Below are 54,962 nucleotides of genomic sequence, written 5' to 3' on the forward strand. Positions count from 1 at the left end.
AACAGCGGGAGTTCGTCCGGCCACACCGCGCGTACGGCGTCCACGACCTCGAGCGCGAAGCGCGTCCGGTTCTCGAAGGACCCGCCGTACTCGTCGGTGCGGTGGTTGCTGTACGGCGAGAGGAACTCGCCGATCAGATAGCCGTGCGCGCCATGGACCTCGGCGACCTCGAACCCGGCGGCCAGCGCGCGCCGCGCCGCCTCGGCGAACTGGTTCACGACCTCGCGGATCTGGTCGGCCGTCAGCTCCTCGGGCACCGGGTGACCTTCGTCGAACGGCACCGGGCTGGGTCCGAGGGGCTGCCAGCCGCCCCCGTCCTCGGCCACGGGCCCGCCGCCCAGCCACGGCCGGTCGGTCGAGGCCTTGCGTCCGGCGTGGGCCAGCTGAATGCCCGGCGTGGTGCCGTGGGCCTTGAGGAAGGCGGTGATCCGGCGGAAGGCGTCGGTCTGGGTGTCGTTCCACAGGCCCAGGTCGGCGGGGCTGATCCGGCCCTCGGGGCTGACGGCGGTGGCCTCGACCAGGACCAGACCGGTGCCGCCGACGGCCCGCGAGGTGTAGTGCGAGAAGTGCCAGTCGCCGGCCACACCCGCGTCCGGGCCGTCGACCTCGGCGGAGTACTGGCACATGGGCGACATCCAGATCCGGTTGGGAATGGTCAGCGACCGCAGGGTGTAAGGCTCGAACAGCGCGCTCACGGCAGGCTCCCTCTCATGTCTTCCACGGGACCCTTGTACGATAACCCTCGTAGTACGCCAGGCGTCAAATTACGAAGACTCTCGTACCATGCTCGTAGAATGGGTCTGCCAGCCAGGCACCGAGGAGTAGCCGTGCAGACGCAGACCCCCGCCCAGGAACAGCCGACCGGCCGTTCGCTCGAGCACCCCGCGCGCGACGACATCCGCCTCGAGGACGTGCTGCACGCGCTGTCCGATCCGATGCGGCTGCGGGTGGTGCGGGCCCTGGCGGCCGAGGCCCACGAGCTGACCTGCTCGGACGTGGACCTGCCGGTGACCAAGTCCACCTCCACCCACCACTTCCGGGTGCTCAGGGAGTGCGGCGTGATCAGCCAGATCTACCGCGGCACGGCCAAGATGAACGCGCTGCGCCGCGAGGACCTAGAGGCGCTGTTCCCCGGGCTGCTCGACAGCGTCCTGCTCGCCGCCGCCCGCCAGGACCTGCGCCCCGCCGACGACCGGGGCTGAGCCCCGCCCGGCCCCGGCCGGCAGATGGTTGAAGAGCAGGTTGAGCGCGATGGCGGTGAGGCAGCCCGCGCTGATCCCGCTGTTCATCACCGTCTGGAACCAGTGCGGAAACTCCTGGTACACGCCCGGCACACCGACCGGCAGCAGCCCGACGGCGACCGACACCGCGACCACCGTGAGGTTGTGGTTGTCCCGGAAGTCCACCCCCGCCAGGGTCCGCAGCCCGCTCGCCGCGACCGTGCCGAACATCACCAGACCGGCCCCGCCCAGCACCGGCGCCGGGACCGCCGCGACCAGCGCGCCCAGCTTGGGCGCCAGGCCCAGCAGCACCAGAATGCCGCCCGCCGTGGCCACCACCCACCGGCTGCGCACCCGCGTCATCCCCACCAGGCCGACGTTCTGGGCGAAGGCGGTGTACGGGAAGGTGTTGAAGACCCCGCCGAGCAGGGTGGCCGCGCCGTCCGCGCGCAGCCCGTCCGCGAGCCGCCGCGCGTCGACCTCGCGGCCGGTCATCTCGCCCACCGCGATGAAGTCCCCGGTCGTCTCGGTCATCGTCACCAACGCGACTACCAGCATCGAAGCGATGGCCGCCCCCTCGAAGGTCGGGGCGCCGAAGTGGAAGGGCGTGGAGACGCCGAGCCAGTCGGTGTCGCCGATGCCCGAGAAGTCGGTGAAGCCGAGCGGCGCGGCCGCCGCCGTCCCGGCCACGATGCCCACCAGCACCGCGATCCGGCCCAGGAAGCCGGGCGCGAAGCGCTGCACGGCCAGAACGGTGACCAGTACCCCGGCGGCCAGCCCCAGGTTCTTCGGCGCCCCGAAGTCCGCGGAACCCTGGCCGCCCGCGGCCCAGTTGCCCGCCACCGGCAGCAGCGACAGTCCGATGACGAGGATCACCGTGCCGGTCACCAGGGGCGGGAAGAAGCGCAGCAGCCGTCCGAAGACCGGCGCGAGCAGGATCATCGCCACCCCCGCGACGATCACCGAGCCGTAGATCGCCGGCAGCCCGCCGCCCTCGGTGCCGATCAGCACCATCGGGGTGACCGCGGCGAAGGTGCAGCCCTGCATGATCGGCAGCCGTACGCCGAACCGCCATAGTCCGACGCACTGGAGGACGGTGGCTATCCCGCACAGCAGCAGGTCGGCGTTGATGAGATACGCCAGGTCAGCGGGCGGCAGCTTCATGGCACCGCCGACGATCAGCGGCACGGCGACGGCGCCCGCGTACATCGCGAGCACATGCTGAAGATCGAAGGCGGCGAGCTGTCCGGGCGGCGGGACCTCGTCCACGGGGTGGCGTGCGGACTTCATACGGGCTCCTTGGGCGGCTACGGGAACGCTGCGGCTGATGAGGCAGCTGGGGAGTGGGTAGCACGACAACAGGACGCGACGGTAGAAGCCTTGAACAGTTTGTTGATTTCCCCGGCGTTGCCGCCGTGTGACCAGGCCGCCGGGGCTCGGCGCCGAGCGCTCCCGGAGCTCAGCCCCGAGCGTCGCGGGCCGCCGTCAGCAGCCCGGGCCAGTCCGGGATCTTCACCCGCTGCCGCCCCAGCGCCTGCCCGAGCGCCGACTCCGCCGCCTCGATCCGCAGCCAGCCGGGCCACTCCACCGGCTCCAGGCCCATCGCCCGCAGCGCCTCCCGCGGGTCCTCGGCCACCGGGCGCGAGGCCAGGGCGTCCGCGTCGGACAGGAGGGAGGCGACGGTCTCCTTGGCACACGAGCGGTTCGTGCCGATCACCCCGGTCGGACCGCGCTTGATCCACCCCGCGACATACTCGCCGGGCGACGGCGCGCCGCCGCGCACCACCCGCCCCTCGGCATGCGGGACCGTCCCGCTGTCCGTGGCGAACGGCAGCCCCGGCAGCGGTACGCCCCGGTAGCCCACCGACCGCAGCACCAGCTGCGCCGGTACGTCCTCGAACTCGCCGGTCCCCGCGACCCCGCCCATCCCGTCCGGCGCGGTCCGCTCGAACCGCACCGCCCGTACGGAGGCATCGCCGAGCAGCGCCGCCGGGCGCAGGAAGAACCGCAGATGGATCCGGCGCGGCCGGCCTTCGGGGGCGCGGCGCGCCCAGTCGCGCAGCACCTCCACATTGCGCCGGCCGGCCCCCGGCAGCTCCGACGGGTCCGCGAACGCCGGATCCATCGCCAGCTCCTCGGGCCGCACCAGCACATCGGCACCGGCCAGCGCGCCGAGCTCGCGCAGCTCCTTGGTGGTGAATTTGGCCTGCGACGGACCGCGCCTGCCGACCATGTGGACATCGGCCACCCGGCTGTCGGCGAGCACGCCGAGCGCGGCGTGCGGCACATCGGTGGCGCGCAGCTCCTCCGCCCCGCGGGCGAGCACCCGCGCCACGTCGACCGCGACATTGCCGACCCCGATGACCACGGCGGAGCGCGCCCCCAGCGCGAAGGCGTCGATCGCCGAGTCGGGGTGGGCGCTGTACCAGGAGACGAACTCGGTGGCCGAGAAGCTGCCCGGCAGCTCCTCCCCGGGGACGCCGAGCCGGCGGTCGGACGCCGCCCCGACGCAGTACACGACCGCGTGGTAGAGCCCCAGCAGCCGCTCGGGCACCAGCGGCGCGGGCCCCACCGGCACATTGCCCAGGAAGCTGACCCGGGGGTGCTCCAGGACCGTGCGCAGGGTGTTCTGGAGCGACTTGATCTTCTCGTGGTCCGGGGCGACCCCGTAGCGCACCAGGCCGTACGGGCACGGCAGCCGGTCCAGTACGTCCACGGCCACATCGGGCACGGTCTGCTGCTGGACGAGCGCCTGGGCGGCGTAGACCCCGCTCGGCCCGGAACCGACGACTGCTACGCGAAGCACGGAGGAGCTCCTTCCGCAGGATGTCTCCAGCATCGCACCCGGGACGGGCTCCGGTCCGGAATTACACACCCGATGCCAGGCTCCCGGGTGACATCCGGGCCGAAGGCTGACGCCGGGGCGCCGGCCATCGGCCCGGGCGCCGGCTTTCGGCTCTCCGAGCCTGCGCTATCCGAGCTGCTCCATCCGCCGGATCTCGGCGCTCTGCTGAGAGATGACGTCGTCCGCCATCTCCTCCACCCGCAGGTTGTTGCCCTTGGCCAGGACGTCCGTGGCCATGGAGACCGCACCGGAGTGATGGGTGATCATGAGCTTGAGGAAGAGCTTGTCGAAGTCGGCGCCGCGGGCCGCGCGCAGCTGGTCCAGCTGCTTCTCGGTGGCCATGCCGGGCATGGCGTCGTGGCCGTGCCCGCCCGCGTGCTCCGGCGCGCCGCCGCCCTGGTCCTTCGTCCAGCCGTTCGTCTTCTGCCAGCCCTGCATCGCCTCGATCTCCGGCTGCTGCCCGGCGGCGATGCGCTCGGCGAGCCGCTTGACCTTCGACGACTTCGCCCGGTCGGGGGCCAGATCGGTCATCACCAGGGCCTGCCGGTGATGCTCGATCATCATGCTCACGTACGCGAAATCGGCCGAGTTGGGGGAGTCGTCCTCCTTCTTCGCCTTCGCCGCCTCCTCGGCCGTCAGCTTCTCGGCCGCCTCGCCGGGCTTGCCCGGCGCGATCACCGAGGGACCGGCCTCCTTGCCCTTGTCGTCGGCCTTGGCGCCGCCTTCGGACTCGCAGCCGGTGAGGGCCAGCGCCAGGGCCGCGGTCACCGCCGCGACCGCGAGCCGGACGGCGCGGGTGGTCGTGGTCGTACGCCGGATCAACACCGTGACCTCCAGGGATGCTTGCAAGCTGTGCTGGTGACCGTATTAGCACGTAAGTCGCCGATCCCGGCCGAGAATCTTCGTTACATATTCATTGCCGACTGTTGGTCTGTACATGAAACAAGCCATACTGCCCACGACTCAGGTCCACGCATCGTTCAACCCGAACGTGAACCAAGGGAGGACGCAGTTGAAGCCGTGGCACAGATTCCAGGTGCGCCACAGATCCCCGATGCGGCCCCGGCACTTCGGTACAGCCGTCGTCGCCTTCGGCCTCCTCGCCTCGCTGTTCGCCGCGAGCCCGGCGGCCGCGACGCCCGACCCCGGCGCCGACCCCAAGGGCAAGCGGGTAACGGAGGATCAGGCCGCTGACGTCAAGGCGGCCATCAAGAGCGGCGAGATACCCGGCGTGGACGAGGTCGTCCACAGCGACAACGTCAGCCATCTGACCAACATCCCCAAGCAGGCCCTCAAGGGCACCAACTCCGACCTGGCCTTCCAGGGCAAGTACGCCTTCGCGGGCAACTACGACGGCTTCGTCATCTACGACATCAGCAACCCGAAGCAGCCGAAGACCGTCAGCCAGGTGCTCTGCCCCGGCTCCCAGAACGACATCAGCGTCTCCGGGAACCTGCTCTTCCTGTCCACGGACTCCTCGCGCAGCGACAACTCCTGCAACAGCACCACGCAGCCCGCCACGGAGAAGTCGTCCTGGGAGGGCATGAAGGTCTTCGACATCACCGACAAGACCGCGCCGAAGTACGTCGCGGCCGTCGAGACCGCCTGCGGCTCCCACACCCACACCCTGGTGCCCGAGCGGCAGAACGTCTACATCTACGTCTCCTCGTACTCCCCGGACGCCACCTTCCCGGACTGCCAGCCGCCGCACGACGGGATCTCCGTCATCAAGGTGCCGCGCAGCGCCCCCGAGAAGTCGGCCGTCATCGACTTCCCGGTGCTCTTCCCGGACGGCGGCAACCCGGGCGCTCCCACCAACCCGGGCGTGTCCAAGACGACCGGCTGCCACGACATCACCACCTTCCCCAAGCTGAAGCTGGCGGCGGGCGCGTGCATGGGTGACGGCATCCTTCTGGACATCGCCAACCCGGCCAAGCCGCGCGTCATCGACCGGGTCGAGGACAACGTCAACTTCGCCTTCTGGCACTCGGCGACCTTCAACGAGCGCGGCGACAAGGTCGTGTTCACCGACGAGCTCGGCGGCGGCGGGGCCGCGACCTGCAACGCCGAGGTCGGCCCGAACCGCGGCGCCGACGGCATCTACGACATCGTCGGCAAGGGCGACCGCCGCAAGCTGGTCTTCCGGAGCTACTACAAGATCCCGCGCCACCAGGCGAACACCGAGAACTGCGTCGCCCACAACGGCTCGCTGATCCCGGTCAAGGGCCGCGACATCATGGTCCAGGCCTGGTACCAGGGCGGCGTGTCCATCTGGGAGTTCACCGACTCCGATCACCCCAAGGAGATCGGCTACTTCGAGCGCGGCCCCATCTCCACCGAGACGCTGGTCGGCGGCGGCTCCTGGTCCGCGTACTACTACAACGGCTACATCTACTCGAACGACATCGCCAAGGGCTTCGACGTCCTGAAGATCGACGACCGGCGCACCGACAGCGCCCGGTCGGTGCGGGTGCCCGAGCTGAACGTGCAGACGCAGCCCGACTACCGCTGACCACCCGCCCCGGACGACCCCAGGTCGTCCGGGGCGTCCTGGCTGTCCTGCCCGTCTCGCTCGTCCTGCTCGTCCTGCTCGTCCGTCCCGCCGGGCCGTTCCGCGCCCGGCGGGCGGCCCAACTCCCACTCCAGCCCGTAGCGGTTGAACAGCTCCGCCCGCAGCCGCTCGACCGGCATCGGAGCCCCCGGCAGCAGCAGCGCGACCACCGCGCCCATCAGCTGCGCACGTAACAGCGGGTAGTCCGCGTCCGGGTCCGGCGATCCGTACCGCACCATCGTGTCGCGCAGCAGCAGGGCCAGCCGCTGCTGCTCGGGGCACTGGATGAACCCCTCGGCCGTCAGAATGCCCGCCATATGCGTCCGCATCAGCAGCGGACGCTCCACAGCGAGCCCCAGGATCGCGTCGATCGCCCGCGCCAGCCACTCGCGGCCCGCGCCCTCGCCCTCCGGCCGCGGCTCCCGCTCCAGCCCCTTGGCCAGCTCCAGGTGCATCAGCCGGTGCACGGCCGTCTGGAGCAACTGGCGCTTGCCCGGGAAGTAGTACGAAACCAGACCGCGCGCCGCCCCGGCCCGGTCGGCGATGTCGGCGAGAGTCGTCGCCTCGTAGCCGCGCTCGCCGACCAGATCGACCGTCGCCTGAAGCAGGCGCTCCTGGGACCGGCGGCGCAACTCCTCATTGACCGAAGGGCTGCGGGGGGACATGCTGTAACTCCTGCGTTGACTGGCTCATGGCCAATATACTCAGTGCGGTCTCGGGTTGTCCGCCATCCTGTGCCCTGGGCGGCCCCGATGCTCCGCCGGTTCGGGCGACGCGGGGGATCGTCCGAATCGGCGGTTTCACCGCGTCTGTGACCGGGTGTCACGGCGTCTGACCGCGCCCGCGAGGTCGAGCACCGGCCGCAGCCCGTCAGGGCGGCGCTCCACCGGCAGATGGTCCACCAGATGCACCCGGCACCCCAGCCGCGCCGCCCCCGCGTCCGCCCGCCGGTCGTCCCCCACCATCACGGCGTCTTCCGGGGCCAGCCCGAGCGCGTCGCACGCCACCCGGAACAGCCGGGGGTCGGGCTTCTGGACGCCGTGCTCGAACGACAGCACATAGGCGTCCACGAACTCGTCAAGACCGTGCGCCCGGAACACCGGCCGCAGATCCCAGCCGATGTTGCTGACCACCGCGATCCGCACCCCGCGCCGCCGCAGTTCGCCCAGCACCTCGGCCGCGTCGGGGTACGGCCGCCAAGCGGCCGGCTGCATGTGGCGGTCGTACAGCGCGTCGTACAGCTCGGGGTCGGGCAGCGGCACCTCCCGGGCCAGCCCCGTGAAGGCGGCACGGTGCTCCTCCGCGCTGCGGTCCCGCGTGCCCCACACCTCGCTCAGGTGCGGCGGCACCGCCAGCGGCGGCGCACCGCCCGGCAGCGCCCCCGCGTCCTCCAGCCGCCGGGCGTACCGCAGCAGGTCCTCCTCCGGGAGGACCGCGCCCGAGGCGTCGAGCACGGCCCGCAGCCAGGCGTCGGTCGGCTCGATGCGGAAGAGGGTCCCGGAGAAGTCGAACAGCGCGCCCTTGATCGTCATGCCCCCATCGTTCCAGGCCCGCGGCCCAGGTGGTGCCCGCTCGGCCGATGCGGGTGGGCCCGCGCTCGCCGCCGGAGACGGGTCACTCCTCGGCGCGCTCGTCCTCCCGGTCCGGCGGGTACGGGTACGTGGCCGCCGCCGCGTACACGAGGGCGGCGCCCAGCAGCCAGCCGCCCAGCACATCCGTGGGCCAGTGCACCCCCAGATACACCCGGGTGAACCCCACCCCGGCCACCGACACCACGGCCAGTACGGTCGCGGCCCGCAGCCACGCCGCGCGCGCCCCGCACAGCGTCATCACCCACAGCAGCAGGCCGAACGCGACGGTCGCGGTGAGGGCGTGGCCGGACGGGAAGGCGGCGTAGTGCGCCGAGTCCACCGGGTTCGTCCAGTGCGGGCGCTCCCGGCCGACCGCCGCCTTGATGCCCTGCTGGAGCGCCGTCCCCGCGGCGGCCGTGGCCGCGATCCACATCGCGAGCAGCCACATCCGTCGCCACAGCAGCCATCCGGCCAGCAGCGTCAGCCCCGCACGCATCGTCCAGGGATCCCACACCCAGTCGGTCAGCACCTTGTTGGCCTCGGTCCAGCCGTGGTGCGTCACCGCGGTCCGGTGCAGGGCTTCGGCGATGTCCCCGTCCGCGTCCACCAGCGGCCCCCAGCCGGCCGCGACCGGCACCAGCAGGATCACGAAGAGCGCGGCGAGGACCGCGGCGGTGCGTACGGCATGGAGCTTCGACACATGCATGAGTCGATGATCGCGCACCGGCGGGCGCGGGGGGCGGCCAGGGCCTAGCCTCGCAGGGCGCGGAAGAGGTCGAGGGTCGCCGCCAGCTGCGAGTGGCACGGGGTGGGCAGGTCGTCCGGGGCGAACCAGCCGAGCGCGTCGAACTTGTGCGGCTCGCCGATGGCGACCCGCGCCGGGTCCACCTCCACGGCGCACACCACGGCCACCCAGTGGGAGACGGGATCGCCGCGCAGAATGTTGCGGACCCCGAGGGTCTCGACCGTGAGGGCCTCCGCGGTGTACTCCTCACGGACCTCACGCGCGACGGCCGCCTCGAACGACTCGCCGTGTTCGAGCGCCCCGGCCCCCGTGTCCCAGGTCCCCGGCTCGTCGCGCGCCGCCGCGCCGCGCCGGGCCAGCAGGATGCGCCCCGCGCCGTCGTGGCACACGAAGACACACGAGACGGTGGGGGCCGTCAGCGCCCGGTCGCCGGGTCGCTCGGCCGGTGCGGGGGTCGTGCACGTGGTGCGGGTCATGTTGCTCAGGCCTTCCCGGGTAGGTGACAGCGCGCGACTGTAGCCGCGGGCGCCCCGCCCCGGCGAAGGGTTTACGCCTGGCTCAGCCCAGCACCCGCAGCGCCGGGACCAGCGTGACCACCAGCGGCACGACGGGGACCAGCGCCGCCGCGGCCGTCAGCCGAAGGCGGCGGGCGGGGGAGAGCCGCGCGGCGGGGGCGAGCAGCCGGTCCACCCGCTGCGGGACCTCCGCGAGCTGGGCCGGAACGGGCCCGAACACCCCCCGGTGCTCGTTCAGTTCGACCAGCGCGAGCGCGGTCGTCAGCCGCCCGAAGCGCCGCGAGGCGGAGTCGTCGGCGGCCAGCTCCACCAGCCGGTGCACCTGGTCGCGGAAGGCCGCGAATACCGGCACCTGAGGAAAGCCGGTGGCCAGCGCGGCCGAGCAGTGCAGCAGCCAGTGGTGGCGGGCCCGGGCGTGCCCCTGCTCATGGGCCAGAACGGCATCCAGCCGACGGCCCTTGAGGCGGCGCAGCGCCGCCGTGGTGATGACCAGCCGGGGCGGAGTGCCCGGCAGCCACCACGCCTCGGGCCGGTCGCCCTCCAGCACCACCAGACGGTCCCCGGCGGGCTCCTCGCCGGGCAACGCCGGGCAGCGGTCGAGCAGTTCGGCCCGCCGCTGCTTGCGCCGCGCCCGCGCGCGCCCGATCTCCCGCGTCAGCATCACCGCCGTCCACACCGCGCCGCAGGCCAGGACGACGGCGACGGGGGCGGCCCAGGGCCCGTACGCGGACAGCGCGTACGCCTCCACCACGCCCTGGGGCGCGGGGGCGAAGACATTCCCGCGCACGGCCTGGGACGCGGCCGCCGCGGTGAGCGCCATGGTCAGCCCGCAGCACAGCAATACGGCGACCACCACGCACTGCCACACCCACAGGGCGAGCACGGGTTCGCGGTCGGCCCAGTCGGACCGGGCCAGCAGGCGGGGCGCCATTGCCGCCGCCAGAGCGCCGAGGCCCATCAGCGCGAGCGGGACCATCATGGCGTCACTTTAGTGAGCGCGAGGGCGAGGCGGGTACGGTCCGGTGGCCGGAAGTGACGTACACCACGGCCGCGGGACGGTTCCGGGGGCGCTCAGAGGGTCAACAGCATCGCGGACATCCCGATCGCCATGGACAGCCTGCACGCGTCGGCCAGTTCGGGCCGCCGCGACCAGGCGGGCCGCCCGGGGTCGCCGCCCGCCCCGGCGCCCGCGGTGGCCGTGGCCGCCGGGACGAGCCGGCGCGTCGCCGACCACACCACATACACCGCGAAGTACGCGAGCAGCACGCCCGTGAGCGGCGGCACCCCGCCAGGCGCCCGCCCCTCCGCCCCGTGCCCGGCGTGGCCGTGGGCCCCCGCCGGGCCGCTCACCGCCATCGCGAGCGCCATGTAGACCATCGCCAACGCCCCCACCGCGTGGTGCAGATGATGGCCCAGGTCCTCGCCACCGCGCCGCGCGGGCAGCAGCGCCCGTACGGCCGCCACGGCGAACACCGCCGCCAGGACCGGCGGGCCCCAGGGCCGGGGGTCCAGCGCCGCGGCGGGCACCGCCATCACCGCCATGCCCCACCCCATCAGCGCCTCGGCCCCCGCGGCCCGCCGCGGCAGCCCGGGCGGCTCGCCGCGCATGCGCAGCAGGCAGTACGACCCCGTGGCCGCGCACAGCGCGACCAGCAGCCAACCGGCGAGCGGCGGTCCGTGCACGGCACCTCCCGGGACGGACGGATCCCCCCGAGGTTGCCCGGCACCGGCCCGGCACACGGGAGCGCACGGGGGCAACGGGGGAGCGCGGCAGGCCGTCCCGCAGCCGTGATCTTGACCTCGCGCGCACTCCAGGTCCTAGCGTCCCGGGACATGACGACCGAGCAACACAAGATCGGCAGCGGCTTCGGCGCGCACGTCATCGTCCCGGCGCGCAGGACCGCCGCCGCGGCGGGCCGGCTCTGGGCGCTGTCCGGCGATCTCACGGGGCTGGATTCGTTCTCGTAGCCCCCGAGGCGCGGTGTGCCGACGATGCCCGCAGGTCGCCCAGCCACCGTCGGCACAGCTCGGCGGTGACGGGCTCGCACAGCTCGGGCGTCGAGATCTCGAACAGGAACTGTGTCAGCAGGTCCTCGTGTCCCGCTTCGAAGTCCACCCACTCCTCGAAGTGCACCGCCTGGGCCCAGTCCACGAGTTCGCGCGGACTCGCCGTCCCATCGGCGACCCTCGCGGCGGCGGCAGCGGCGTGGGCACGGGTGAAGGTGACGGTCGTGGTGCCGCCGTCGCGCCGTACGGCCCGGACGAGCCGGGCGGTCTCGCCACGCCAGTGCACGAGGTCTTCCAGGGCCCCGCCCACCATGCCCCCTCCACAGATCCGTGCCGCCTCGGCGGAAAGCGGGTGGCGGCGCGGCGAGCCCGTGCCTGATGATCGAGCCATGGACGCCGTCGTTCAATGGGTACGCACCGAGTGGACCAAAACCTCCCGCGGCGGCCCCGAAGCCGCCCGGAGGAACGCGGCTCCCCTCGCGTTTCCGCTGCCGCCCGGCCTGGCGTCGGCCGTGCACGAGGTCGTCATGCGGGAAGCCGACGCCTTCGAGCCCCACACCTCCGTACGGGAGCTCCCCGACCCCGGAGTGGCGCTCCAGGAGGCCGGGGGCCTGCTGCGGGTCCGTCCCCCTGAGGCGTCGCTGTTCAGCATGCCCCGCCGGCATCGCCGCCCGCCCGCGGTGCGGCTCGGGCCGGGGGAGTGGCTGCGGTGGCGGATCAACTACCGCTTTGTCGGTTTCTGTGGCGGTGAGTGGTCCTACCGGCTCGACACTCTCAACGTCGCCTACGGCCCCGCCGCCCCGGATGTCTTCCTCGGCTCGCCGACCCGGCGCGTCGACGAACGCGCGTATCTACGCTGACGGTGTCCGTGTCCGTACGTGCAGATGGCCGTCGCCCGGGAACGCGGGCGGTGCCGCCGGCAGCAGCCTGGCCAGTTCGTACCCGCACTTGTGCGCGACGCCGCATGACGCCGCGTTGTCCACCTGGTGCAGCAGCTCGAGTCGCGTCAGTCCGTCACCGGCGAACGTGGTGAAGGCCCAGTCGGTCAAGGCCCGCAGCGCACTGGAAGCCACTCCGCGACCACGCGCGTGCGCCGCGCTCCAGTAACCCACCTCGGCCGAGGCGCCGCCAGGGGTGACGTTCTTGAGCACCACATGGCCCGCCAACCGCCCCTCGGACGACGAGGCCCGGGACTCCACAACGGCGAACGCGAAGCGGTGCCCGGCCGCCCGGCCCCGCTGCTGCTCCTGAATCCAGCGCACCGCGCCCGCCTCGTCGTCCACGGGCGTGTTCGTCCAGCGTCGCAGGGCGGGGTCCTGGCACAGCCCGACCAGATCGGCAGCGTCCGCGGGGTCCCAGGGGCGCAGCACGAGAGCGGGCGCCTGGGTGGTGATCCTGTCCATCGGCCGAGGATAAGCGGTGCCGCGGGTGGCGGACCTAGCCGGGGAGCAGGCGCACCTGGGCGCCGGAGAGCTTGGCCCACCAGTGGTCGTAGCGGCTGTAGGGCCGGGGGTCGCGGTCGGCCAGCAGGGCCGTCAGGGAGCGGGCCTCCGCGGCGAGGCCGTCCCATGCCGCGGGCGGGAGTTCATGGAAGGCCGTCGCCTCGATGCCCCCGTCGACCGGCCGCCACACGCCGGCGACATAGCCGTCGACCAGCAGTGTGGGCAGCACATCGCCGTTGTTGCGGATCACCACCCGGCGGTAGTCCGGAGGAATCACGCGGCCGCGGTCGGCGTACGCGAGCAGGATGCTGTCCCACATCGCCATGAGCCGGGGCGGGGCCGGGGTGTCCGCGGGCGGGCGCGGGGCGCCGGGGAGGTCGAACAGCGCGGTGCCGTCGGGCCCTCGGAGCTCCTTGACGGCGCCGTCGAGCGCGCGCAGCGCCTGGCGTATCGGCGTCCGCTGGACCATGGCGAACTGCGCCATGTCCGCCACCGACGCCGGACCGAACCCCTCCAGATAGCGCAACAGAAGGCCCCGCAGCGCCTCCGGTGATATCTCCCGCCCCCTGGCGGAAAGGGCGCCCGTCTGCGCCGCGCGGAAGGACGGCCGCCAGCCGAAGGACCACGGCCCGCCGGTGACCGCGTGATGCAGGGGCGCATAGCCCTTCAGCCCCCACCACGCCCCGGCCTTCTTCTCGACGCCCAGCCGCTCCTCGAGCCACGCCTCCATCTCCGCGGCCGTTCGCGGCCGCTCGGCGAACGACAGCAGCCCCGGGAGTAGTTCATGGGCGTCCGCCGGGGTGAGCCCGGCGGCGGCGAAGCGATAGCCGAGCCGGGAGCCGTACAGGGTCGGCTCCATCGCCTCGCGGAAGCCCTGGTAGTCCTCGGCGTGGACCGCGTGCAGCGTGATCCGCATCAAGGTCGCCTTGACGACCGCACGGTCGGCGAACGCGGCGTCGAGCTCCGCCGGAGCGAATCCGGCGAGCCGGTTCCACAGCGCGACGTACGGCGAGGCGGCGTGCTGGGCCTGGAGCGCGACGACGCGGCGGACGGCGTCGACGGTGCCCAGTGACTCCCGCCGCAGCAGCAGTTGACGGCCGAGCGTGGCCCGGTTGAGTGCGCGCGCAGTGATCTCCACGGCCGACGATTGTGCCGTGCGACGCCCGGCCGCCGCCAGTGCCGTCCGGCAGCGGTACCTCGTCCGCCTGCCGTATCCGCGGCTGGGCTGCCCAAGCATGATCGCGTGCGCGATCACATCGGGGACTCCCGCCAGGACGATCGCAGCGGTGTGGCTGCCGGTCGGCTGCGAACCCTTTCCGTGCTCACCGCACCTTGCGGATGAGCAGCTCCACCGCTTGCTCCCACCGGAACGCGTCCCGTCCGCCGCCAGCCCTCGGCTGGTGCGGCTCGTAGTCGGCGATCAACACGCCCATCCCCTGTAGCCGCTCCAGGCTCTGCTGGTACGCGGGGTGGGCGGACTGTGCGGCGTTCAGATAGGGCAGGACGGCGGTCGGGATGCCCAAGCCGTACGCCTCGCACAGGATGCCCAGGGCCAGAGTGTCCGAGATCCCGGCGGCCCACTTGTTGATCGTGTTGAAGGTCGCCGGGGCGACGGCGATGGCGTCCGGCGGAGGGAGCGGGCGCGGGTCACCGGGCGAGCGCCAGGCGGAGCGGATCGGATAGCCGGTCTGGGCCTCGACCGCTTGGGGGTCGATGAAGCCCAGGCCCTGCGGGGTGGCGATGACACCGACGTCCCAGTCCCGCTCCTGTGCCGCGGTGATCAGCTTGCCGACGTCACCGGCGATCCCGGCCGCACAGACGACGACGTAGAGGAACGGCTTACTCCGCTCACTCATGCAGGCACTCCCAGTTGTCGGCTGAAGTGATGCAGCTCGGGCACGGCTCGGCGGCGGTCACGGGCGGCCAAGTCAGCCACCAGCTCACGCACTGCCGGCCGCCGGATGTCCTGGGCCGCGCAGCATTTAGCGACCTGGAGCGCTCGGCAACCGTCGGCGATCCTGCCCGCTGACTGTACGCACGGGCGGCGTCCACCCACAGGGCCGCGCGCCGTTCGGGGACGCGGATCGGTCGCCGCGTGAGCGGTCGGGCGGTCTCCGGGGCGGTGCCCGAGTATCGCCGAGGGCGACGGCCCGGCAGTTCCCTGGGACGGGCCCACTCGTTCGGAGGCGTACATGGAAACGCACCGACTCAGCTTCGTCCCCCGGCACCGCCTACTCGCGGCCTTACGCCAATGGGGACTACAGGCTGACAGCGACGTACTCCACTCGATCCCCCTGCCTACCGTCCCCCGGTGGCCTACCGTTCCACCCATGACCTCGATCAGCCCCGAGAACCCGCTGACCTCAGAAGACGCTGAGGGATTGCTCGCCATGCTCTCTGCCCGAGTCGAGATCAAGCCAGGCATGAGCGAGCGGGAGCTCGACCAGATCGAGGAACGCTGGGGGTTCCGTTTCGCTCCGGAGCACCGAACGTTGCTGGGTGCAGGACTGCCGACGGGTAGCGGTAGCTGGCCCGACTGGCGGGACGGTCACGCGGGCGACCTCGCGGAGAGGTTGGCCTGGCCGATCGACGGCGTGTTGTTCGACGTGGAGCACAACGGCTTCTGGCATCCGGAGTGGGAATTACGGCCAGCGGGCACCCAGGACGCCTTGGCGATGGCTCGCACCTACTTGGCCAAGGTCCCGGTGATGGTGCCGATCTACTCCCACCGGTATCTCCTGGCGGACCCAGACCGCACGGGCACGCCCGTGTTGTCGATGTATCAGGCAGACATCATTTACTACGGCACTGACCTGGTCGACTACTTCCATCACGAGTTCGGTCGGCCGGTTCCGACACCGAAAGACCACGCGTACCCCACGATCCCGTTTTGGTCCCACTTCCTGGGCTGAACAGCCCCGAGAGGACTGGCCCAGCTCTCGCCCCACCGCCAGCGCCCCACCGCCAGCGCCGCACCGACCCGCGCCGTCACCCGAAGATCCCGCGCGACGGCGTCGGTCTTCTCCCCGCAAGCGAACCGCCCGGCCGCCTCCAAGCGCACCCGCTCCCGCTTCTGCTGATCCCTTGGCGTCAGTCCGCCCCCGTGCGCGTACCGCATGACGACGTCGTACCGAAACGATCAAGAACCATCACTGCCGGCGGATTCCACCAGTTCAACCCGAGTAATCGCTGGCGCAACCGTGGTCGGCCCACTCGTCGAGGAGGCGGTCAGGCTGCCCATCGGTGTCGCCATCGGCCAAGGAACCCAGTCCGGTCGCGCAGATCGAATACAGGTCGCAATCCACACTAAGACCGTGTCCTATGTGGTGAGGCGGACGAGTCGCTTGTAGCAGCACAGGGCGGCGGCGAGGCCGAGAAGGCCAGATAGTTGCGGGGATTGCGTTCGTAGCGAGGGCTGAGTCGGCGGTGGCCGGATAGCCAGGACATTGTGCGCTCGATGACCCAGCGGCGGAGCCCTAATCGTTCACTGGACTCGATGCCTTTGCGGGCGATGCGTACTCCGATGCGCTTCCATCGCAGCCATCTGCGCAGGTCGGCCCTGTCGTAGGCTTTGTCGGCGTGCAGGCGCTGAGGCTTGAGATACCGGCCTGGGGTGATGACTGCTGCGCTTGTCGAACGGTTGGCGCCGGAAGACCTGTGGGAGTTGCTCCAGCGGGTGGTCCCGCCGGCTCCGCAGTGTCCGCAGGGTGGAGGAGCACGCCGGCGAGGACCGCGAGGTACTGGCCGCGATCATCTTCGTGGCCCCCTCGGGGTGTACCTGGAACCAATTGCCGCCCGGTTTGAGTCTGTCGGGAGTGACCGCCTTCCGTCGATTTACTGAGTGGACCGAGGCCCGGGCGTGGGCCAAGCTCCACCGCCTGGTCCTGGACTCGGCTCCCGGGGCGGGCTGGACCGGTCTCGCTGCGCCAAGCCCACCCGCACCCGCGAGAATGGTTCGACGCGACAGATCCGGACGAGTGGCCACTTCGGTGCCTCCATCAGGTGACTGCTGAGCCGGCGTGGGCGGAAGCCATTCGGCGAGGGAACCTAGCGTCGCTCAGCGACCGGCGCGTGAACCCGAGTAGAACGGGCCACAATCCGAGAACCGACGCGCACCCGGCCGGGGTAGCGGACTTCCGGATTCCTTCGGAGGCGCTGGTACGCGTCGAGGGGTAACTGCCGGAGGTGCAGGCGGCCTTCGGCGGTCCATGTGCTCCGACCAAGGAAAATTCGTGATCAGCACGAAGGCCGTGGGGATGAGTATGTCGCACCCTGCCGTTCGACAGGAGCCGTTCACGAAACTGCCTTGCTTCCTGGACGAGTTCGGTTCCGCGTGGTTGTGCGGCCTGCGGCCTGCGGCCTGCGGCCTGCGGCCTGCGGCCGTCAGGCGCGCGCCGTCGTGAAGGCCGCGGCGCCCTCGCGGTCGAGCCAGGTGGCGAAGTCCATCAGGCCCGGGTGCTCCTCGCGCAGCGCGTCGATGTCGGCATGCCAGCCGCCGCCGTGGTTGGCGAAGTCGTAGCCGGCCACGGCGTCGGCGTCGCGGCCGGCCAGCGCCTCGCGCGGGATATGCCGGTAGGTGATGGGCCGCCGCAGTGCCCGCTCCATGGCTCGGACGATCTGTGGCATGGTCAGTTCGTCCCCGGCCAGTTCGATCGTCCGGCCGGTGTATTCGGCCGGACGGGTGAAGGCCAGCGTGGCGAACGCGCCGATGTCGGTGGCCGCGATGAGTTGGACGGGCACGTCCGGCAGGATGACGTCGGCCAGCATGCCGTCGCGCACGCCCATCTGCGGGTGGACCTGGTTGTCCATGAAACGGACCGGCCGCAGCGCGGTCATGGGCAGGCCCAGGTCGCGGCCGTACCGCTCCAGGGTGTCCTTGGTCTGCCAGCGCGCGATGCCGTGCGAGGCGTCGGCCGCGCCGACGGAGGCGTACACGAAGCTGCGGACGCCGGCCGCGGCGGCGGCGTCGGCGACGTTGCGGCCGTAGCGGAGCTCGTCGTCGATGGCGAAGCCGGGCGGCGTGCCGGGGTAGCCGAGGGTGGGCTGGACGCTGAAGACGCCGTCGACGCCGCGGGTGGCCGCGTCGAGCGAGAGGCGGTCGTCCATGTCGCCGCGGACCAGCTCGGCGCCGGCGGCGGCGAGCGTCCGCGCGGCGGGGGTGCCGGGGTCGCGGACGAGAGCGCGGACCCGCTGCCCGGCGGCCAGCAGGCCGCGGGCCGTGGCGCCGCCCTGGGCGCCGGTGGCGCCGGTCACGAGAACGGTGATCATGTTTCCTCCCGGTGGCGGGGTGCCGAGAACCGGGGATGCTCCCCGGTTTCCGTCGGGTACGATACGGGGACAGTCCCCGATTAAGTCAACCCGGGAGGCGATGATGCGGGCCGACGCCCGGCGCAACTACGACCGGCTGGTGGCCTCCGCGCGGGCGGCCTTCGCCGAGCTGGGGGCTGATGCGCCGCTGGACGACATCGCACAGCGCGCGGGCGTCGGCAACGCCACGCTCTACCGGCACTTCCCCACCCGGCAGGCGCTGCTGGAGGCGGTGTTCCACGACCACGTCGACGCCCTGTGCCGCCGGGCCGGGGAGCTGATGTCCGCGCCGTCGCCGGGCGCGGCACTGAGGGAGTGGCTGAGCGCGTTGATCGCGCAGGGCAGCACGGAGCGCGGGCTGGCCGCGTCGCTGCTGGCGGCGCTGGGCGAGGATGGCTCGTCGTGTCGCGTGGCGGTGTTCGATGCGGCGCGGGGGCTCCTGGCGCGGGCACAAGAGGCGGGCGACGTCCGGCCGGGCGTGCCGGTCGAGCAGCTGTTCAAGCTGGTGAACGCCATCGCGCTGGTCACCGAGACGGAGCCGGACGCGGCCGGGCAGGCGGCCGCTCTGCTCGACCTGATCTTCCACGGCCTGACTCCGCGCCCGTGAACAACGGGCGCGGAGTCAGGCGGTGAGGAGCGCGCGAGTCCGGCGGGGTCGGCGCGTCATGTCCGGGACTACGTCCCCGGCCGGTAGCGCAGGGGGTGGTCCTCCGGCACCTCCACGATCGCGATTCTGACCCCGTCCGGGTCGGCGATCCACATCTCGATCAGCCCCCAGGGCTCCTTCCGCGGGGGCCGCAGCACCTCGACCCCGTGTGCCGTGAGTTCCTCGTGGACGGCGTGGGCGTCGGCGACCTGGAGCCACAGCTGGAGGCCGGGGGCCGGAGGGGCGTCGGAGCGGCCGGAGAGTTCGAGGAAGCCGCCGCCGAGGAAGTAGACCGTGCCGCGCTCGGGGCCCTCGCCGAACTCCCGGTAGACCGCGAGGCCGAGGGCCTCGCCGTAGAAGGCGCGGGAGCGTTCGGGGTCGGTCGGCCGCAGCAGGGTCCGGCTGCTCAGTACATGCACCATGTGCGTGACCCTACGCACCGGCGGCGCGTTAGGGTCGATTCCTGCCGCGGACGGCGGGGAGCCGTCGGCGGGGAGCAGCCAGCAGGGAGAGGACTTCCGACGTCATGGAGACCGTTGACGCCGCCCGGCCCAGCGCCGAGCCGACCTTCCGGACCGCGACCGAGGCCGATGTGCCGGGGCTCGTCGCGCTGATCGAGTCGGCCTACCGGGGGGACTCCAGCCGGGCGGGCTGGACGACGGAGGCCGACATCCTGGGCGGGCAGCGCACCGACCCCGAGGGGGTCGCGGCCGTGGTGAGCGACGAGAGCGGCCGGATGCTGGTGGTCGAGCTGGGCGGCGAGCTGGTGGCCTGCTGTCAGCTGGAGCACCGCGGTGATCATGCGTACTTCGGGATGTTCGCGGTGCGTCCCGAGCTTCAGGGCGCCGGGCTCGGCAAGGTGATCATCGCCGAGGCGGAGCGGTGGGTGCGGGCCGAGTGGAGCGTGCGGGAGATGCGTATGACGGTGATCTCGGCGCGCGAGGAGCTGATCGCGTGGTACGAGCGGCGCGGCTACGCCCGTACGGGAGAGATGTCGCCGTTCCCGTACGGGGACGAGCGCTTCGGCATCCCGCGCCGCGCCGGTCTCGAGTTCGAGCTGCTGGTCAAGCCGCTGGCCTGAGGCAAGAGAGGGTGGTCACGCCGTGTAGCGGGCCGCCCGCCTGATCTCCGGGAAGTCGGTGGTGCCGCCGTCCAGGCCGAGCCCGCGGGCCAGCTTCAGGTGGTCCGGGGTGTTCACCGTCCACCCGATGACCTTGAGGTCGGCGGCGTGGGCGCGCTGGACGAGTTCCAGGGTGAGCCGGCGGATGTTGAGGACCAGCATCCCGGCGCCGACCGCCCGCGCCCGGTCGATCACATCCAGTCCGTAGCGGCTGGCCACGAGCGCGGTGCGGGCGTCCGGGAGCAGGGTGCGGATCTCGGTGAGGGCCTCGTCGTGGAAGGAGAGCACGTCCACGCGGTCCAGCAGATCACGGCGGGTGATCACCTCGGCGAGGGCCCGCGCGGCCGCGGTGTCCTTGATCTCCGCCTGGAGGGGCGCCCGCACGGCGTCCACGACCTCCTCGAAGACCGGGATGCGCTCGCCCTGCCCGGCGTCGAGCTGGCGCAGTTCGGCGAGGGTGAAGTCGCTGATGGGGCCGTTGCCGTCGGTGGTGCGGGCCACGTCGGCGTCGTGCATCACCACGAGCTCGCCGTCCTTGCTCAGGTGCAGGTCGAGCTCGATCACGTCCAGGCCCTCGCGCTCGGCGCGGAGGAAGGATCGGAGGGTGTTCTCCGGCTCGACGCCCATCACTCCGCGGTGTCCGATGGTGAGAAAGGTCAACGGTCTCTCGCTCTTCTGTCGGCTCTGCTGGTCGTGCTGAGGCTGTTGCCGAGACGGCTGCCCGGAGCGGCGCTCAGCCTAACGGCCGACCGCGACACGGGGGTTAAGACGCGGCCGCGGCCTGGGCGCGGGTGGGCGACGGGGGCGTGTATCGCAGGAAGCCACAGGAAACCACGGGAAAATCGTCGGCGTTCAAGGGGCGGCGCAGGATAATTTCCCGTAACGTCACTTGAGCGGGTGATCCATCGATGCGTACGGTGTGGGTGCGTGAGTTTCTTCGGTGGAGGTGTTGATATGGCGGAAATTCTTTCGTCTTCGGTGGCGGAGGGTGTCATTCTGTCTGCGGAGCGTGCGGAGCGTGCGGATCGCGGAGGCCGTGTAGTCGAGCACCCGTCCTGGTCCGTACTCAAGGACGCCGTGGAGACCATCCGGCCCTGGCAGTCCAAGGACGGCTCGATCGACTTCGAGGCCGACGGCGCTCCACCCGGCGCCAGAGCCCGGTCCGCCGTCGACCGGGTCGTGCGGGCCGTCGAGGAGCTGGCCCCGCTGCTGCCGCACGACGCCGCGTACCACCGGGCGCTCGTCGCCGATCTGCGCCGCTGGGCGGACGGCGGCTTCGGGGTGCCGGACTTCCTGGACTCGCTGCTCGCCTTCCAGCCCGCCCGCGGGCGGGCCGACGGCCTCCAGCACCTGGTCGTCTTCCCGATGTACACCCAGAACGGCAACCCGGACCGCAACCTCGAAGCGCTCGTGGTGCGCGTGGTGTGGCCGGACTGGCTGGCCGAGCTCGAGCGCACGCGCTACGACAACAAGCTCTACCTCGGTCTGGCCTTCGAGGACTTCACCTCCGGCTACGACACCAACTCCGCGGTGCTCTTCCCCGAGACCATCGCCGTCCGCGAGGTCCCCGAGCGCTTCAGCTGGGGAGGCATCTTCTGCGACCGCGAGGCCGCCCGCTTCCGGCGGGTGAGCGAGGCCGCCGTCCAGGCGCTGCGCGTCGAACTCCCCGAGGACGTCCGGGGCATGCTGGAGGACCAGCGGCGCTGCCAGGAGGCGTTCGCCCTGTGGGACATGGTCCACGACCGCACCCACAGCCATGGCGACCTGCCCTTCGACCCCTTCATGATCAAGCAGCGCCAGCCGTTCTGGATGTACGGCCTGGAGGAGCTGCGCTGTGACCTCACGGCCTTCAAGGAGGCCGTGAAGCTGGAGGCCGAGGGGATCGCCCAGGCCCGCGACGTCCAGTACGCCGTGATCTTCGACCGGATGTTCCGGTTCCCCGTCACCGGCGACCGGGTGCGCAACTACGACGGGCTCGGCGGCCAGCTGCTCTTCGCCTACCTGCACCAGCACGACGTCGTACGCTGGACGGACAACACCCTGCACATCGACTGGGTCCGCGCCCCGCAGGTCACCAACCAGCTGTGCGGCGAGATCGAGAAGCTGTACCGCGACGGCATCGACCGCCCCAAGCTCGTCCACTGGTTCAAGGCGTACGAGCTGGTGTCGTCCTACCTGTCCCCGCACCCCGGCTCCGTATGGGCCAAGGGCCCCGAGGCCCTGGACCTCACCCAGCCGCCGCGCAAGCTGGTGGACGACGTGCTCCCCGACGAATTCCCGCTCAGCATGTTCTACGAGGCGCTCGCGAAGAAGCTGCGCGACGTGGTCGCCTCCACCAAGGGCATCACGGCCGACAGCGGCGTCAAGGCGGCGGCGTGAAGCCGGTGGCAGGGATGAGCGGAGGGCACGAGGAGGCGACCACCATGACCACACTGACGTCGAGCCCCACGCCGAACGAGCCGAACGGCAAGGGGCCGCTGGACGGAGCCGTGGTCGCGGTGGCCGGCGCGGCGGGCCCGGCGGGCCGCGCCGTGCTGCTGCGCCTCGCCGAGGCCGGGGCCACCGTCATCGCCTCCGACGCGGACCCCGCCCGGCTGGCCGAGGCCGTGGACGCCGCCCGCTACGCCCACGGCGGGGCCACCGTCACCGGCGACACCGTCGACCTGCTCGACCTCGGCGCGGCCCGCGAATGGGCCGACCGCACCGAGAAGGAGTTCGGCCGGGTGGACGGCCTGGTGCACCTGGTCGGCGGCTGGCGGGGCAGCAAGAGCTTCGCCGACGCGCCGCTCGCCGACTGGGACACCCTGCACAACCTGCTGATCAGGACCGCCCAGCACACCTCGCTCGCCTTCCACGACGCCCTGCTGCGCAGCGGCAAGGGGCGCTATGTCCTGATCAGCGCGGCGGGCGCCTCCCAGCCCACCGCCGGGAACGCCGCGTACGCCGCCGCCAAGGCCGCGGCCGAGGCCTGGACGCTCGCGCTCGCCGACTCCTTCCGGAAGCTGGGGGACGAGGGCGGCCCGGCCGCGGCGGCTGTCATCCTGGTGGTCAAGGCGCTGGTGCACGATGCCATGCGGGCGGAGCGCCCCAACGCCAAGTTCGCGGGCTTCACGGACGTCAAGGAGCTGGCCGAGGCCATCGCCGGACTCTGGGACCGGCCCGCCCGGGAAGTGAACGGAACCCGTCTGTGGCTGACCCCCGAGCCGTGAACCCAGGGCGCACCGATGCCCGCCGCCACCATGACCCCGATCTGCGCGGATTCGCCAGCGACAACTACGCGGGAGCCCATCCGGAGATCCTCGCCGCGCTCGCCCTCGCCAACGGCGGCCATCAGGTCGCCTACGGCGAGGACGACTACACCGAGCATCTCCAGCGGGTGATGCGCAGCCACTTCGGGGCTGCCGCCCAGACCTTCCCGGTCTTCAACGGCACCGGCGCCAACGTGGTCGCCCTCCAGGCGCTCACCGACCGCTGGGGCGCGGTCATCACGGCCGACACCGCGCACATCCACGTCGACGAGTGCGGCGCCCCCGAGCGCGTGGGCGGGCTCAAGCTGCTCACCGTGCCCACCGAGGACGGCAAGCTCACCCCCGAGCTCATCGACCGCGAGGCGTACGGCTGGGACGACGAGCACCGGGCCATGCCCCAGGTCGTCTCCATCGCCCAGAACACCGAGCTGGGCACGGTCTACACGGTGGACGAGATCCGCGCCATCTGCGACCACGCCCACGAGCGCGGCATGAAGGTCCACCTCGACGGGGCCCGGATAGCCAACGCGTCCGCGTCCCTGGACGTGCCGATGCGCGCCTTCACCAACGCGGTGGGCGTGGACGTGCTGTCCTTCGGCGGCACCAAGAACGGCATGCTGTTCGGCGAGGCCGTGGTGGTCCTGAACCCGGACGCCGTGCGCGGCATGAAGCACCTGCGCAAGCTGTCCATGCAGCTGGCGTCCAAGATGCGGTTCGTCTCCGTACAGCTGGAGGCGCTGCTCGCCCGCGACCTGTGGCTGCGCAACGCCCGCCACGCCAACACCATGGCCCGGCGGCTGGCGGAGGGGGTCCGTGCGGTCGAGGGCGTGGAGATCCTCCACCCGGTCCAGGCCAACGCCGTCTTCGCCCGGTTGCCGCACGACGCGGCCGAGCGCCTGCGAAAGCGCTACCGCTTCTACTTCTGGGACGAGGCGGCCGGCGATGTGCGGTGGATGTGCTCCTTCGACACGACGGAGGAGGACGTCGACGGCTTCATCGCGGCCCTCCGCGAGGAGCTGGGCAAGGCGTAGCGGCACACAGGACTCCGGCCCTGTCCGAGAGCTCGGACAGGGCCGGAGTCCTGAAAGAGAGTCCTGGAAGAGGGGACGGGTCAGCCGCGCTTGAGCCCGGCCGCCTGCGCCGGGGTGGGCGCGGTGCCGCCGAGGTGGGCCGGGACCCACCAGGTGTCGTCCGCGTTCTTCGGCCGCACCGGATACGCCCGCTGCGCCGCCTCCAGCAGCTCCTGCACCCGGGCGCGCAGCCGCTCGGTGAGCGTGTCCGCGGGCTCGGCCGGGTCGGCCTCCATGGGCGCGCCCACCCGCATCGTGATCGGGAAGTGGTTGCGGCCCAGATCCCGCTTGTGGCCCTTGGTCCACAGCCGCTGGGTGCCCCACAGCGCCATCGGCAGCAGCGGTACGCCGGCCTCCTGGGCCATCCGGGCCGCGCCGGTCTTGAAGTTCTTGAGGGTGAACGACTCGGAGATCGTCGCCTCGGGGAACACCCCGATGATTTCACCCGAGCGCAGCGACCGCAGCGCGTGCTTGTACGCGTCCATGCCCGCCGCGCGGTCGACCGGGATGTGCTTCATCGCGCGCATCAGCGGCCCGGCGACCTTGTGGCGGAAGACGGACTCCTTCGCCATGAAGCGGACCAGCCGCTTGGCCGGGCGGGCGGTCAGCCCGCAGAAGACGAAGTCCAGATAGCCGATGTGGTTGCTCACCAGAACCGCGCCGCCCCGCTTGGGGATGTTCTCGGTGCCCTTGATGTCGAAGCGCAGGTCCTGCGCCCTGAACATGGTGCGGGCGGCCCCGATCACGGGCGGGTAGACGAGCTCTGCCATGGGGGGGGACCCTTCTCTTTTCCTGGGAGGGCTCTCCCGACGGAAGTTACGCGGCCGTAGGTTCTGGGCTTCTGGCAGATGGTGCCCCATATCGCGCCCCTCTGCCTACCAGGCGGCCCGGGGCGGCCGCGAGATCCTCATCACGTCGACGGAAGGGCGTACGCCAGGGCGGGCGCGGGGAGGAATGTCCCCCGGGAATCCGGTGCTGCATCCTTCGAGGGACGATCGGAAGGACAGCGGGTGCGAAGCGGACAGGGCGAGCCGGACCGGAGCGCGCGGCTGGGCGCCGCGGAACTCGACGCGGCGCTGGGGGAGCGGGCGACGCTCGTGCAGTTCTCCAGCGTGTTCTGCCAGCCGTGCCGGGCCACCCGGGGGATCCTCGCCGAGGTCGCCGGGATGGTGGACGGCGTGGCCCATGTGGAGATCGACGCCGAGGCGCGGCTGGACCTGGTGCGTCGGCTGGGCGTCGTACGGACCCCCACGGTGCTGGTGCTCGACGCCGACGGCCGCGTGGTGCGCCGCGCGACCGGGCAGCCGCGCAAGGCGGACGTGATCGCGGCGCTCGGCGCGGCGGTCTGAGCCGCCGCCGGCACCCGTTGGCAAGGTCACAGTTCAACCGGGTTGCCTACGGGGAACCACCTGGGTGTACTGGCGAGTAATATTTCGATCGGTGCAGGTGCCGCCCCGGTCGCCGACCGGCCGGAATCCGTGCCCGAAGGCGCCTATGCTGCCTGCACAAGGCAGCTTGACGAGACGATGCAGTAGGAGAGCCGGCGTGAGCTTGAGGATCGTTGTCTGTGTGAAGTACGTGCCCGACGCCACCGGCGACCGGCACTTCGCCGAAGACCTGACCGTCGACCGCGACGACGTGGACGGCCTGCTCTCCGAGCTGGACGAGTACGCGGTTGAGCAGGCCCTCCAGATCGCTGAGGAGCGCCAGCGGGAAGGGGACAGCGCCGAGATCACCGTGCTGACCGTCGGCTCCGAGGACGCCAAGGACGCGCTGCGCAAGGCGCTGTCCATGGGCGCCGACAAGGCCGTGCATGTCGAGGACGACGACCTGCACGGCACGGATGTGCTGGGCACCTCGCTGGTGCTCGCCAAGGCCATCGAGAAGACCGGCTACGACCTGGTCGTCTGCGGCATGGCCTCCACCGACGGCACGATGGGCGTGCTGCCGGCGCTGCTGGCGGAGCGCCTGGGCGTCCCGCAGGTCACGCTGCTGTCCGAGGTCTCGGTCGAGGACGGCACGGTGAAGGGGCGCCGCGACGGCGACACCGCGTCGGAGCAGCTGGAGGCCTCGCTGCCCGCCGTCGTGTCGGTGACGGATCAGTCGGGCGAGGCCCGCTACCCGTCGTTCAAGGGCATCATGGCCGCCAAGAAGAAGCCGGTGACCTCCTGGGACCTGGAGGACCTGGAGATCGAGACGGACGAGGTCGGCCTGGAGGGCGCCTGGACCGCGGTCGACAGCGCCACGGAGCGCCCGGCCCGCACCGCGGGCACGATCGTCAAGGACGAGGGCGAGGGCGGCAAGCAGCTCGCGCAGTTCCTTGCGGGTCAGAAGTTCATCTGACCGCCGCGCCCGCCGCATCGCCAACCGTTCGCATCTTTTCCGCAGGAGATCGATTCCCATGGCTGAAGTCCTCGTCTATGTCGACCACGTGGACGGTGCCGTCCGCAAGCCCACCCTCGAGCTGCTGACCCTGGCCCGCCGGATCGGTGAGCCGGTGGCCGTCGCGCTGGGCAACGGCGCCGCCGACACCGCCGCCACGCTCGCCGAGTACGGCGCGGTCAAGGTCCTGACCGCCGACGCGCCCGAGTTCGCCGACTACCTGGTCGTCCCGAAGGTGGACGCGCTCCAGGCCGCCTACAAGGTGGTGTCCGCCGGGGGCTCCCTGGCCGCCGTGCTCGTGCCCTCCTCCGCGGAGGGCAAGGAGATCGCCGCCCGGCTGGCCGTCCGGATCGAGTCGGGCATCATCACCGATGCCGTCGACCTGGAGGCCGGCGACGAGGGTCCGGTCGCGACCCAGTCGGTGTTCGCCGCCGCGTTCACCACCAAGTCCCGGGTCTCCAACGGCACCCCGGTCATCACCGTCAAGCCGAACTCGGCCGCCGTGGAGGCCGCGCCGGCCGCCGGGGCCGTGGAGGCGCTGTCCGTGACCTTCTCGGACCAGGCCACCGGCACCAGGATCACCTCCCGTACGCCGCGCGAGTCCACCGGGCGCCCGGAGCTGACCGAGGCCGCGATCGTGGTCTCCGGCGGCCGGGGCGTCGGCGGCGCGGAGAACTTCCCCCTCGTCGAGGCGCTGGCCGACTCGCTCGGCGCGGCTGTGGGCGCCTCGCGCGCGGCGGTGGACGCGGGCTGGTACCCGCACACCAACCAGGTCGGCCAGACCGGCAAGAGCGTGTCCCCGCAGCTGTACATCGCCACCGGTATCTCCGGCGCGATCCAGCACCGGGCCGGCATGCAGACCTCCAAGACCATCGTGGCCATCAACAAGGACTCCGAGGCCCCGATCTTCGACCTCGTCGACTACGGCGTGGTCGGCGACCTCTTCGAGGTGGTCCCGCAGCTCACCGAGGAGATCAACGCCCGCAAGGGCTGACGCCTCTGCCGGGCGGCCCTGTGCCAGTGGACGGCCCCCGTGTGCGGACGACGCGCCGCGCACGAGGGCCGTACGCGTGTCCGGGGGGTGTTGACCCGCGGTCGAGCCGCGGATAACTTCGCCTTACGGATTTCGGATTCCGCAGTGCGGAAGTAGTCGCAGTGGCGTGGAGGGTGTGCGGATGGGACAGCCAGAGACGTTCGCGACCAGCCTTCCCGGCGCCCTACGGGACGGAATCGCAGCCTCCCTCGCCGGTGTCGACGCCGAGCTCGCGCGCCGTTACCCCGGCGACCCCGGCACCCGCCAGCCCGTCCACACCGTCTATGTGCCCGCCGACCTCTTCACCGCCGGCACCGTCCGCGACTGGGGCGCCCAGGCGCTCGCCGCGCTCGACGAACACGCCCCCGACCCCGCCGCGCTGGCCGCCGTCCTCGGCATCCAGGACGACCTCGCCGAACCGGTTTACGAGCGGATGCGCGCCAAGCTGACCCGCGAGCCCATTGAAGACCTGCGCATCGACTTCGAGGACGGCTACGGCCCGCGCCCCGACGCCGAGGAGGACGCCGCGGCGGCCCGCGCCGCCTCCCTGGTCGCCGCCGCCGTCGCGGACGGCACCGCGCCGCCGTACATCGGCATCCGCATGAAGTGCATGGAGGCCGCCGTCCGCGACCGCGGCATCCGCACCCTCGACATCTTCCTCACCGGGCTGATGAACGCCGGCGGCCTGCCCGGCGGGCTCGTCCTCACCCTGCCGAAGGTCACCTACGCCGAGCAGATCACCGCCATGGTCCGGCTGTGCGAGGAGTTCGAGCGGGCGCACGGCCCGGCCGCGGGCCGGATCGGCTTCGAGATCCAGATCGAGACCACCCAGGCCATCCTCGGCCCTGACGGCCGCGCCACCGTCGCCCGCATGATCGACGCCGCCGACGGCCGGGCCACCGGGCTGCACTACGGCACCTTCGACTACAGCGCCTCCTGCGGGGTCAGCGCCGCCCACCAGTCCATGGACCACCCCGTCGCCGACCACGCCAAGGCCGTCATGCAGGTCGCCGCCGCGGGCACCGGCGTCCGGCTCTCCGACGGCTCGACCAACGTGCTGCCCGTCGGGTCGGCCGACCAGGTCCACGAGGCCTGGCGGCTTCACCACCGCCTGGTACGACGCTCGTTGGCGCGCGCGTACTACCAGGGCTGGGACATGCACCCCGGCCATCTGCCGACCCGTTACGCCGCGGTCTACGCCTTCTACCGCGAGGGCCTGCCCCAGGCCGCGGCCCGCCTGGCAGCGTACGTCAACCGCGCGGGCGGCGCCGGAGGCGCCATCGCCGACGAACCGGCCACGGCCAAGGCCCTCAGCGGCTATCTGCTGCGCGGCCTGGACTGCGGAGCGGTGGACGCCGACGAGGTGGAGCGCCTCACGGGCCTGTCCCGCGCCACTCTGGGCACCCTCTCGGGCCGGGCCCCCGCCGCCGCGAGCTGACCCCGACGGGCCGAGGTCTCGACGGCCCTCGGCACGCCCGGCTCCCGCCCGCGCCGGGCCCGAGTGACCCCGCGGACTCCGGTCCGTCGCCCGGTGGTCGGCCGTATGGGCTCACTCCGACGCCTCACCCGGGATGCGGTGCCGCCGGGGAAGGCGGGAGATGTTGTCATGACCGGCGCTCCCGACGAGCCACCGGGCAGGCCACCGGCCCCGAAGCCCCCACCGCCGCCGACTCCACCGCCGCCGACTCCACCGCATGACCGTGCCGCCGCGGGGACGGGCGACGGTCCGGCGCGCCGTCGCGGGATCCGCGGTTCCGCCAGAAGCGCCGCCTCGGGGCTGCTCATCTCGCTGGCCTGTCTGCTCGTGCCCGTGTCCGTGGCGTCGGTGTGGCTCCATGACGTCGTCCTCGACACCGACCGCTACGTGGCGACCGTCTCCCCGCTCGCGAAGAACCCGGCGATCCAGGACGCCGCGCTGCGTCATGTCCGCCGGGCCGTGGAAATCCACCGGAGCGGCCGGGACATGACCGCGGACATCGCCTCCTGGCTGCGCCGCCATCGGCTCCCGCCCAAGGCCGCGCACGCCGCCGAGAGGCTGGTGGCCAAGCTGGACCCGGCCGTCGACCAGGCGGTGACGGCGGTGGCGGCGGACGTCGTGCGCGGCGACCAGTTCCCGGCCGTGTGGGTCGGCGCCAACCGCGCCGCGCACTCCGCCGTCGTCCGCGTGCTCACCGGCAAGGGGCATGGATCGGTCGAAGTGGACGGCGACACCGTGACCCTGGACGTGGGCGCGGCCCTCGCGAAGGTCAAGCGGAAGCTGCGGAACGCCGGACTCTCCTCGGCGAAGGCGGTCCCCGACGTCGACCGGCGCATGGTCCTGTTCCACTCCGCCCAGTTGGGCCGGGCCAGGGCGGCGGCGCACCTGCTGGACCTCGCCGGGACCTGGCTGCCCGCGCTGACCGCGCTGCTCGGCACCTCCGGCGTGCTGCTCGCCCACGGGCGCCGCCGCGCCCTGGCCCGGGCGGCGCTGGGGACCGCCGCCACCTCGCTGGCCCTGGCCGTGGGCCTGGCCGTGGCCCGCCGGTACTGCCTCGACCACCTGCCGCCGCGCGTGCTGCCCGGGGCGGCAGCGGCGGCCGTCTACGACACGCTGCTGCGCGTCCCGCGGGCCACCCTGCGCACCGTCGGGGTGCTCGGCCTCGTCGTCGCGCTGGGCGCCTACCTGGCGGGGCCCGGCCGGCTGCCCCGCGCGGCGCGGCGGAGCGCCGACGGCGCGGCCGAGGCCGCCGCGCGCTGGAGCGCGGCCCGCGGGCTGCGCACCGGGCGGGCCGGCACCTGGGCCGCGGGCCACCGACGGGCGCTGGCGGGCGGGACGCTGCTGCCGACGGCCGTGGCGTTCGGCGCCTGGAACCACCCCACCGCGCTGACGGTGCTCTTCCTGGCGCTGGTCCTGCTGGCCGCGCTCGCGGTGATCGCGTTGCTGGCCGCGACCGGCCGGGTGACCCGGTCCGGGGCGGGGCGGCCGCCGTAAGCTTGAGGTGTCGGCGCTGTGTGGGGTCATGTCGGCTCCGCCGGGCGCGCCCGATGGAGGTACACGATGGATTATCCACTGCTGAACGTGTTCATGACCACGGTGTGGGTCTTTCTGTGGGTCCTGTGGTTCATCCTGCTCTTCCGCGTGATCGGCGACCTCTTCCGCGATGACACGATGAGCGGCTGGGCCAAGGCGGGCTGGTGCTTCTTCGTCGTCGTCCTGCCCTTCCTCGGCATCTTCGTGTACCTGGTGGCACGGGGCCGCGGCATGGGCGAGCGCGAGTCGAAGGCGGCCATGAAGGCGGAGGCGGATCTGAAGGATTTCGTACGCGAGACCGCCGCGAGCGGCCACGCCGCGGAGCTCTCCAAGCTCGTGGAGCTGAAGAACCACGGCGACATCACGGCCGAGGAGTACGAGCAGGCCAAGGCCAAGGTGCTCGCGGCCTGACCACGACCATCATGAGGGCGGCCACCGCGAGCGCGACCACCGTGGAGCTCAGTACCGCACCGCCGCGCCCACCTGCGCCTTGAGGTGCCCACTGAGTTCGCGGTGGCTGCGCGCGGTGGCCTTCTTCGACGAGCGGGGCTGGACCGAGGAGACCGTCACGACGGCCACATCGAGCAAATTGCCGTCCGCGTCGCGGAAGTTCACCTCCACGGCGTAGCTTGCCTTGTGGTCCTGCTTGTTGGTCACGGTGATCGGTGCGACGGCGTGGCCGTCATGGCCGATCGAGACGGTGCCGGCCTTGACATCGGCCTTCGCGTTCACACCGTGCTTGATCTCGTTCAGCTCGGCCTTCGCGGAGGCCGTCGCCGAGGCGATGGCCTTGGAGGCGCGGGACGCGGTGGACGAGGGGCTGCCGCCGTTCGAACACCCGGCGGAGATCAGCACCGCGGCCGCCACCAAGCCACCCGCGCAGAACGTGCGTACCCGGCACCGGGCCATCGAGCCTCACCTCGTCCCGTCGCGCCGTGGCGCACTCGTTCCGACTGCCGTCGTCGGACCCACCCTGACGGCAGACGGGCGCCACGGCGAGCCGGACGGCGCATCCGGGGCGGGGTGCGGAGCCGGGTGACGCGGCGGAGCCGGATCACGCCGCCGGCGGCAGCTCCCCGGAGCCGCGGGTGATCAGACGGGTCGGCAGGACCACCCGCCGCGGCTCGCCCCCCGCCCCGTCGAGGCGACGGAAGAGCAGGTCGGCGGCGGTACGGCCGAGTTGGGCCGAATCCTGGGCTATGACGGTGATGCCGGGGGAGAGGAGGTCGGCGAGCTCGAAGTCGTCGAAGCCGACGAGGGCGACCGACGCGGGGCGCCCGGCCAGGATCCGTACGACGGTGACCGTCACGCGGTTGTTGCCCGCGAACAGTGCGGTGACCGGTTCCGGCGCGTCCAGCATCGCGAGGGCCGCCGCCCCGACCCGGTCGGGCTCGGTGACGCCGAGGGACACCCACGCGTCGTCGACCGGCAGCCCCGACGCGGCCATCGCCGCCCGGTAGCCGCGCAGCCGCTCCTCGGCGGTGTGGATGCCCCGCTGGTCGCCGATGAAGCCGATGCGGCGGTGGCCCTGGGCGATCAGATGGGCGACGCCGTCGCGCGCGCCGCCGAAGCTGTCGGAGAGCACGGCGTCGGCCTCGATCAGGCCGGCCGGGCGGTCCACGAACACCGTGGCGACGCCCGCCGCTATCTCCGGGCCCAGATAGCGGTGGTCGCTCCCGGCCGGGATGACGACGAGCCCGTCGACCCGCCGGGCGCACAGCGCCAGGACGAGCTCCTGCTCGCGGACGGGGTCCTCGGCGCTCGAACCGTTGATCAGCAGGGCGCCGTGTGCGCGGGCGACCTCCTCGACGGCGCGGCTGAGCGGCCCGTAGAACGGGTCGGCGAGGTCCTCGAGGACCAGCCCGATGCTGGCCGTGCGGCCCTTGCGCAGAATGCGGGCGCTGTCGTTGCGACGGAAACCGAGCGCGGTGATGGCCTCCTTGACGCGCCGCTCGGTGTCGGGGGTGACCCCCGGCTCGCCGTTGACCACCCGCGAGACCGTCTTCAGGCCGACCCCGGCCCGCGCGGCGACGTCCTTCATGGTGGGCCGGGTGCCGTAGCGGCGCGAGGTGGTGGCGGTGCCCGGAGCGGTGTCGGTCACGGTGCGCATGTCCCGTCGCTGGTCGTCGTGCGGAAGCGGTGTCCGAGCATAGCCCCTGGACAACGTTGTCAGCGGCAGGGAAGACTGTTGCCCCACAGCGTTACCACCAAGAGACCGCCGAGAGACTGCCAGGAGAGACAACTCACATGCCACGTGACCTCATCGCCGCACTGGACATCGGCGGGACCAAGATCGCGGGCGCATTGGTGGACGGCGGCGGCAAGCTGGTCGCGCGGGCCAGGCGCGCCACCCCCGCCCAGGAGTCGGGCGAGACCGTGATGCGCGAGGTCACGGCGGTACTCGACGAGCTGTCGCGCACCGCGCACTGGTCGCGGGTCGCCGCGGTCGGCATCGGCAGCGCGGGCCCGGTGGACGCCTCCGTCGGCACCGTCAGCCCCGTCAACATCCCCGGCTGGCGCGACTTCCCCCTCGTCGCCGGGGTCCGGGAGACGGTCGGCGAACTGCCGCTCACGCTGGTCGGCGACGGGGTGGCCATGACGGCGGCCGAGCACTGGCAGGGCGCGGCGCGCGGCCGTACGGGCGCGCTGTGCATGGTGGTGTCCACGGGCGTCGGCGGCGGGCTGGTGCTGAACGGCCGGCTGCACCCGGGCCCCACGGGGAACGCCGGGCACATCGGTCACATCAGCGTGGACCTCGACGGCGACCCGTGCCCGTGCGGCGCGCGCGGCTGCGTCGAGCGCATCGCCAGCGGCCCCAACATCGCCCGCCGCGCCCTGGAGGGCGGCTGGCGCCCCGGCCCGGACGGCGACACGAGCGCGGCGGCGGTGGCCGCCTCGGCGCGGGCCGGCGACGCCGTCGCGCGCGCCTCCTTCGAGCGCGCCGCGCAGGCGCTGGCCGCGGGGATCGCGGCCACCGCGACCCTGGTCGAGATCGAGGTGGCCGTGGTCGGCGGCGGGGTGGCGGGCGCCGGGGACGTGCTCTTCGCCCCTCTGCGGCGCGCACTGCGCGACTACGCGACCTTGTCGTTCGTCGCCGGTCTGGAGGTCGTCCCCGCGCAGATGGGCACGGACGCCGGACTGGTCGGCGCCGCGGCCGCGGCCGCCCAGCAGGCCGCGTTGGAAGGCTTCGGGCCCATTTCCCATGGCGCGCCCGTGAGTTGAGCGGCACTGTCGGTGCTTGCCCCTAAGCTGTTGCGCGACCACGGCTTGCAAGGGGGACTGAGCACGGTGTCATCGGGGGACATGAGCGGGGACCTGACGGGCCGGGTCCTGGGCGGTCGGTACCGCGTGACCGGCGCGATCGGCCGGGGCGGCATGGGCGTGGTCTGCAAGGCGGTCGACGAGGTGCTGGGCCGGGAGGTCGCGGTCAAGGTGCTGCGCGCCTACACCGACTCGTCCGGGCCCGAACTCGCCGATCTGCGCGTCCGGATGCAGCGGGAGGCCCGCGCCGCGGCGCGGATCCGCCACTCCGGCGTGATCACGGTGCACGACGTGACGGAGGAGGGCGGGCTTCCGGTCATCGTCATGGAGCTGATCGAGGGCCGCTCGCTGGACGACCTGATAGACGAGCGGGGCGTCGTGCAGCCCCTGGAGGCCGCCGCGATCGGCGCGAAGGTGGCGGACGCGCTCGGCGCGGGCCACCTCGCGGGCGTGCTGCACCGGGACGTGAAGCCGGGCAATGTGCTGCTCGACCACGACGGCCGGGTCGTGCTCACCGACTTCGGCATCGCGAGCATGGACGCGCCGGGCGACGACGCGACCACCAAGCTGACCCGCAGCGGCGAGCTGATCGGCTCCCTGGACTATCTCGCGCCGGAGCGCGCCCAGGGCCAGGAGCCCGGCCCGGCCTCGGACGTCTGGGCGCTCGGCATGACGCTGTACGCGGCGGTGGAGGGCTCGTCCCCGTTCCGCCGGACCTCGGTGTGGTCGACGCTGACGGCCATCGTCACCGAACCGCTTCCGGAGCCGCGGCGGGCCGGGCCGCTGACCCCGGTCCTGCACGCGATGATGGACAAGGACCCGGCGGCGCGGCCGACCGCGGCCGAGGCGCGCGTGATGCTGGAGGCGGTGGTGGCCGGGGAGGAGCCGCGGCCCGCCGCGGGCCGGGCGGAGCGCACGCCGACGGAGCCGGATGTGCTGGGCTCCGCGGCGCCGCCGCTCATACGGCCGGGGCCCGGCGGCCCGTCCGGCGGCCCGGGGTCCACCGAGCCGCAGCCCGCCGTCGCGCAGCCTTCCGCCCCGCAGGCTCCCGTTCCGCCGCCGTCCATTCAGCCGTCCTCCCCTCTGCTGCCCTCGGCCCCGCGGGGTTTCGGGCCGCCGGTCCCCGACGAGCCGCTGGTGAGCGGCGGGCGGCCGGGCGGTGGGGCGCCGCCGCGGCCCGGTCGTAAGAAGGCGCTGATCGCGGCCATGGCCGTCGCCGTTCTGCTCGCCGGGGGAGGCGTGACCTACGCGCTCGTCGGCGGTGACGACGACAAGGCCACGACCGCGCGCCAGGAGGAGACCCCGGCGTCCCCCTCCGGCTCAGCGTCACCGGAGGGCGGAAAGACCGCTGACAGGGGCGACAAGGGCGACAAGGGCCGTACGGGCGACAAGGGCGACGAGGGCGACGAGGACGGCAAGGGGGACAAGGGCGACGAGGGCGGGAAGAAGACCGCGGAGCCCACGGGCTCCGGCGCCCCGTCCGCGTCGGGCGAGCCGGACGGCGGCGGCAAGGGCGCGTCCGGCGGCTCCGGCGGAGGGTCGGGCGGTGGCAATCACGGTGGCGGCGGCGGGGTTTCGGGCGGTGGCGGCTCGGCGGACCCCGACCCCGCGCCGGTCTGCCATGCCGCGGGCGGCGGGAAGTACAACTGCCAGGTGTGGCGCGCCTCCACCTCGTACACGGCCAGCGGCCAGCCGGTCGGCACGCTCAACGAGGGCCTGAACTACTTCTACTGCCAGCAGAATCTGGGCCGCCGGGAGACCTACGGCAAGTGGACGAACGTGTGGTGGGCCAAGACGGACGACGACAGCGGCAACACCAACGTGTTCATCAGCGACGTCTACATCAAGGGCGGGGACAACGACCAGCCCCTCCCCGGGCTCCCTGTGTGCTGACGGGCGCGCGGGGAAGGGCCGGCCGGTCCCGGTGCGGCAAGCTCCCGCGGCGGGGCGGCCTCAGGCCTCAGCAGCTGAAGGCCGCGTCCGCCCAGTCGCCGTGGTCGCTGGTGATGCCGTCCCCGGCGTCGGTGGTCACGAGCCGGACCGTGGTGGCGTCGCCGAGGTCGGCCGTGACGGCCGTGGCCGGGTCGGCGTTGGTCAGCGTCCCCGTCGAGGCGACCTTCTCGCCGTCCGCCCAGACCTCGAAGGCGACCGTCCCGGCGGCCTCCTCCTCGTCGTCCACGCCGACCTGGGCCGTGAACCTGGTGCACCGGCCGCCGGTGTAGTACGTCACCTCGCTCGGCGCATGCACCCCCAGGCCCTTGGCGTGGACGGTGCCGCCGATGGTGATCGGATGTCCGTCACCCGCCGCGTTCTCGCCCACGCTGGTGTCCTTCTCCACCGGACCCCAGCCGTTGACCGCGCTCAGCCAGGGCAGATCGCTCGCGTAGGAGGTCCCGGAGGGCGGCGCCACCACCACATGGACCGGCGTCGGCAGCTCCGCCGTGGCCCGGGTGCCCTGCGGGGAGCGATAGGCCGCCGAGACCTTCAGCTCGTAGGCGCCGACCGGGGTGGCGGCGGGGGCGGTGACCCGCCAGCGCGTGGTCAGTTTCCGGCCGGTGGTCAGCGCGTCGGCGTCGGTCGGGGAGGCGGCCTCCACGCGCCAGCCGTCGGGGCCGGTGAGGCGGACCGAGACCCGGCGGGCCGGGGTGCGGCCGAGGCCGGTGACGGTGGTGGTGACCTCGGCGGTGTTTCCGGCCTCGGTCAGCGCGGCCGCGTCGGTGCCCAGTTCCACGGCGGGCGGGTGGGCGGCCCAGCGCCGGTCGGCCGAGACCCGGTACAGCGCGGTGCCATGGGCCGGGACGGTGGCCGCCACCTCACCCGCGGTGTTGTAGCTGCGGTGCTGCCACAGGTCGCGCAGCTGGTACCCGTCGGCCTTCGGCAGGCCGATCGCCTCGGCCGTGGTGGCGATGTGCCGGGGCCGGTCGGTCTCGTTGAAGAGCGCGACCGCCCGGTCCCCGCCCGCGAGCTCCTTGACGATGACCCAACCCCCGCCCCCGGAGGAGAGCACCGCGCCCTGCTTGCCCAGCCGGTCCTGGTCGACGGCGATGACCTCGCGGTTGCCGAGGATCTCGTAGGTCTCGGGGGTGGCCTTGCGCAGGTCGGAGCCGATGAGCAGCGGCGCCGCCATGATCGACCAGAGGGAGAAGTGGCTGCGGTACTCGGTGGGCGTCATGCCGCCGTTGCCGACCTCCAGCATGTCGGGGTCGTTCCAGCGGCCGGGCCCGGCGTACGGGGCGAGCGGGAGGTTCTGCTTGGCGATGGACAGCATGCTGCCCCAGCTGTCGCTGATGTCGCCGGTGGTGCGCCAGAGCTGGCCCATGTCGCCGGCCCACTCCCATGGCTTGTTCTGGCCCCATTCGCAGATGCTGTAGACGATGGGACGGCCGGTCGCGCGGAGCGCGTCGCGCATGGCGAGATAGCGCTGTTTCGCGTCCACGCCTTGGTTATTGCAGTTGTCGTACTTGAGGTAGTCCACGCCCCAGTCGGCGAACTGCTGGGCGTCCGACCGCTCATGGCCCAGCGCGCCCGGGAACCCCGCGCTGTTGCAGGTCTTGGTGCCGGCGCTGGTGTAGATCCCGAACTTCAGCCCCTTGGAGTGCACATAGTCGGCGACGGCCCTGATGCCGTTCGGGAAGCGCACGGGGTCCGGGACCAGCTTGCCGTCCGCGTCGCGCTGGGGCAGCGCCCAGCAGTCGTCGAGATTGACGTACTGGTATCCGGCCTCCTTCAGCCCCTTGGTGACGAAGATGTCGGCGATGTCCTTGACCATCGTCTCGTTGAACTCGGCCCGGCAGTGGGTGGAGTTCCAGTTGTTGAAGCCCATCGGGGGTGTGAGGGCGAGCGGGTCGCCCGGCGCGGACCCGGCCGTCGGCGTGTCCGCCACGGCCCCGGCGGGCTGGGCGGCGGCCGGGACGGTCAGCCCGGCCGCCCCGGTGGCTCCGAGCAGTGCGGCGGCCACTCCTCCGATGATTCTTCGGCGGATGACAGGGGAAAAGAGATGGCGCATGATGCGGTTCCTCCGTTCTCGACGGGGTGACGCTGCGTCAAATCACGTAACTCGCGGTCGTTTACGGTAGACCGTGTTGGAGTCTGTTGGAAGAGAACCGATAACGGTTGTTCGATATCTCGTCATAACTCTTGACTGAGCCCCGCCCGACGGGTGAGATCCACTCACTCGCGTTCGGTTGTGTTTGATTGAACCTCCTTGGAGGGGCACATGGCACAGTCATCGTCAGAACATCGGATCTCCCGTCGCTCTCTGCTCCGGGGCACCATGGTCGGAGCCGGCGCGATCACCCTCCCGACACTGCTCACCGCCTGCGGCGGCGGCCCCGGCAACGAGGTGAAGATCGGTTCCAACGCCTCGGACGCCGTGCCGCGCAAGGCGTTCGACGAGGTGTTCAAGGCCTACGAGAAGAAGTCGGACAAGAAGGTCAAGGTCAACACCGTCAACCACGAGTCCTTCCAGGAGAACATCAACCGGTATCTGAAGGGCACCCCGGACGATGTCTTCATGTGGTTCGCGGGCTATCGCATGCAGTTCTTCGCCCAGCAGGGGCTGCTCGGCGAGATCAGCGACCTCTGGAAGGGCTTCGACGGGTTCTCCGACGCGCTCAAGCAGCAGTCCACCGGCAAGGACGGCAAGCAGTACTTCGTGCCGTACTACTACTACCCCTGGGCGGTCTTCTACCGGAAGAGCGTTTTCCAGCAGCATGGCTACGAGGTCCCCAAGACCTTCGACGAGTACCGCGCGCTCGCCAAGCGGATGGACAAGGACGGCCTGGACGCGATCGCCTTCGGCGACAAGGACGGCTGGCCCGCCATGGGCACCTTCGACTACCTCAATATGCGGGCCAACGGCTACGACTTCCACATCTCCCTGATGGGCGGCAAGGAATCCTGGACCGATCCCAGGGTGAAGCACGTCTTCGACCTGTGGCGCGGTCTGATGCCGTACCACCAGAAGGGGGCCAACGGGCGCACCTGGCAGGAGGCCGCGCAGAGCCTGGCGCAGAAGAAGTCGGGCATGGCCGTCTTCGGCCTTCCGCACCCCGGCCAGCAGTTCCCCGAGGCCGACCGGGACGACCTCGACTTCTTCGCCTTCCCCGAGATCGACTCCGCCTACGGCCAGGACGCGGTCGAGGCGCCGATCGACGGCTTCCTGCTGTCCAAGAAGTCCAAGCGGCAGAAGGAGGGCAAGGAGCTGCTGAAGTACCTCGCCACCCCCGCCGCCGAGGAGATCTATCTCAAGCGGGACCCCAACAACATCGCGGTCAACGACGGCGCGTCCACTTCCTCGTACAACGCGCTCCAGAAGAAGGCCGTGCAGATGGTGGCCGGCGCCAAGCAGATCTCGCAGTTCATGGACCGCGACACCCGCCCCGACTTCGCGTCCCAGGTGATGATCCGGGCCATCCAGCAGTTCATCAACAACCCGGACGACATCGACTCCCTGACGAAGAGCATCGAGTCCCAGAAGAAGACCATCTTCACCAGCGACTAGGAGACCCCGCCGTGCCGTTCACCAGCGCGCGGCGTGCCAGGCGGCGGGGCCCGCGGAAGTTCACCACCCGCGACCTCGCCGTCATCGGCGTGCTGCTGGGCATACCCGTACTGCTCGACCTCACCCTCGTCTGGGGCCCGACCCTCGCCTCCATCGGACTGTCCTTCACCAGCTGGGACGGGATCGGCGACCTCCGCTGGGTCGGCGTCGACAACTACCGCACTCTGTTCACCGACTATCCGCCCTTCTGGCCGGCGGCCCGCAACAACCTGCTGTGGCTGGCCGTTCTGGGCTTCGTCGCGACCCCCTTCGGGCTGCTGCTGGCCGTACTCCTCGACCGGGGCGTCCGGTTCAGCCGCTTCTACCAGTCCACCCTCTACATGCCGGTGGTGCTGTCGCTGGCCATCGTCGGCTTCATCGCCCAGCTGGTCTTCTCCCGCGACCAAGGGGTGCTCAACGCCATCCTCGGCAACGGCGACGACCCGGTGGACTGGCTCGGCGACCCCGACCTCAACATCTGGGTGGTGCTGCTGGCCGCCGCCTGGCGGCACACCGGGTATGTGATGATCCTCTACCTGGCGGGGCTGAAGTCCGTGGACTCCTCGCTCAAGGAGGCCGCGGCCCTCGACGGGGCCAACGAGCGGCAGACCTTCTTCCGGGTCGTGCTGCCCACGCTGCGGCCGGTCAACGTCATCGTCGGCGTCATCACGGTCATCGAGGCGCTGCGCGCCTTCGACATCGTCTACGCCATCAACCACGGCCGCAACGGCCTCGAACTGCTCTCCGTGCTCGTCACGGACAACATCATCGGCGAGGCCAGCCGCATCGGCTTCGGGTCCGCGATCGCCGTCGTCCTGCTCGCCGTGTCCCTGGGATTCATCGTGACCTACCTGGTCCAGGAGTTGCGAGGGGAGAGAAAACGATGAGCAAGGGGATGACCACGGGCACCCGGACCGCACCCGCGCGGAACCCCGTCCCGGCGACGCCCGAGCGGGGCGCGCGCCGCCGGACGCGCCCCGCTCGCCTCGGGCTGCACGCCTTCCTGATGACCGTCTCGCTCGCCTTCCTGGCCCCGCTGCTGCTGGCCGTCTACGCCTCGCTGCGCCCCTACGAGGAGACCTCCGAGTACGGCTATTTCTCGCTGCCCCGCCATCTGTCGTTCGACTACTACAAGCAGGCCTTCACCGACTCGGGGATGAGCAAGTACTTTGTCAACTCGCTCATCATCGCGGTGCCCGGGGTGCTGCTGACGCTGTTCTTCGCCTCCTTTGTCGCCTTCGCCGTCTCCCGGCTGAAGATGCGCGGCGGGCTGGTCCTGCTGATGGTGTTCACGGCCGGGAACCTGCTGCCGCAGCAGGTGATCGTCACCCCGCTGTATGTGCTCTTCACCAAGATCGACCTGCCGTACCGGATGTCGGACTCGATGACGCTGTACGACTCCTACTGGGCGGTGATCGCCGTCCAGATCGCCTTTCAGGTCGGCTTCTGCGTCTTCGTCCTGGCAAACTTCATGCGCACCCTGCCGCTGGAGATTCTGGAGGCGGCGGTGGTGGACGGCGCCGGGGTGTGGACCCAGTACTGGCGGATCACCCTGCCGCTGTGCCGCCCGGCGCTGGCGGCGCTCGGCACGCTCCAGTTCACCTGGATGTACAACGACTTCCTGTGGGGCCTCGTCTTCATCTCGGACGGTGACAAGCTTCCCGTCACTTCCGCGCTCAACAATCTGCGCGGGCAGTTTTTCACGGACTACAACCTGCTCGCTGCGGGCTCGGTCATCGTGGCACTGCCCACCGTGCTGGTCTTTCTGCTCCTCCAGCGCCACTTCATCGCGGGTCTCACGCTCGGCGCGAGCAAGGGCTGAAGGTCATCCAATGAGGGCCCAATGAGGGCCCGCTGAGGGCTTGCGCCACGGTCCGCGGAACCCGCGCCGCCGCCCCGGCGGCGGCGCGATCCGGAGCTCCCCGGCCCCCGCGCGTTTTCGCGACTGGGTGATGCGGGCAACTGACAGGGGGCGATGGAATAGGGGGAAATGTGATCGTCTGGCTGAACGGTGCGTTCGGCGCGGGTAAGACCACCGTGGCCCGCGAGTTGGTGGACTTCTTGCCCGGCAGCACGTTCTACGATCCGGCGCTGGTCGGCGACGGCCTGCGGATGATGCTGCCGCGCAAGCGCCTCGATGAGGTGTCCGACTATCAGGACCTGCCGTCCTGGCGGCGGCTGGTCGTGGATACCGGCGCGGCGCTGATCGCCGAGACCGGTGGCCCGCTCGTGGTGCCGATGACAGTCCTGAGACAGGAGTACCGCGATGAGATCTTCGGCGGCTTCGCGGCTCGTCGCATCCCCGTACGGCATGTGCTGCTGCACACCGACGAAACGATACTGCGCGAACGAATAGCGGAGCGCGAGGCCGTCCCTGGCGACGCGGACGCCATCGAGTCCGTCCGCCGCTGGTGCCTGGACCACCTCGCGCCCTACCGCTCGGCCCTGACCTGGCTCGTCGACGACGCGTATGTCGTGGACACCACCGGGCTCACTCCTTGGCGGACCGCCGAGCACATCGCCGACGCCGTCCGCGAGGGCGCCGGCGGCTGCGACATCGTGCAGACCCCGGAGCCCAGGGCCGAGACCGTGGCGGCCGGGGTCCTGCTGTTCGACGAGGACGACCGGGTGCTGCTCGTCGACCCCACGTACAAGCCCGGCTGGGAGTTCCCCGGCGGGGTCGTGGAGTCCGGCGAGCCGCCCACCCACGCCGGCGTCCGGGAAGTGGTCGAGGAGCTCGGCCTGCGGCCGACCGAGCCGCTGCGGCTGCTGGTCATCGACTGGGAACAGCCCTGTCCACCCGGCTACGGCGGCCTGCGGCTGCTCTTCGACGGCGGGCGGCTGACCACCGAGGCGGCCCGGGACGTACTGCTCCCGGCCTCCGAACTGCGCGGCTGGCGCTTCGTCACGGAGGACGAGGCGGCGGAGCTGTTGCCTCCGGTACGGCTCAGCCGACTGCGGTGGGCCCTGCGGGCGCGCGAGCAGGGGCGCCCTCTGTATCTGGAGGCGGGCACCCCGGCGGGCTGAGCGCCCGGGCACGGGCGCGGCGCCCAGCTCAGTGGCACCGTGCCCGGTTCCGGCCCGGCGCCGGGCCGTGGCCGACCGCGGCAGGGGCCGGGCGCGGGCGTCGGCACGCCGGGCCGGGCGGGCACGACTCAGTCGCGTGACCCGGCCTGGCCCGGCCCGGTCTGTCGGCGCCGGCGGGCGCGCCCCGCCGCGCGGGGCCGTGACGTCGGCTCAGGAGACGCCCGACTCGGGGTGCCACGGGAGCGCCGGGGCTACCGCGTCGTGCCGCGGCGCGGTCTCGTCAAGCCCCGGCAGCCTCTGCCGCGTACGCCCGCAGGAACAGCGTCTCCGCGAGCGAGAGCCGCTCCAACTCCTCCGGCGAGACGCTCTCGTTGACGGCGTGGATCTGCGCGTCCGGCTCGCTCAGCCCGATCAGCAGGATCTCCGCCTCCGGGTACAGCGCGGCGAGCGTGTTGCACAGCGGAATCGAGCCGCCCGCGCCCGCGATCGCCATCTCCTGCCCGTCGTACGCCTCGCCCAGAGCGCGCCGCATCGCCGCGTACGCCGGGCTCGAGGTGTCCGCGCGGAACGGCTGGCCCTGGCCGACCTGCTCGACGGAGACCCGCGCGCCCCAAGGCGCGGCGGCCTCCAGATGGGCGGTCAGCAGCTCGGTCGCCCGGCCCGCGTCCACGCCGGGCGGCACCCGCAGGCTCACCGCCGCCCGCGCGCTCGCCTGCACCGACGGGGTGGCGCCGACGACCGGAGGGGAGTCGATGCCCAGGACGGTGACCGCGGGGCGGGCCCAGATGCGGTCGGCGACCGTGCCGGTGCCGATCAGCTCGACCCCGTCCAGCACCTTGGCGTCCCTGCGGAAGTCCTCTTCCGGGTACTGGAGTCCGTCCCAGGTCTCGTCCGCCGCCAGGCCGGCCACGGTCGTGGTGCCGTCCTCGGCCCGCAGCGAGTTCAGGATGCGGATCAGCGCGGCGAGCGCGTCGGGGGCGGCGCCGCCGAACTGGCCGGAGTGCAGATTGCCCTCCAGGGTGTCCACCTGGATCCGCAGCAGCGTCATGCCGCGCAGCGTGGCGGTGACCGTCGGCAGCCCGACGCGGAAGTTGCCGGTGTCGCCGATGACGATCGCGTCGGCGGCCAGCAGCTCGGGGTGCGCCTCCGCGTACCGCTCCAGGCCGCCGGTGCCCTGTTCCTCCGAGCCCTCCACGATGACCTTCACGTTCACCGGGACCCCGCCGTGCTGCTTGAGCGCGCGCAGCGCGGTGAGGTGCATGATCAAGCCACCTTTGCAGTCGGCGGCGCCGCGCCCGTACCAGCGCCCGTCGCGCTCGGTCAGTTCGAAGGGTGGCGAGATCCACGCGGCCTCGTCCAGCGGCGGCTGGACGTCGTAGTGCGCGTAGAGGAGCACCGTCGGGGCCCCGGCCGGGCCGGGCAGCAGACCGTAGACGGACTGGGTGCCGTCGGGCGTGTCCAGCAGCGCCACATCCGTGAAGCCCTCGGCGCGCAGCGCGTCGGCGACCCACGCCGCGGCGGCCTCGCACTCGCTCCTGGGGAACTGCGCGGGGTCCGCGACCGACTTGAAGGCCACGAGCTCGGCCAGTTCTGTCCTGGCGCGGGGTTGTAGCGCGGCGACGGTGGCGGCGAGGGCCCGGCGGTCGGCCGGGGCGGTGGCCGCCGGGCCTTCGGACCGGGCGTGAGGTGCCTGCTCCATGTGAGGACGCTCCTGTGGGATGCGCGCGATGGCACGAATGTACGACTGTACGGCTTGATGATGTGCTGCCGATCATCCCACAGCGGGGTCACTCCCAGGTGAGCCGTAGGATGCGACGGTGGCCCGCGGCAGTGGCGGCGCAGGGCGATCAGGTCGGTCGAGTGGGAGCGGAAGCACACGTGAGCAGCGACAACGCGGCCCGGAACGGGGCCTCCCCGGCAGAGCCAGCGGACGAGTCGGTTTGGGACGTCGTCGTGGTGGGGGCGGGTCCGGCGGGTGCCTCCGCCGCCTATGCCGCCGCTTGCGCGGGCCGTCGGGTGCTGTTGCTGGAGAAGGCCGAGCTGCCGCGCTACAAGACCTGCGGCGGGGGCATCATCGGACCCACGCGCGATGCGCTGCCGCCCGGCTTCGAGCTGCCGCTGCGCGAGCGCGTGCATGCCGTGACGTTTTCGCTGAACGGCAGGCTGACCCGCACCCGCCGCTCCAAGCAGGCCCTGTTCGGCCTGATCAACCGGCCCGAGTTCGACGCCGGTCTGGTCGAGGCCGCCAAGGACGCGGGCGCCCGGGTGCGCACCGGCACCGCGGTGGCGCGGGTCGAGCAGCACGGCCCGTCCGTGCCCGACCGGCGCACCGTGGCCGTGGTGCTCGCGGACGGCGAGACCGTGCTGGCCCGGGCCGTGGTCGGCGCGGACGGCAGCGCCAGCCGGATAGGCGCCCATGTCGGGGTCAAGCTCGACCAGGTCGACCTCGGTCTCGAGGCGGAGATCCCGGTGCCGCCGACCGTGGCCGAGGACTGGTCGGGCCGGGTGCTCATCGACTGGGGGCCGCTGCCGGGCAGTTACGGCTGGGTCTTCCCCAAGGGCGACACCCTGACGGTGGGGGTGATCTCGGCCCGTGGTGAGGGCGCCGGGACGAAGCGCTATCTCGAGGACTTCATCGCCCGGCTCGGGCTCGCCGGGTTCGAGCCGAGCGTCTCCTCGGGGCATCTGACCCGCTGCCGCTCCGACGACTCGCCGCTCTCCCGCGGCCGGGTGCTGGTGTGCGGGGACGCGGCGGGGCTGCTGGAGCCGTGGACCCGCGAGGGCATCTCCTTCGCGCTGCGCTCGGGGCGGCTCGCGGGGGAGTGGGCGGTGCGGATCGCCGAGGCGCACGACGCGGTCGACGCCCGCCGTCAGGCGCTGAACTACGCCTTCGCGATCAAGGCGGGCCTCGGCGTGGAGATGGGGGTCGGGCGGCGGCTGTACACGGTGTTCGCGCGCCGCCCCGGGATGTTCCACGCGGCGCTCACCGGCTTCCGGCCGGCCTGGCGGGCGTTCACGAAGATCACCCGCGGGACGACCACGCTGGCCGAGATCGTTCGCAGCCATCCGGCGGCGCGGCGGGCGCTGACCGCGTTCGACCGCGGATAGCGCCGCGGCGGACCCGCCGCCGGAGGCTCATGCCCCGGCGGCCGGGGCCCCGGCGGCGGTGACGGCGCTGTCTGTGGCGGCGCCGTCCGTGTTGGCGCCGTCCGTGACGGTGACGCGGAAGACCGGGTGCAGCGGGGAGATCCGCGCCAGCTCGTCGTCCGAGGACTTCGCGGTCACCCCGTCGAAGAAGCTCTTCACCTCCCAGCCCCAGCGGTCGAGGTAGGCGCGCAGCGCCTCGGTCTTCTCCGCGCCCTCCGGCAGCTCGGTGGCGGTGAAGGCGTGAGTGCGGCGCCCGAGCCGCAGCCGGCCGCCGCCCGCCGCACGTATGTTGCGCACCCACTGGGAGGCGCCGCGCGGTGAGACCAGGTAGCGCTCGCCGTCGAGCGACAGCGGATTGACCGGCACACGCCGCCACTCGCCGGACTTCCGGCCGACGACGGACAGCTCGGCGGTGCCGAAGAAGCTCACTCCGCGCCGGGCGAGCCAGGCGATGGTGGCGTTCATGGCGCCGTCGAACCGGCTGGGCTTGATGTGGTGCTCCGGCATGGTGTCCTCCCGTGTTCTCGCGTGAGAGCACTGCTCTCGCTTGAGATCAGTGTGCACGAACCGGTGCGCTGCTGCAAGAGCACTGCTCTCGTTATTGGCCGGTGCTCCATCCGGTGAGACACTGGCTCCCATGAGCGCGATCCGAGGGGCCAGGGAACGGGCCCGTACCGAAGTCACCGCCGCCATCAAGGAAGAGGCGCGCCGCCAGCTGGCCCGGGAGGGCGCGGCCAAGCTGTCGCTGCGCGCCGTCGCCCGCGAGCTCGGCATGGTCTCGTCCGCCCTCTACCGCTACTTCCCGAGCCGCGACGACCTGCTGACCGCCCTCATCGTGGACGCGTACGACACCCTCGGCGCGGCCGCCGAGCAGGCCCTCGCGAAGGCGGACGCCCAGGAGCCCATCGAGCGGTGGGGCGCGGTGTGCCGGGCCGTACGGGAGTGGGCGCTGGCCCATCCGCACGAGTACGCCCTCATCTACGGCTCCCCGGTGCCCGGCTACTCCGCGCCCCAGACCACGGTCGTGCCCGCCTCCCGCGTGGGCCTGGCCCTGCTCGCCATCGTGGGCGAGGCCCACGCCGCGGGTGCTCTGCGCGTCCCCGGGGAGGCCGAGGTGCCCGAGGCGGTGCGGGCCGACGCCCGGGCCCTGGCCCGGACTCTGGGAACCGACCTGCCCGACACGGCACTCGCGGGGTTCATCGCGGCCTGGGCGCAGTTGTTCGGCCTGGTCAGCTTTGAGCTCTTCGGCCAGTTCAACGGCATCGTCGAGGCGCGCGACGAGTTCTTCACACGGTCCGCCGCCGCCCTCGGCCAGGCCGTAGGCCTGCCCTAGAGGCCAGTCGCCTCGTCCGGCACCCGCACCAGATGCAGTGCCGTGCTCGCCCAGCCGCCCGACGGCAGATGGAGGTCGAGGCCGTACCGCGTCAGCACGGTCGCGTGGTGGACCGTGCCGGTCACGGTGTCGCGGTAGCGGGCGCCGGGCACCAGGTCGCGGAGGAGGACGGGGAGGCGAGGGGTGCCGTACCGCGGGCTGCGCCGGTAGCCGAGCAGCAGCAGCTCCGAAGCGTCGTCGGCGAGGTACTGCACGGCCGTGGGCCCTTCGCCGAGCGGCTCGGTGAGCCGGTACTGGCGGCCCCGCTGGACGAGGTGGCGGACCTTCTTGTAGGCCGCCACCAGCTCGGCCGACTCGGCGAGTTCCTCCTCCGACCAGCGGGTCAGGTCGCCGCCGATGCCGAGCAGGCCGGCCATGGCGACGTGGAAGCGGAAGCGCAGCGGCACCGAGTGGCCGGTGAGCTGGTTGGGCACGTCGGTCACCCACGCGGACATCACCCGCGCCGGGTAGACCTGGCTGAACCCGTGCTGGATGACCAGGCGGTCCACCGCGTCGGTGTTGTCGGACACCCACGCCTGGTCGGTGCGGGCGAGGATGCCCAGGTCGACGCGTCCCCCGCCACCGCTACAGGTCTCGATGCGCAGGTGCGGGTGGGCGGCGCGGAGCCGGTCGAGGACGCCGTAGAGGTTGGTGACGTACCGGGTCCACAGCCGGTCGTTGCCGTCGCGGCGGCCGGGCCAGCCCGCCTCGCCGAAGGCGCGATTCATGTCCCACTTGAGGAAGTCGACGCCGTGGTCGGCGACGAGCCGGGTCAGCCAGTCGTGCGCCCAGTCGGCGACGTCGTCGCGGGCGAAGTTGAGCACGAGCTGGTTGCGCAGCTCGGTGCGCTCGCGGCCCGGCACATGCAGCACCCAGTCCGGGTGCGCGCGGTACAGGTCGCTGTCGGGGTTGACCATCTCCGGCTCGACCCAGACGCCGAACCGCATGCCGAGGTCGTGCACCGCCTGTGCGAGCGGGCCGAGGCCGGCCGGGAACCGGTCGGGCGCCGGGGACCAGTCGCCGAGGCCCGCCCGGTCGCTGCGGCGGGCGCCGAACCAGCCGTCGTCCACGACGTACAGCTCGACACCGATCCGCGCGGCGCGCTCGGCCAGCGCCTTCTGGCCGGCCTCGTCGACGTCGAAGCCGGTGGCCTCCCAGGAGTTGTACAGCACGGGGGCCGGTTCGGCGGGGTGCGGCAGGACATGGGTCCGGATGTAGGCGTGCCAGGCGCGGCTCGTCGCTCCGAAGCCGCCCTCGCCGTAGAGGCCGGCGAAGACGGGGGTGGTGAACTCCTCCCCCGGCGCGAGCGGCACGCACGTCCCGTCGTGACCGACGCCGCCCGTGAGGCCGGTACGGCCGTCCGGGGTGCGCTGCGCGGTGACGCGCCAGCTGCCGCTCCAGGCGAGGACGGCGCTCCACACCGGGCCGTGGTCCTCGGTGGCCGTCCCGCCGTCGAGCATGATCCAGGGGTTGGTGTGGTGGCTGGTGATGCCGCGCCGGCTGGTCAGCACGGTCTCGCCGAACGGCAGCGGCTCGCGGCGCAGTTGGGTCTCGGCCGACCACTGGCCGGTGACGTGGCTCAGCCGGTAGCCGGGCAGGGGCGGCAAGGTCCAGGCGGCGGAGTCGGCCCGCAGCAGCTCCAGGGGTTCGTGCCCGGTGTTGTGCAGCACGGTCCAGCGTTCGATCACGTCGGTGTCGTCGCGGACCCGGTAGTGCAGCGCGACCCGCAGCGGACCGTGCCGGTCGCGGAACTCCAGCACGAGTTCGGCGCTGCCGGGCACGTCGGTCAGGACGTGGTGTCCCGTGGGCTGCCATTCGAAACCGCGGGTGCCGTCGGGGTGGCGTACCTGGAGCGACGGTGGGCCGTAGCGGGTGCCGCCGTCGACCGGCAGCTCCTCGCCCACCGGGGGCCGGCCCTCGAAGCTGCTCGGCGGGTCCCCGGTGGGCACGGCCAGCGTGTCCGCCTCCGTCGTGGTCAGCCGGGGTCCCCAGGCGAGGTGGCAGGGCGCGCCGCTGTCGTCGATCCGCAGTGCGTAGGACGTGCGCGGGGTGGTCAGCAGCCAGACGCCGGTGTCCGGGGAGCGGTGGATGAGCGGCATGGAACCTCACGATCAGAGGGTCAGCAAATGCTCAGCAGAGCCAAGCGCTTCCTTCAATAGGGTGTCAACCCACTCGTGATCACCAGACTTTCGAAGGCGCCACCTGCCAAGTGTCGGTCGCCGAAGGAGTTCTGTTTCTTTTATTGACAGCAGAAATTATGGGTCATAGGTTCCCGGCCATGTCGTCGACCTCCCGTGTCGAGGCGTTCCCGGTCAACACGCCGGCCGCCTCCCAGACCTTCACCACGGTCCTGTCCCATGGCCCCCTCACCCGGCTGGAGGTGGCCCGGCGGGCCGGGCTCTCCCCGGCCGCCGTGACCAAGGCCGTCCGCCCGCTGCTGGAGGCCGGCTATCTGCTGGAGGACGCCAACGACGAGGCGCGCCCGGCGCTCGGCCGCCCGGCGAACCTCGTGCGGGTCGACGGCGGGCGGGCCCTGTTCATCGGTCTGAAGGTGACCGGCGACGAGATCATCGGGGTGCTCGCCGACCTGTGCTGCCGCATCCGCGTCGCCCGCCGCGTCCCGCTGCGCGGCCGGGAGCCGGGGCAGGTGCTGGCCGTGGCGGCGGAGCTGGTGCAGGAGCTGCTGACCGAGGCCGACGGTTTCGGGGTGCGGGTCCTGGGGCTCGGCATCGCCGTCTCCGGCGACGTGGACCGGGCCGAGGGGACCGTGCGCTACTCGCCGTTCCTGGAGTGGCGCGACCTGCGGCTGGCCGAACTCGCCGAAATGACCTGTGGGCTGCCGACCACCGTGGACAACGACGTACGCGCCCTCACCGTGGCCGAGCAGTGGTTCGGCGAGGGCGTGGGGCTGTCCGACTTCGCCGTCGTCACCGTCGGCGCCGGCATCGGCTGCGGTCTGGTGGTGCACGGCCGTGTCGTCGCCGGCGCCCACGGCGTCGCGGGCGAGATCGGCCACGTCACGGTGGACCCGGCCGGCCCGCCCTGCCGCTGCGGCAACCGCGGCTGTGTGGAGGCGATCGCGGCGGACTCGGCGATCGTCGCCCAGGTCTGTGAGGTGACCGGCCTCAAGGTCGCCGACATCGCCGAAGCCATCGAACTGGCCCACCGGGGTGACGCCGGCGCCCGCGCCGTCTACGCGAAGGCGGGAGAGGCGATCGGCCGGGGCATCGCCACGGTGGCCAACCTGCTCGGCCCCGAACGCGTGATCATCTCCGGCGAGGGGCTGGCCGCCTACGACCTGTTCGCCGAGCAGATCCGCGAAGCCTTCACCGCGGCGGCCTTCGGCTCCGCCGCCCGGTGCGACGTCCGCACCCGCCCGCTGCCCTTCGAGGAGTGGGCACGCGGCGCTGCCGCCACCGCGATCCAGTCCTTCATCACAGCAGACCCGAACTGACACGCACGAGGAGCAACAATGACGCAGCAGAGCCGCACTCCCCTGGCTGCGCGTGGTCCCGGCCGCCGCAGAGTCGTCGGCAGCATGCTCGGCGTCGGGGCGGCCGCCCTGGCGGCACCGGTCCTCACCGCCTGCGGTGGAGGGGCCGGGGCCGACCCCAAGACGGTCACCTTCGGCTCCAACGGCGCCGACGCCACGCCCAAGTCCGCCTATGCGGCGCTGACCTCGGCTTTCACCAAGGACTCCGGCCTGAAGGTGAAGACGAACTCCGTCGACCACGACACCTTCCAGAAGAGCATCACCAGCTACCTCCAGGGCACCCCGGACGACGTCTTCACCTGGTTCGCCGGCTACCGCATGCAGCACTTCGCCAAGAAAAAGCTGTGCAGCCCGATCGACGACGTCTGGGAGACGATCGGCGGCGGCTTCAGCGAGGCGACCAAGCAGCTGTGCCGCGGCGAGGACGGCAAGTACTACTTCGTGCCGCTGTACAACTACCCGTGGGCCGTGTTCTACCGCCGCAGCCTCTTCGAGGAGCGCGGATACCAGGTCCCGCGCACGTGGGACGAGTTCATCGCCCTGGCCAAGCGGATGAAGCGGGACGGCCTGTCCCCGATCGCCTCCGGCTACGGCGGCGGCGACAGCTGGTCCGTCCTCGGCGCCTTCGACTACCTGAACCTGCGCGCCAACGGCTACGACTTCCACATGCAGCTGATGCGCGGCCAGGTCTCCTGGACCGACAAGCGCACCGCCCGCATCCTCGACCTCTGGCGCGAGCTGACCCCCTACTACCAGAGCAGTGCCGGCGGCCGGTCCTGGCAGGACGCGGCACAGTCCCTGCTCGACAAGAAGTCCGGCATGGCCGTCATCGGTCTGTTCGTCGGCCAGCAGATCACCGACCAGAAGATACGCGGCGACATCGACTTCTTCCCCTTCCCCGAGATCGACGCCGCGCACGGCCAGGACGCCGTCGAGGCGCCCACCGACGGGTTCATGCTCAGCCGCCGGCCCAAGAACGCGGACGGCGCGCGGAAGTTCCTGGAGTTCCTGGGCAGTGCCCGGGCCGAGCAGCAGTACATGGACGTCGACCCGAGCAACCTCGCGGTCAACGAGAAGGCGGACACGTCCTCGTACAACGCGCTCCAGAAGAAGTCCGCCCAGCTCATCGGCTCGGCCCGGCACATCAGCCAGTTCGCCGACCGCGACAGCGACCCCGGGTTCGTCTCCACCGTCCTGCTGCCCGGACTGATCCAGTGGCTCGGCCACCCCGACGACGGCGCCGACACGCTGAAGAAGATCGAGTCGCAGCGCGCGCGTTTCTTCACGGTCTGACCAGGACCGGAAAGGCCCCCACTGTGTCCTCTCCGCCCTCCGCCCCGCACCGGCCCGGCCGCCTGAGCACCGGTGACCGCCTGTTTCTGACCGCGGTCATCGGCATCCCGGTCCTCGCCCTGCTGGTCTTCGTCTGGCTCCCCGCGCTCGCCTCGGTGGCGCTGTCCTTCACCAGCTGGGACGGCATCGACCTCGGTGACATCCGCTGGACCGGGTTCGACAACTACCACCAGATCTTCACCAACTACCCGCCGTTCTGGCCGGCCGTGCGGCACAACGTGATCTGGCTGCTGTTCACCGCGCTGCTGCCGACCCCGTTCGGCATCTTCCTCGCCTACCAGCTCGACAAGAAGATCCGCTTCACCAGGATCTACCAGACCGCGATCTTCCTGCCGATGGTGCTGTCCCTGGCCGTCGTGGGGTTCATCTGGGAGATCATCTACAACCCCGACACCGGACTGCTGAACAGCGCCCTCGGGGCGGCCGGCGCCGGTCACCACATCGACTGGCTCGGCGACCCCGACCTGAACCTGTGGGCCGTCCTGGTCGCCTCCGGCTGGCGGCACACCGGCTACATCATGATCCTCTACCTGGCCGGCCTGAAGAGCTTCGACCCGGCGCTGAAGGAGGCCGCGGCGCTGGACGGGGCCAACGGCCGCCAGACCTTCCTGCGCGTCATCTTCCCGGCGCTGAAACCGGTCAACATCATCATCCTGGTCGTGACGGTGATCGAGTCGCTGCGCGCCTTCGACATCGTCTACGTCCTCGGCGGCGGCGTCGGCAGCAAACCGGGCATGGAACTGCTGTCCCTGCTGATCACGGACAACATCATCGGCGAGTCGGGCCAGGTCGGTTACGGGTCCGCGCTCGCGGTCGTCCTCCTGCTGGTCTCCCTGGCCGCGATCGGCACGTTCCTCGTCCAGACCTTCCGCAAGGAGGACCGGTGACCACCACCGCGGAGCGACGCTCCACCCGGGCGCCGGCGGCCCGCCGCCCCGGACCGGCGGGGCCGACGCGCCCCCGCCGCGACACCGGCCGCCACCTGCTGCTCGCGGGTGTCTCGCTGCTGTGGCTGATCCCGCTGCTCTGGGCCGTCTACACGTCCTTCAGGTCGTACGGCGACACCGCCCGCCACGGCTACTTCTCCTGGCCGCACGGCGTCAGCCTGGAGAACTACGCCGACGCCTGGACCCAGTCCGGCATGCCGCACTTCCTCCTCAACTCGCTCCTCATCACCGTCCCTTCGGTGCTGGGCACCCTGCTGTTCTCCGCGGCCGTCGCCTTCTTCGTCTCCCGTTTCGGCTTCCGCTTCAACCTGGCGCTGCTGATGCTGTTCACCGCGGGCAACCTGCTGCCCGCCCAGGTGCTCATCACCCCGCTGTACCGGCTGTACCTGCTGATCCCGCTGCCCCCGTGGATGAGCGACTCCCTGCTGCTGTACAACTCGGCCTGGGGCGTCATCGCCATCCACATCGCCTACCAGTGCGGCTTCTGCACGTTCGTCCTCAGCAACTACATGAAGACGATCCCCAAGGAGATCTCCGAGGCCGCCGTCGTCGACGGCGCGCAGGTGTGGCGCCAGTTCTTCCAGGTCATCCTGCCGCTGTGCCGCCCGGCCTTCGCCGCGCTGGCGACGCTGGAGTCGATCTGGATCTACAACGACTTCTTCTGGCCGCTCACCCTCATCGAGACCGGCGACAAGCGGCCCATCACCTCGGCGCTGGCCAACCTCCAGGGCCAGTACTTCACCAACCCGAACCTGATCGCGGCCGGCGCCCTGCTGACCGCGATCCCCACCCTGCTGGTCTACTTCGCGCTCCAGCGCCAGTTCATCAGCGGCCTCACCATCGGCTCGGGCAAGGGCTGAGCCGCCCCGCGCACCACCCCCTGTCGCATCCCCATCCCCAGGAGGTACGACCCATGCGGTCACCCTCGTACTCCGTGCTGCGCACGCGCGCCCCGAGGTTCCTGGCGGTCCTCGCCATGGCCGCGGGGGCCCTGGCCGCCGTACCGCCGGCCCAGGCGGACACCGCCGCGCCGACGCCCGCCGCCAAGCCCTACATGGGCTGGACGAGCTGGAGCATGCAGTCGTCCAAGTACCCCGGGCTCAACCCCGACGGCGACTACAGCTACCTCACCGAGGCCAACGTCCTGAAGCAGACCGACGCGCTCGCCGCGAAGCTGAAGAAGTACGGCTACGAATACGTCAACATCGACGCCGGCTGGTGGCGTGACAAGGCCTGGACGCCGCACTTCGACCGGTACGCCCGCCAGCAGGCCGACCCGGTCCGCTTCCCCCGCGGGATGAAGGCCGTCGCCGACCACATCCACGCCAAGGGGCTCAAGGCGGGCATCTACCTGCCGGTCGGCCTGGAGAAGGAGGCGTACGACAGAGGCGCCGCGCCCATCTGGAACGCGCCCGGCTGCACCACCGCCGACCTCGTCTACGCCGACCTGCGCACCACCAACGGCTGGGACAGCGCCTACAAGCTCGACTTCGCCAAGCCCTGCGCCCAGAAGTACATCGACTCCCAGGCGCAGCTGTTCGCCGACTGGGGCTACGACTTCCTCAAGCTCGACGGTGTCGGCCCCGGTTCCTTCAAGAGCGGCGAGAACTACGACAACGTCGCCGACGTCGCCGCCTGGCAGCAGGCCATCGCGGCCACCGGCCGGCCGATCCACCTGGAGATCTCCTGGTCCCTGGACTACGGGCACGTCGCCGACTGGAAGAAGTACACCAACGGCTGGCGCATCGACACCGACGTCGAGTGCTACTGCAACACCCTGGTCAGCTGGGAGAACTCCGTCGACGACCGGTTCGACGACGCCCCGGCCTGGGCCCGGCACGCCGGCCCCGGCGGCTGGAACGACCTCGACTCCCTCAACGTCGGCAACGGTGCGATGGACGGCCTGACCAAGGCCGAGCGGCAGACCTATGCCACCCTCTGGGCCATCTCCAAGTCCCCGCTGTACACGGGTGACGACCTCACCCGGCTGGACTCCTACGGCCTGTCCCTGCTGACCAACACCGAGGTCATCGCCGTCGACCAGAGCGACGCCCCGCCCGCCGTGCCCGTCACCCCCTCCGACCGGCAGCAGGTGTGGGCCGCGAAGA

The 54,962-nt window shown here is 71.9% G+C and carries 53 protein-coding genes and 3 pseudogenes (2 of these 56 only partly in view); 30 read left to right on the plus strand and 26 right to left on the minus strand.

Annotated elements, in window-relative coordinates; genetic code table 11:
- Positions 1 to 695, minus strand: the 5' portion of a protein-coding gene (locus tag ACH4S9_RS38715; RefSeq protein ID WP_398376372.1) for an NADH:flavin oxidoreductase/NADH oxidase. It extends 403 nt beyond the left edge of the window; only the first 695 of its 1,098 coding nucleotides appear in the window; its start codon is at positions 693 to 695; the stop codon falls past the left edge of the window.
- 132 nt (positions 696 to 827) lie between these two features.
- Between ACH4S9_RS38715 and ACH4S9_RS38720 the strand changes: the two genes are divergently transcribed.
- A complete protein-coding gene (locus ACH4S9_RS38720; RefSeq protein ID WP_358845829.1) occupies positions 828 to 1,202 on the plus strand; it encodes a helix-turn-helix domain-containing protein in 375 nt (124 codons plus the stop codon).
- Here ACH4S9_RS38720 and ACH4S9_RS38725 read toward each other — a convergent pair.
- The 3 genes from ACH4S9_RS38725 to ACH4S9_RS38735 all read right to left on the minus strand — a co-directional run bounded on the left by ACH4S9_RS38725 (position 1,116) and on the right by ACH4S9_RS38735 (position 4,890).
- On the minus strand, positions 1,116 to 2,510 hold the full coding sequence (locus ACH4S9_RS38725; RefSeq protein ID WP_398376375.1) for a nucleobase:cation symporter-2 family protein: 1,395 nt from the start codon (positions 2,508 to 2,510) through the stop codon (positions 1,116 to 1,118). The two genes, ACH4S9_RS38720 and ACH4S9_RS38725, sit on opposite strands and share 87 nt — an antisense overlap.
- Positions 2,511 to 2,679: 169 nt before the next feature.
- Positions 2,680 to 4,026 carry an FAD-dependent oxidoreductase gene (locus tag ACH4S9_RS38730; RefSeq protein ID WP_358845827.1) on the minus strand — a complete coding sequence of 449 codons (1,347 nt, stop codon included), beginning with the start codon at positions 4,024 to 4,026 and terminating at the stop codon, positions 2,680 to 2,682.
- Positions 4,027 to 4,191: 165 nt separating this feature from the next.
- The gene (locus ACH4S9_RS38735) at positions 4,192 to 4,890 is read right to left on the minus strand and encodes a DUF305 domain-containing protein (RefSeq protein WP_385344634.1); all 699 of its coding nucleotides are present in this window, start codon (positions 4,888 to 4,890) and stop codon (positions 4,192 to 4,194) included.
- 229 nt (positions 4,891 to 5,119) lie between these two features.
- Here ACH4S9_RS38735 and ACH4S9_RS38740 point away from each other — a divergent pair, with 229 nt between their 5' ends.
- Positions 5,120 to 6,577 (plus strand): hypothetical protein, encoded by a 1,458-nt coding sequence (locus ACH4S9_RS38740; RefSeq protein ID WP_311726978.1) that lies wholly within the window; start codon positions 5,120 to 5,122, stop codon positions 6,575 to 6,577.
- On the opposite strand, the gene ACH4S9_RS38745 is transcribed toward ACH4S9_RS38740, so the two are convergent.
- The 6 genes from ACH4S9_RS38745 to ACH4S9_RS38770 all read right to left on the minus strand — a co-directional run bounded on the left by ACH4S9_RS38745 (position 6,568) and on the right by ACH4S9_RS38770 (position 11,130).
- Positions 6,568 to 7,281: a TetR/AcrR family transcriptional regulator gene (locus ACH4S9_RS38745; protein ID WP_398376377.1), complete on the minus strand. Its 714-nt coding sequence runs from the start codon at positions 7,279 to 7,281 to the stop codon at positions 6,568 to 6,570. The two genes, ACH4S9_RS38740 and ACH4S9_RS38745, sit on opposite strands and share 10 nt — an antisense overlap.
- 135 nt (positions 7,282 to 7,416) lie before the next feature.
- Positions 7,417 to 8,148, minus strand: a complete 732-nt coding sequence (locus tag ACH4S9_RS38750) for an HAD family hydrolase (protein WP_398376379.1) — start codon at positions 8,146 to 8,148, stop codon at positions 7,417 to 7,419.
- A gap of 82 nt (positions 8,149 to 8,230) precedes the next feature.
- The gene (locus ACH4S9_RS38755; RefSeq protein WP_311726830.1) at positions 8,231 to 8,893 is read right to left on the minus strand and encodes a phosphatase PAP2 family protein; all 663 of its coding nucleotides are present in this window, start codon (positions 8,891 to 8,893) and stop codon (positions 8,231 to 8,233) included.
- A gap of 44 nt (positions 8,894 to 8,937) precedes the next feature.
- Entirely contained in the window at positions 8,938 to 9,408 is a 471-nt protein-coding gene (locus ACH4S9_RS38760) for an NUDIX domain-containing protein (protein ID WP_311726829.1), read from the minus strand.
- 82 nt (positions 9,409 to 9,490) lie between these two features.
- On the minus strand, positions 9,491 to 10,426 hold the full coding sequence (locus tag ACH4S9_RS38765; RefSeq protein ID WP_385344575.1) for a M56 family metallopeptidase: 936 nt from the start codon (positions 10,424 to 10,426) through the stop codon (positions 9,491 to 9,493).
- Between the two features lie 92 nt (positions 10,427 to 10,518).
- Positions 10,519 to 11,130: a DUF5134 domain-containing protein gene (locus ACH4S9_RS38770; RefSeq protein WP_358845822.1), complete on the minus strand. Its 612-nt coding sequence runs from the start codon at positions 11,128 to 11,130 to the stop codon at positions 10,519 to 10,521.
- 150 nt (positions 11,131 to 11,280) lie between these two features.
- Here ACH4S9_RS38770 and ACH4S9_RS38775 point away from each other — a divergent pair, with 150 nt between their 5' ends.
- Positions 11,281 to 11,415: a hypothetical protein gene (locus ACH4S9_RS38775; protein WP_398376382.1), complete on the plus strand. Its 135-nt coding sequence runs from the start codon at positions 11,281 to 11,283 to the stop codon at positions 11,413 to 11,415.
- Here the strand turns inward: ACH4S9_RS38775 and ACH4S9_RS38780 are convergent.
- Positions 11,390 to 11,767, minus strand: coding sequence for a hypothetical protein (locus ACH4S9_RS38780; protein WP_398376384.1), 378 nt, complete (start codon positions 11,765 to 11,767; stop codon positions 11,390 to 11,392). The genes ACH4S9_RS38775 and ACH4S9_RS38780 overlap by 26 nt on opposite strands.
- Before the next feature lie 76 nt (positions 11,768 to 11,843).
- Between ACH4S9_RS38780 and ACH4S9_RS38785 the strand changes: the two genes are divergently transcribed.
- A complete protein-coding gene (locus tag ACH4S9_RS38785) occupies positions 11,844 to 12,314 on the plus strand; it encodes a hypothetical protein (protein ID WP_398376385.1) in 471 nt (156 codons plus the stop codon).
- Here the strand turns inward: ACH4S9_RS38785 and ACH4S9_RS38790 are convergent.
- From ACH4S9_RS38790 to ACH4S9_RS38805, 4 genes and pseudogenes are all read right to left on the minus strand, one after another.
- Entirely contained in the window at positions 12,306 to 12,857 is a 552-nt protein-coding gene (locus ACH4S9_RS38790; protein ID WP_398376387.1) for a GNAT family N-acetyltransferase, read from the minus strand. The two genes, ACH4S9_RS38785 and ACH4S9_RS38790, sit on opposite strands and share 9 nt — an antisense overlap.
- A 34-nt stretch (positions 12,858 to 12,891) precedes the next feature.
- Positions 12,892 to 14,034, minus strand: coding sequence for a winged helix DNA-binding domain-containing protein (locus ACH4S9_RS38795; protein ID WP_398376389.1), 1,143 nt, complete (start codon positions 14,032 to 14,034; stop codon positions 12,892 to 12,894).
- Positions 14,035 to 14,218: 184 nt separating this feature from the next.
- The gene (locus ACH4S9_RS38800) at positions 14,219 to 14,752 is read right to left on the minus strand and encodes a flavoprotein (RefSeq protein WP_385344557.1); all 534 of its coding nucleotides are present in this window, start codon (positions 14,750 to 14,752) and stop codon (positions 14,219 to 14,221) included.
- A pseudogene (locus tag ACH4S9_RS38805) lies at positions 14,749 to 15,026 on the minus strand (transcriptional regulator); the annotation flags it as partial. The pseudogene ACH4S9_RS38805 and the gene ACH4S9_RS38800, both read right to left, overlap by 4 nt.
- Before the next feature lie 200 nt (positions 15,027 to 15,226).
- Between ACH4S9_RS38805 and ACH4S9_RS38810 the strand changes: the two are divergent.
- Positions 15,227 to 15,808, plus strand: a complete 582-nt coding sequence (locus ACH4S9_RS38810) for a hypothetical protein (RefSeq protein WP_311726822.1) — start codon at positions 15,227 to 15,229, stop codon at positions 15,806 to 15,808.
- Positions 15,809 to 16,215: 407 nt separating this feature from the next.
- Here ACH4S9_RS38810 and ACH4S9_RS38815 read toward each other — a convergent pair.
- Positions 16,216 to 16,505: pseudogene (locus ACH4S9_RS38815) on the minus strand (transposase); the annotation flags it as partial.
- A 7-nt stretch (positions 16,506 to 16,512) separates the two neighbouring features.
- Between ACH4S9_RS38815 and ACH4S9_RS38820 the strand changes: the two are divergent.
- Positions 16,513 to 16,824: pseudogene (locus tag ACH4S9_RS38820) on the plus strand (transposase); the annotation flags it as partial.
- A 455-nt stretch (positions 16,825 to 17,279) separates the two neighbouring features.
- On the opposite strand, the gene ACH4S9_RS38825 reads toward ACH4S9_RS38820, so the two are convergent.
- Positions 17,280 to 18,164 (minus strand): NmrA/HSCARG family protein, encoded by an 885-nt coding sequence (locus tag ACH4S9_RS38825; protein WP_311726821.1) that lies wholly within the window; start codon positions 18,162 to 18,164, stop codon positions 17,280 to 17,282.
- A 103-nt stretch (positions 18,165 to 18,267) separates the two neighbouring features.
- Between ACH4S9_RS38825 and ACH4S9_RS38830 the strand changes: the two genes are divergently transcribed.
- Entirely contained in the window at positions 18,268 to 18,810 is a 543-nt protein-coding gene (locus ACH4S9_RS38830; protein ID WP_385344548.1) for a TetR/AcrR family transcriptional regulator, read from the plus strand.
- 68 nt (positions 18,811 to 18,878) lie between these two features.
- On the opposite strand, the gene ACH4S9_RS38835 is transcribed toward ACH4S9_RS38830, so the two are convergent.
- Complete coding sequence (locus ACH4S9_RS38835; RefSeq protein ID WP_398376393.1) at positions 18,879 to 19,271, minus strand: VOC family protein; 393 nt, start codon at positions 19,269 to 19,271, stop codon at positions 18,879 to 18,881.
- Between the two features lie 104 nt (positions 19,272 to 19,375).
- On the opposite strand from ACH4S9_RS38835, the gene ACH4S9_RS38840 reads away from it, so the two are divergent.
- Positions 19,376 to 19,930 carry a GNAT family N-acetyltransferase gene (locus ACH4S9_RS38840; protein ID WP_311726818.1) on the plus strand — a complete coding sequence of 185 codons (555 nt, stop codon included), beginning with the start codon at positions 19,376 to 19,378 and terminating at the stop codon, positions 19,928 to 19,930.
- A 15-nt stretch (positions 19,931 to 19,945) separates the two neighbouring features.
- Here ACH4S9_RS38840 and ACH4S9_RS38845 read toward each other — a convergent pair whose 3' ends face one another.
- Positions 19,946 to 20,629, minus strand: a complete 684-nt coding sequence (locus tag ACH4S9_RS38845) for a glycerophosphodiester phosphodiesterase (RefSeq protein ID WP_398376395.1) — start codon at positions 20,627 to 20,629, stop codon at positions 19,946 to 19,948.
- A gap of 294 nt (positions 20,630 to 20,923) precedes the next feature.
- Here ACH4S9_RS38845 and ACH4S9_RS38850 point away from each other — a divergent pair, with 294 nt between their 5' ends.
- Genes ACH4S9_RS38850 through ACH4S9_RS38860 form a run of 3 tightly spaced genes read left to right on the plus strand, consistent with a single transcriptional unit; the run spans position 20,924 to position 24,248 of the window.
- A complete protein-coding gene (locus tag ACH4S9_RS38850) occupies positions 20,924 to 22,348 on the plus strand; it encodes a DUF6421 family protein (RefSeq protein WP_398376397.1) in 1,425 nt (474 codons plus the stop codon).
- Between the two features lie 44 nt (positions 22,349 to 22,392).
- Positions 22,393 to 23,178 (plus strand): SDR family oxidoreductase, encoded by a 786-nt coding sequence (locus tag ACH4S9_RS38855; protein ID WP_311726815.1) that lies wholly within the window; start codon positions 22,393 to 22,395, stop codon positions 23,176 to 23,178.
- Positions 23,175 to 24,248 (plus strand): low specificity L-threonine aldolase, encoded by a 1,074-nt coding sequence (locus ACH4S9_RS38860; RefSeq protein ID WP_311726814.1) that lies wholly within the window; start codon positions 23,175 to 23,177, stop codon positions 24,246 to 24,248. Before ACH4S9_RS38855 ends, ACH4S9_RS38860 begins: the two co-directional genes overlap by 4 nt.
- A gap of 80 nt (positions 24,249 to 24,328) precedes the next feature.
- Here the strand turns inward: ACH4S9_RS38860 and ACH4S9_RS38865 are convergent, their stop codons facing one another.
- Positions 24,329 to 25,057, minus strand: coding sequence for a lysophospholipid acyltransferase family protein (locus ACH4S9_RS38865; protein ID WP_311726813.1), 729 nt, complete (start codon positions 25,055 to 25,057; stop codon positions 24,329 to 24,331).
- Between the two features lie 240 nt (positions 25,058 to 25,297).
- Between ACH4S9_RS38865 and ACH4S9_RS38870 the strand changes: the two genes are divergently transcribed.
- The 6 genes from ACH4S9_RS38870 (at position 25,298) to ACH4S9_RS38895 (ending at position 31,123) form a co-directional block, all read left to right on the plus strand.
- Complete coding sequence (locus tag ACH4S9_RS38870; RefSeq protein ID WP_398376400.1) at positions 25,298 to 25,636, plus strand: TlpA family protein disulfide reductase; 339 nt, start codon at positions 25,298 to 25,300, stop codon at positions 25,634 to 25,636.
- A 196-nt stretch (positions 25,637 to 25,832) separates the two neighbouring features.
- On the plus strand, positions 25,833 to 26,630 hold the full coding sequence (locus ACH4S9_RS38875; RefSeq protein ID WP_385344533.1) for an electron transfer flavoprotein subunit beta/FixA family protein: 798 nt from the start codon (positions 25,833 to 25,835) through the stop codon (positions 26,628 to 26,630).
- 58 nt (positions 26,631 to 26,688) lie between these two features.
- The gene (locus ACH4S9_RS38880) at positions 26,689 to 27,663 is read left to right on the plus strand and encodes an electron transfer flavoprotein subunit alpha/FixB family protein (RefSeq protein ID WP_311726810.1); all 975 of its coding nucleotides are present in this window, start codon (positions 26,689 to 26,691) and stop codon (positions 27,661 to 27,663) included.
- Positions 27,664 to 27,844: 181 nt separating this feature from the next.
- Entirely contained in the window at positions 27,845 to 29,140 is a 1,296-nt protein-coding gene (locus ACH4S9_RS38885) for a DUF6986 family protein (RefSeq protein WP_385344529.1), read from the plus strand.
- 372 nt (positions 29,141 to 29,512) lie between these two features.
- Complete coding sequence (locus ACH4S9_RS38890; protein ID WP_398376403.1) at positions 29,513 to 30,673, plus strand: hypothetical protein; 1,161 nt, start codon at positions 29,513 to 29,515, stop codon at positions 30,671 to 30,673.
- Positions 30,674 to 30,739: 66 nt separating this feature from the next.
- Positions 30,740 to 31,123 (plus strand): SHOCT domain-containing protein, encoded by a 384-nt coding sequence (locus ACH4S9_RS38895; protein WP_398376404.1) that lies wholly within the window; start codon positions 30,740 to 30,742, stop codon positions 31,121 to 31,123.
- 48 nt (positions 31,124 to 31,171) lie between these two features.
- On the opposite strand, the gene ACH4S9_RS38900 is transcribed toward ACH4S9_RS38895, so the two are convergent.
- A complete protein-coding gene (locus ACH4S9_RS38900; protein ID WP_398376406.1) occupies positions 31,172 to 31,621 on the minus strand; it encodes an FxLYD domain-containing protein in 450 nt (149 codons plus the stop codon).
- 145 nt (positions 31,622 to 31,766) lie between these two features.
- The gene (locus tag ACH4S9_RS38905) at positions 31,767 to 32,813 is read right to left on the minus strand and encodes a LacI family DNA-binding transcriptional regulator (protein WP_311726977.1); all 1,047 of its coding nucleotides are present in this window, start codon (positions 32,811 to 32,813) and stop codon (positions 31,767 to 31,769) included.
- Between the two features lie 146 nt (positions 32,814 to 32,959).
- Here ACH4S9_RS38905 and ACH4S9_RS38910 point away from each other — a divergent pair, with 146 nt between their 5' ends.
- A complete protein-coding gene (locus ACH4S9_RS38910) occupies positions 32,960 to 33,934 on the plus strand; it encodes an ROK family protein (RefSeq protein ID WP_361185172.1) in 975 nt (324 codons plus the stop codon).
- An 81-nt stretch (positions 33,935 to 34,015) separates the two neighbouring features.
- Positions 34,016 to 35,866 (plus strand): protein kinase, encoded by a 1,851-nt coding sequence (locus ACH4S9_RS38915; RefSeq protein WP_398376408.1) that lies wholly within the window; start codon positions 34,016 to 34,018, stop codon positions 35,864 to 35,866.
- 67 nt (positions 35,867 to 35,933) lie between these two features.
- On the opposite strand, the gene ACH4S9_RS38920 is transcribed toward ACH4S9_RS38915, so the two are convergent.
- Entirely contained in the window at positions 35,934 to 37,979 is a 2,046-nt protein-coding gene (locus tag ACH4S9_RS38920; protein ID WP_398376411.1) for an NPCBM/NEW2 domain-containing protein, read from the minus strand.
- 210 nt (positions 37,980 to 38,189) lie between these two features.
- On the opposite strand from ACH4S9_RS38920, the gene ACH4S9_RS38925 reads away from it, so the two are divergent.
- The 4 genes from ACH4S9_RS38925 to ACH4S9_RS38940 all read left to right on the plus strand — a co-directional run bounded on the left by ACH4S9_RS38925 (position 38,190) and on the right by ACH4S9_RS38940 (position 42,542).
- Positions 38,190 to 39,476: an ABC transporter substrate-binding protein gene (locus ACH4S9_RS38925; RefSeq protein ID WP_398376413.1), complete on the plus strand. Its 1,287-nt coding sequence runs from the start codon at positions 38,190 to 38,192 to the stop codon at positions 39,474 to 39,476.
- An 11-nt stretch (positions 39,477 to 39,487) separates the two neighbouring features.
- Complete coding sequence (locus ACH4S9_RS38930; RefSeq protein WP_311726801.1) at positions 39,488 to 40,402, plus strand: sugar ABC transporter permease; 915 nt, start codon at positions 39,488 to 39,490, stop codon at positions 40,400 to 40,402.
- Positions 40,399 to 41,337, plus strand: coding sequence for a carbohydrate ABC transporter permease (locus tag ACH4S9_RS38935; protein WP_385344505.1), 939 nt, complete (start codon positions 40,399 to 40,401; stop codon positions 41,335 to 41,337). Before ACH4S9_RS38930 ends, ACH4S9_RS38935 begins: the two co-directional genes overlap by 4 nt.
- A 170-nt stretch (positions 41,338 to 41,507) precedes the next feature.
- Positions 41,508 to 42,542, plus strand: coding sequence for an NUDIX domain-containing protein (locus ACH4S9_RS38940; protein WP_398376416.1), 1,035 nt, complete (start codon positions 41,508 to 41,510; stop codon positions 42,540 to 42,542).
- Positions 42,543 to 42,822: 280 nt separating this feature from the next.
- Here ACH4S9_RS38940 and ACH4S9_RS38945 read toward each other — a convergent pair whose 3' ends face one another.
- A complete protein-coding gene (locus tag ACH4S9_RS38945) occupies positions 42,823 to 44,241 on the minus strand; it encodes a dipeptidase (RefSeq protein WP_398376418.1) in 1,419 nt (472 codons plus the stop codon).
- A 179-nt stretch (positions 44,242 to 44,420) separates the two neighbouring features.
- On the opposite strand from ACH4S9_RS38945, the gene ACH4S9_RS38950 reads away from it, so the two are divergent.
- Positions 44,421 to 45,650, plus strand: a complete 1,230-nt coding sequence (locus ACH4S9_RS38950) for a geranylgeranyl reductase family protein (RefSeq protein ID WP_311726798.1) — start codon at positions 44,421 to 44,423, stop codon at positions 45,648 to 45,650.
- Between the two features lie 27 nt (positions 45,651 to 45,677).
- On the opposite strand, the gene ACH4S9_RS38955 is transcribed toward ACH4S9_RS38950, so the two are convergent.
- Positions 45,678 to 46,196 carry a nitroreductase family deazaflavin-dependent oxidoreductase gene (locus ACH4S9_RS38955; protein ID WP_398376420.1) on the minus strand — a complete coding sequence of 173 codons (519 nt, stop codon included), beginning with the start codon at positions 46,194 to 46,196 and terminating at the stop codon, positions 45,678 to 45,680.
- Positions 46,197 to 46,326: 130 nt separating this feature from the next.
- Here ACH4S9_RS38955 and ACH4S9_RS38960 point away from each other — a divergent pair, with 130 nt between their 5' ends.
- Positions 46,327 to 47,022, plus strand: a complete 696-nt coding sequence (locus tag ACH4S9_RS38960) for a TetR/AcrR family transcriptional regulator (protein WP_398376422.1) — start codon at positions 46,327 to 46,329, stop codon at positions 47,020 to 47,022.
- Here the strand turns inward: ACH4S9_RS38960 and ACH4S9_RS38965 are convergent.
- Complete coding sequence (locus ACH4S9_RS38965) at positions 47,019 to 49,160, minus strand: alpha-galactosidase (RefSeq protein WP_398376426.1); 2,142 nt, start codon at positions 49,158 to 49,160, stop codon at positions 47,019 to 47,021. The genes ACH4S9_RS38960 and ACH4S9_RS38965 overlap by 4 nt on opposite strands.
- Before the next feature lie 179 nt (positions 49,161 to 49,339).
- Between ACH4S9_RS38965 and ACH4S9_RS38970 the strand changes: the two genes are divergently transcribed.
- The 5 genes in view from ACH4S9_RS38970 to ACH4S9_RS38990 are tightly spaced (at most 53 nt apart) and all read left to right on the plus strand, a layout consistent with a single transcriptional unit that may run on beyond the window.
- Complete coding sequence (locus tag ACH4S9_RS38970; RefSeq protein WP_311726794.1) at positions 49,340 to 50,515, plus strand: ROK family transcriptional regulator; 1,176 nt, start codon at positions 49,340 to 49,342, stop codon at positions 50,513 to 50,515.
- Between the two features lie 18 nt (positions 50,516 to 50,533).
- Positions 50,534 to 51,847: an ABC transporter substrate-binding protein gene (locus ACH4S9_RS38975; RefSeq protein WP_398376428.1), complete on the plus strand. Its 1,314-nt coding sequence runs from the start codon at positions 50,534 to 50,536 to the stop codon at positions 51,845 to 51,847.
- Between the two features lie 23 nt (positions 51,848 to 51,870).
- The gene (locus ACH4S9_RS38980; protein WP_311726792.1) at positions 51,871 to 52,794 is read left to right on the plus strand and encodes a sugar ABC transporter permease; all 924 of its coding nucleotides are present in this window, start codon (positions 51,871 to 51,873) and stop codon (positions 52,792 to 52,794) included.
- Positions 52,791 to 53,714: a carbohydrate ABC transporter permease gene (locus ACH4S9_RS38985; protein ID WP_311726791.1), complete on the plus strand. Its 924-nt coding sequence runs from the start codon at positions 52,791 to 52,793 to the stop codon at positions 53,712 to 53,714. Before ACH4S9_RS38980 ends, ACH4S9_RS38985 begins: the two co-directional genes overlap by 4 nt.
- Positions 53,715 to 53,767: 53 nt before the next feature.
- Positions 53,768 to 54,962 carry the 5' portion of an alpha-galactosidase D gene (locus ACH4S9_RS38990; RefSeq protein ID WP_398376432.1) on the plus strand. 602 nt of this gene lie beyond the right edge of the window, so only the first 1,195 of its 1,797 coding nucleotides appear in the window; the start codon lies at positions 53,768 to 53,770; its stop codon lies beyond the right edge, outside the window.

The organism is Streptomyces sp. NPDC021225, assembly GCF_044332865.1.
GTDB lineage: Bacteria > Actinomycetota > Actinomycetes > Streptomycetales > Streptomycetaceae > Streptomyces.

Bases quoted from the DNA above. Each gene is read 5' to 3' on its own strand.
- ACH4S9_RS38725 (WP_398376375.1), bottom strand. From the start codon at position 2,510: ATGAAGTCCGCACGCCACCCCGTGGACGAGGTCCCGCCGCCCGGACAG.
- ACH4S9_RS38740 (WP_311726978.1), top strand. From the start codon at position 5,120: ATGCGGCCCCGGCACTTCGGTACAGCCGTCGTCGCCTTCGGCCTCCTC.
- ACH4S9_RS38745 (WP_398376377.1), bottom strand. From the start codon at position 7,281: ATGTCCCCCCGCAGCCCTTCGGTCAATGAGGAGTTGCGCCGCCGGTCC.
- ACH4S9_RS38750 (WP_398376379.1), bottom strand. From the start codon at position 8,148: ATGACGATCAAGGGCGCGCTGTTCGACTTCTCCGGGACCCTCTTCCGC.
- ACH4S9_RS38755 (WP_311726830.1), bottom strand. From the start codon at position 8,893: ATGCATGTGTCGAAGCTCCATGCCGTACGCACCGCCGCGGTCCTCGCC.
- ACH4S9_RS38760 (WP_311726829.1), bottom strand. From the start codon at position 9,408: ATGACCCGCACCACGTGCACGACCCCCGCACCGGCCGAGCGACCCGGC.
- ACH4S9_RS38765 (WP_385344575.1), bottom strand. From the start codon at position 10,426: ATGATGGTCCCGCTCGCGCTGATGGGCCTCGGCGCTCTGGCGGCGGCA.
- ACH4S9_RS38775 (WP_398376382.1), top strand. From the start codon at position 11,281: ATGACGACCGAGCAACACAAGATCGGCAGCGGCTTCGGCGCGCACGTC.
- ACH4S9_RS38780 (WP_398376384.1), bottom strand. From the start codon at position 11,767: ATGGTGGGCGGGGCCCTGGAAGACCTCGTGCACTGGCGTGGCGAGACC.
- ACH4S9_RS38785 (WP_398376385.1), top strand. From the start codon at position 11,844: ATGGACGCCGTCGTTCAATGGGTACGCACCGAGTGGACCAAAACCTCC.
- ACH4S9_RS38790 (WP_398376387.1), bottom strand. From the start codon at position 12,857: ATGGACAGGATCACCACCCAGGCGCCCGCTCTCGTGCTGCGCCCCTGG.
- ACH4S9_RS38800 (WP_385344557.1), bottom strand. From the start codon at position 14,752: ATGAGTGAGCGGAGTAAGCCGTTCCTCTACGTCGTCGTCTGTGCGGCC.
- ACH4S9_RS38810 (WP_311726822.1), top strand. From the start codon at position 15,227: ATGACCTCGATCAGCCCCGAGAACCCGCTGACCTCAGAAGACGCTGAG.
- ACH4S9_RS38825 (WP_311726821.1), bottom strand. From the start codon at position 18,164: ATGATCACCGTTCTCGTGACCGGCGCCACCGGCGCCCAGGGCGGCGCC.
- ACH4S9_RS38830 (WP_385344548.1), top strand. From the start codon at position 18,268: ATGCGGGCCGACGCCCGGCGCAACTACGACCGGCTGGTGGCCTCCGCG.
- ACH4S9_RS38835 (WP_398376393.1), bottom strand. From the start codon at position 19,271: ATGGTGCATGTACTGAGCAGCCGGACCCTGCTGCGGCCGACCGACCCC.
- ACH4S9_RS38840 (WP_311726818.1), top strand. From the start codon at position 19,376: ATGGAGACCGTTGACGCCGCCCGGCCCAGCGCCGAGCCGACCTTCCGG.
- ACH4S9_RS38850 (WP_398376397.1), top strand. From the start codon at position 20,924: ATGGCGGAAATTCTTTCGTCTTCGGTGGCGGAGGGTGTCATTCTGTCT.
- ACH4S9_RS38855 (WP_311726815.1), top strand. From the start codon at position 22,393: ATGACCACACTGACGTCGAGCCCCACGCCGAACGAGCCGAACGGCAAG.
- ACH4S9_RS38865 (WP_311726813.1), bottom strand. From the start codon at position 25,057: ATGGCAGAGCTCGTCTACCCGCCCGTGATCGGGGCCGCCCGCACCATG.
- ACH4S9_RS38880 (WP_311726810.1), top strand. From the start codon at position 26,689: ATGGCTGAAGTCCTCGTCTATGTCGACCACGTGGACGGTGCCGTCCGC.
- ACH4S9_RS38885 (WP_385344529.1), top strand. From the start codon at position 27,845: ATGGGACAGCCAGAGACGTTCGCGACCAGCCTTCCCGGCGCCCTACGG.
- ACH4S9_RS38895 (WP_398376404.1), top strand. From the start codon at position 30,740: ATGGATTATCCACTGCTGAACGTGTTCATGACCACGGTGTGGGTCTTT.
- ACH4S9_RS38900 (WP_398376406.1), bottom strand. From the start codon at position 31,621: ATGGCCCGGTGCCGGGTACGCACGTTCTGCGCGGGTGGCTTGGTGGCG.
- ACH4S9_RS38910 (WP_361185172.1), top strand. From the start codon at position 32,960: ATGCCACGTGACCTCATCGCCGCACTGGACATCGGCGGGACCAAGATC.
- ACH4S9_RS38915 (WP_398376408.1), top strand. From the start codon at position 34,016: ATGAGCGGGGACCTGACGGGCCGGGTCCTGGGCGGTCGGTACCGCGTG.
- ACH4S9_RS38920 (WP_398376411.1), bottom strand. From the start codon at position 37,979: ATGCGCCATCTCTTTTCCCCTGTCATCCGCCGAAGAATCATCGGAGGA.
- ACH4S9_RS38925 (WP_398376413.1), top strand. From the start codon at position 38,190: ATGGCACAGTCATCGTCAGAACATCGGATCTCCCGTCGCTCTCTGCTC.
- ACH4S9_RS38935 (WP_385344505.1), top strand. From the start codon at position 40,399: ATGAGCAAGGGGATGACCACGGGCACCCGGACCGCACCCGCGCGGAAC.
- ACH4S9_RS38945 (WP_398376418.1), bottom strand. From the start codon at position 44,241: ATGGAGCAGGCACCTCACGCCCGGTCCGAAGGCCCGGCGGCCACCGCC.
- ACH4S9_RS38955 (WP_398376420.1), bottom strand. From the start codon at position 46,196: ATGCCGGAGCACCACATCAAGCCCAGCCGGTTCGACGGCGCCATGAAC.
- ACH4S9_RS38960 (WP_398376422.1), top strand. From the start codon at position 46,327: ATGAGCGCGATCCGAGGGGCCAGGGAACGGGCCCGTACCGAAGTCACC.
- ACH4S9_RS38965 (WP_398376426.1), bottom strand. From the start codon at position 49,160: ATGCCGCTCATCCACCGCTCCCCGGACACCGGCGTCTGGCTGCTGACC.
- ACH4S9_RS38970 (WP_311726794.1), top strand. From the start codon at position 49,340: ATGTCGTCGACCTCCCGTGTCGAGGCGTTCCCGGTCAACACGCCGGCC.
- ACH4S9_RS38975 (WP_398376428.1), top strand. From the start codon at position 50,534: ATGACGCAGCAGAGCCGCACTCCCCTGGCTGCGCGTGGTCCCGGCCGC.